The organism is Streptomyces sp. NPDC034084 (assembly GCF_055575535.1).
Map to the genome: position 1 here is coordinate 1 of NZ_JBVISK010000002.1, position 57,671 is coordinate 57,671.

At 70.4% G+C, this 57,671-nt stretch carries 43 protein-coding genes and 3 pseudogenes (1 of these 46 running past the window's edge); 22 read left to right on the forward strand and 24 right to left on the reverse strand.

Features of this window, described 5'->3' with window-relative positions:
* Window positions 1-763 precede the first annotated feature (763 nt).
* Window positions 764-1,093, forward strand: a complete 330-nt coding sequence (locus ACZ51I_RS05515) for a trypco2 family protein (protein WP_468871710.1) — start codon at window positions 764-766, stop codon at window positions 1,091-1,093.
* A 63-nt stretch (window positions 1,094-1,156) separates the two neighbouring features.
* Window positions 1,157-4,705 carry a tetratricopeptide repeat protein gene (locus ACZ51I_RS05520; protein WP_468873769.1) on the forward strand — a complete coding sequence of 1,183 codons (3,549 nt, stop codon included), beginning with the start codon at window positions 1,157-1,159 and terminating at the stop codon, window positions 4,703-4,705.
* A gap of 428 nt (window positions 4,706-5,133) precedes the next feature.
* Here ACZ51I_RS05520 and ACZ51I_RS05525 read toward each other — a convergent pair.
* The 3 genes and pseudogenes from ACZ51I_RS05525 to ACZ51I_RS05535 all read right to left on the reverse strand — a co-directional run.
* Window positions 5,134-5,318, reverse strand: a pseudogene (locus ACZ51I_RS05525) (RidA family protein); the annotation flags it as partial.
* A 2-nt stretch (window positions 5,319-5,320) separates the two neighbouring features.
* A complete protein-coding gene (locus ACZ51I_RS05530; RefSeq protein WP_468871711.1) occupies window positions 5,321-5,734 on the reverse strand; it encodes a hypothetical protein in 414 nt (137 codons plus the stop codon).
* Window positions 5,735-5,751: 17 nt separating this feature from the next.
* On the reverse strand, window positions 5,752-6,072 hold the full coding sequence (locus tag ACZ51I_RS05535; RefSeq protein WP_468871712.1) for a hypothetical protein: 321 nt from the start codon (window positions 6,070-6,072) through the stop codon (window positions 5,752-5,754).
* Between the two features lie 79 nt (window positions 6,073-6,151).
* Here ACZ51I_RS05535 and ACZ51I_RS05540 point away from each other — a divergent pair, with 79 nt between their 5' ends.
* Window positions 6,152-7,057: a poly-gamma-glutamate hydrolase family protein gene (locus tag ACZ51I_RS05540; protein WP_468871714.1), complete on the forward strand. Its 906-nt coding sequence runs from the start codon at window positions 6,152-6,154 to the stop codon at window positions 7,055-7,057.
* Here ACZ51I_RS05540 and ACZ51I_RS05545 read toward each other — a convergent pair.
* On the reverse strand, window positions 7,054-7,650 hold the full coding sequence (locus tag ACZ51I_RS05545; protein WP_468871715.1) for a TetR/AcrR family transcriptional regulator: 597 nt from the start codon (window positions 7,648-7,650) through the stop codon (window positions 7,054-7,056). The genes ACZ51I_RS05540 and ACZ51I_RS05545 overlap by 4 nt on opposite strands.
* A 76-nt stretch (window positions 7,651-7,726) precedes the next feature.
* Between ACZ51I_RS05545 and ACZ51I_RS05550 the strand changes: the two genes are divergently transcribed.
* From ACZ51I_RS05550 to ACZ51I_RS05560, 3 genes and pseudogenes are all read left to right on the forward strand, one after another.
* A complete protein-coding gene (locus ACZ51I_RS05550; protein WP_468871716.1) occupies window positions 7,727-8,197 on the forward strand; it encodes a cupin domain-containing protein in 471 nt (156 codons plus the stop codon).
* Between the two features lie 34 nt (window positions 8,198-8,231).
* Window positions 8,232-8,639 (forward strand): annotated as a pseudogene (locus tag ACZ51I_RS05555) (SgcJ/EcaC family oxidoreductase).
* A 99-nt stretch (window positions 8,640-8,738) separates the two neighbouring features.
* Complete coding sequence (locus tag ACZ51I_RS05560) at window positions 8,739-10,193, forward strand: hypothetical protein (protein ID WP_468871717.1); 1,455 nt, start codon at window positions 8,739-8,741, stop codon at window positions 10,191-10,193.
* An 877-nt stretch (window positions 10,194-11,070) separates the two neighbouring features.
* Here ACZ51I_RS05560 and ACZ51I_RS05565 read toward each other — a convergent pair.
* The 5 genes from ACZ51I_RS05565 to ACZ51I_RS05585 form a co-directional block, all read right to left on the reverse strand.
* Entirely contained in the window at window positions 11,071-11,418 is a 348-nt protein-coding gene (locus tag ACZ51I_RS05565; RefSeq protein ID WP_468871718.1) for a hypothetical protein, read from the reverse strand.
* A gap of 476 nt (window positions 11,419-11,894) precedes the next feature.
* On the reverse strand, window positions 11,895-12,542 hold the full coding sequence (locus ACZ51I_RS05570) for an alpha-ketoglutarate-dependent dioxygenase AlkB (protein ID WP_468871720.1): 648 nt from the start codon (window positions 12,540-12,542) through the stop codon (window positions 11,895-11,897).
* A 157-nt stretch (window positions 12,543-12,699) separates the two neighbouring features.
* A complete protein-coding gene (locus ACZ51I_RS05575) occupies window positions 12,700-13,191 on the reverse strand; it encodes a cupin domain-containing protein (protein ID WP_468871721.1) in 492 nt (163 codons plus the stop codon).
* Window positions 13,192-13,342: 151 nt separating this feature from the next.
* A complete protein-coding gene (locus ACZ51I_RS05580; RefSeq protein ID WP_468871723.1) occupies window positions 13,343-14,374 on the reverse strand; it encodes an AraC-like ligand-binding domain-containing protein in 1,032 nt (343 codons plus the stop codon).
* A gap of 11 nt (window positions 14,375-14,385) precedes the next feature.
* The gene (locus ACZ51I_RS05585) at window positions 14,386-14,790 is read right to left on the reverse strand and encodes an RNB domain-containing ribonuclease (protein ID WP_468871724.1); all 405 of its coding nucleotides are present in this window, start codon (window positions 14,788-14,790) and stop codon (window positions 14,386-14,388) included.
* Window positions 14,791-15,020: 230 nt separating this feature from the next.
* Between ACZ51I_RS05585 and ACZ51I_RS05590 the strand changes: the two genes are divergently transcribed.
* A complete protein-coding gene (locus ACZ51I_RS05590) occupies window positions 15,021-17,153 on the forward strand; it encodes a SpoIIE family protein phosphatase (RefSeq protein WP_468871725.1) in 2,133 nt (710 codons plus the stop codon).
* Window positions 17,154-17,194: 41 nt separating this feature from the next.
* Here ACZ51I_RS05590 and ACZ51I_RS05595 read toward each other — a convergent pair whose 3' ends face one another.
* Complete coding sequence (locus ACZ51I_RS05595) at window positions 17,195-18,454, reverse strand: extracellular solute-binding protein (protein WP_468871726.1); 1,260 nt, start codon at window positions 18,452-18,454, stop codon at window positions 17,195-17,197.
* Between the two features lie 674 nt (window positions 18,455-19,128).
* On the reverse strand, window positions 19,129-19,929 hold the full coding sequence (locus ACZ51I_RS05600) for a uracil-DNA glycosylase (protein WP_468871727.1): 801 nt from the start codon (window positions 19,927-19,929) through the stop codon (window positions 19,129-19,131).
* Between the two features lie 501 nt (window positions 19,930-20,430).
* Here ACZ51I_RS05600 and ACZ51I_RS05605 point away from each other — a divergent pair.
* Complete coding sequence (locus ACZ51I_RS05605) at window positions 20,431-21,900, forward strand: PP2C family protein-serine/threonine phosphatase (RefSeq protein ID WP_468871729.1); 1,470 nt, start codon at window positions 20,431-20,433, stop codon at window positions 21,898-21,900.
* An 8-nt stretch (window positions 21,901-21,908) separates the two neighbouring features.
* Window positions 21,909-22,259 (forward strand): STAS domain-containing protein, encoded by a 351-nt coding sequence (locus tag ACZ51I_RS05610; RefSeq protein WP_468871730.1) that lies wholly within the window; start codon window positions 21,909-21,911, stop codon window positions 22,257-22,259.
* Between the two features lie 170 nt (window positions 22,260-22,429).
* On the opposite strand, the gene ACZ51I_RS05615 is transcribed toward ACZ51I_RS05610, so the two are convergent.
* On the reverse strand, window positions 22,430-23,677 hold the full coding sequence (locus tag ACZ51I_RS05615) for a PP2C family protein-serine/threonine phosphatase (protein ID WP_468871732.1): 1,248 nt from the start codon (window positions 23,675-23,677) through the stop codon (window positions 22,430-22,432).
* A gap of 431 nt (window positions 23,678-24,108) precedes the next feature.
* On the opposite strand from ACZ51I_RS05615, the gene ACZ51I_RS05620 reads away from it, so the two are divergent.
* Window positions 24,109-24,678, forward strand: coding sequence for a hypothetical protein (locus ACZ51I_RS05620; RefSeq protein ID WP_468871733.1), 570 nt, complete (start codon window positions 24,109-24,111; stop codon window positions 24,676-24,678).
* 452 nt (window positions 24,679-25,130) lie between these two features.
* Here ACZ51I_RS05620 and ACZ51I_RS05625 read toward each other — a convergent pair whose 3' ends face one another.
* From ACZ51I_RS05625 to ACZ51I_RS05645, 5 genes are all read right to left on the reverse strand, one after another.
* Window positions 25,131-26,579 (reverse strand): cellulose binding domain-containing protein, encoded by a 1,449-nt coding sequence (locus ACZ51I_RS05625; RefSeq protein WP_468871734.1) that lies wholly within the window; start codon window positions 26,577-26,579, stop codon window positions 25,131-25,133.
* A gap of 73 nt (window positions 26,580-26,652) precedes the next feature.
* Window positions 26,653-28,221 (reverse strand): beta-N-acetylhexosaminidase, encoded by a 1,569-nt coding sequence (locus ACZ51I_RS05630; protein WP_468871736.1) that lies wholly within the window; start codon window positions 28,219-28,221, stop codon window positions 26,653-26,655.
* Window positions 28,222-28,311: 90 nt separating this feature from the next.
* Complete coding sequence (locus ACZ51I_RS05635; protein WP_468871737.1) at window positions 28,312-29,166, reverse strand: carbohydrate ABC transporter permease; 855 nt, start codon at window positions 29,164-29,166, stop codon at window positions 28,312-28,314.
* On the reverse strand, window positions 29,163-30,089 hold the full coding sequence (locus tag ACZ51I_RS05640; protein ID WP_468871739.1) for a carbohydrate ABC transporter permease: 927 nt from the start codon (window positions 30,087-30,089) through the stop codon (window positions 29,163-29,165). The genes ACZ51I_RS05635 and ACZ51I_RS05640 overlap by 4 nt, the downstream gene beginning before the upstream one ends.
* A gap of 3 nt (window positions 30,090-30,092) precedes the next feature.
* Entirely contained in the window at window positions 30,093-31,361 is a 1,269-nt protein-coding gene (locus ACZ51I_RS05645) for an extracellular solute-binding protein (RefSeq protein ID WP_468871740.1), read from the reverse strand.
* A gap of 258 nt (window positions 31,362-31,619) precedes the next feature.
* Here ACZ51I_RS05645 and ACZ51I_RS05650 point away from each other — a divergent pair, with 258 nt between their 5' ends.
* Window positions 31,620-32,468 (forward strand): GntR family transcriptional regulator, encoded by an 849-nt coding sequence (locus tag ACZ51I_RS05650; RefSeq protein WP_468871742.1) that lies wholly within the window; start codon window positions 31,620-31,622, stop codon window positions 32,466-32,468.
* 390 nt (window positions 32,469-32,858) lie between these two features.
* Here the strand turns inward: ACZ51I_RS05650 and ACZ51I_RS05655 are convergent, their stop codons facing one another.
* Together ACZ51I_RS05655 and ACZ51I_RS05660 are read right to left on the reverse strand one after the other, a co-directional pair.
* Window positions 32,859-33,299, reverse strand: a complete 441-nt coding sequence (locus ACZ51I_RS05655; protein ID WP_468871743.1) for a VOC family protein — start codon at window positions 33,297-33,299, stop codon at window positions 32,859-32,861.
* Window positions 33,300-33,467: 168 nt separating this feature from the next.
* Window positions 33,468-34,778, reverse strand: a complete 1,311-nt coding sequence (locus ACZ51I_RS05660) for an ROK family transcriptional regulator (protein WP_468871744.1) — start codon at window positions 34,776-34,778, stop codon at window positions 33,468-33,470.
* Window positions 34,779-34,948: 170 nt separating this feature from the next.
* On the opposite strand from ACZ51I_RS05660, the gene ACZ51I_RS05665 reads away from it, so the two are divergent.
* Genes ACZ51I_RS05665 through ACZ51I_RS05680 form a run of 4 tightly spaced genes read left to right on the forward strand, consistent with a single transcriptional unit; the run spans window position 34,949 to window position 39,543 of the window.
* Complete coding sequence (locus tag ACZ51I_RS05665; protein WP_468871746.1) at window positions 34,949-36,253, forward strand: ABC transporter substrate-binding protein; 1,305 nt, start codon at window positions 34,949-34,951, stop codon at window positions 36,251-36,253.
* A gap of 11 nt (window positions 36,254-36,264) precedes the next feature.
* Window positions 36,265-37,257 (forward strand): carbohydrate ABC transporter permease, encoded by a 993-nt coding sequence (locus ACZ51I_RS05670; protein WP_468871747.1) that lies wholly within the window; start codon window positions 36,265-36,267, stop codon window positions 37,255-37,257.
* 34 nt (window positions 37,258-37,291) lie between these two features.
* Window positions 37,292-38,131 carry a carbohydrate ABC transporter permease gene (locus tag ACZ51I_RS05675; protein WP_468873772.1) on the forward strand — a complete coding sequence of 280 codons (840 nt, stop codon included), beginning with the start codon at window positions 37,292-37,294 and terminating at the stop codon, window positions 38,129-38,131.
* A gap of 35 nt (window positions 38,132-38,166) precedes the next feature.
* Window positions 38,167-39,543 (forward strand): GH1 family beta-glucosidase, encoded by a 1,377-nt coding sequence (locus tag ACZ51I_RS05680; RefSeq protein WP_468871748.1) that lies wholly within the window; start codon window positions 38,167-38,169, stop codon window positions 39,541-39,543.
* Window positions 39,544-39,728: 185 nt separating this feature from the next.
* On the opposite strand, the gene ACZ51I_RS05685 is transcribed toward ACZ51I_RS05680, so the two are convergent.
* Window positions 39,729-40,748, reverse strand: coding sequence for a LacI family DNA-binding transcriptional regulator (locus tag ACZ51I_RS05685; RefSeq protein WP_468871750.1), 1,020 nt, complete (start codon window positions 40,746-40,748; stop codon window positions 39,729-39,731).
* Between the two features lie 191 nt (window positions 40,749-40,939).
* Here ACZ51I_RS05685 and ACZ51I_RS05690 point away from each other — a divergent pair, with 191 nt between their 5' ends.
* From ACZ51I_RS05690 to ACZ51I_RS05705, 4 genes are all read left to right on the forward strand, one after another.
* Window positions 40,940-43,135 carry a discoidin domain-containing protein gene (locus ACZ51I_RS05690; RefSeq protein WP_468871752.1) on the forward strand — a complete coding sequence of 732 codons (2,196 nt, stop codon included), beginning with the start codon at window positions 40,940-40,942 and terminating at the stop codon, window positions 43,133-43,135.
* A gap of 122 nt (window positions 43,136-43,257) precedes the next feature.
* Window positions 43,258-45,441 (forward strand): discoidin domain-containing protein, encoded by a 2,184-nt coding sequence (locus ACZ51I_RS05695; protein WP_468871753.1) that lies wholly within the window; start codon window positions 43,258-43,260, stop codon window positions 45,439-45,441.
* A gap of 27 nt (window positions 45,442-45,468) precedes the next feature.
* Window positions 45,469-46,575 (forward strand): DUF1996 domain-containing protein, encoded by a 1,107-nt coding sequence (locus ACZ51I_RS05700; RefSeq protein ID WP_468871755.1) that lies wholly within the window; start codon window positions 45,469-45,471, stop codon window positions 46,573-46,575.
* 81 nt (window positions 46,576-46,656) lie between these two features.
* Window positions 46,657-48,078 (forward strand): GH1 family beta-glucosidase, encoded by a 1,422-nt coding sequence (locus tag ACZ51I_RS05705; RefSeq protein WP_468871757.1) that lies wholly within the window; start codon window positions 46,657-46,659, stop codon window positions 48,076-48,078.
* A gap of 154 nt (window positions 48,079-48,232) precedes the next feature.
* On the opposite strand, the gene ACZ51I_RS05710 is transcribed toward ACZ51I_RS05705, so the two are convergent.
* Window positions 48,233-48,739: a hemerythrin domain-containing protein gene (locus ACZ51I_RS05710; protein ID WP_468871758.1), complete on the reverse strand. Its 507-nt coding sequence runs from the start codon at window positions 48,737-48,739 to the stop codon at window positions 48,233-48,235.
* Between the two features lie 196 nt (window positions 48,740-48,935).
* Between ACZ51I_RS05710 and ACZ51I_RS05715 the strand changes: the two genes are divergently transcribed.
* A complete protein-coding gene (locus ACZ51I_RS05715) occupies window positions 48,936-49,904 on the forward strand; it encodes an immunity 49 family protein (RefSeq protein WP_468871759.1) in 969 nt (322 codons plus the stop codon).
* 156 nt (window positions 49,905-50,060) lie between these two features.
* Here the strand turns inward: ACZ51I_RS05715 and tpg are convergent, their stop codons facing one another.
* From tpg to ACZ51I_RS05730, 3 genes are all read right to left on the reverse strand, one after another.
* Entirely contained in the window at window positions 50,061-50,618 is a 558-nt protein-coding gene (gene tpg / locus ACZ51I_RS05720; RefSeq protein ID WP_468871761.1) for a telomere-protecting terminal protein Tpg, read from the reverse strand.
* A 12-nt stretch (window positions 50,619-50,630) separates the two neighbouring features.
* Complete coding sequence (tap, locus tag ACZ51I_RS05725) at window positions 50,631-52,904, reverse strand: telomere-associated protein Tap (RefSeq protein ID WP_468871762.1); 2,274 nt, start codon at window positions 52,902-52,904, stop codon at window positions 50,631-50,633.
* 151 nt (window positions 52,905-53,055) lie between these two features.
* Window positions 53,056-54,156, reverse strand: coding sequence for an abortive infection protein (locus ACZ51I_RS05730; RefSeq protein ID WP_468871764.1), 1,101 nt, complete (start codon window positions 54,154-54,156; stop codon window positions 53,056-53,058).
* Window positions 54,157-54,468: 312 nt separating this feature from the next.
* Between ACZ51I_RS05730 and ACZ51I_RS05735 the strand changes: the two are divergent.
* Together ACZ51I_RS05735 and ACZ51I_RS05740 are read left to right on the forward strand one after the other, a co-directional pair.
* Window positions 54,469-54,814: pseudogene (locus tag ACZ51I_RS05735) on the forward strand (transposase); the annotation flags it as partial.
* 481 nt (window positions 54,815-55,295) lie between these two features.
* Window positions 55,296-57,671, forward strand: the 5' portion of a protein-coding gene (locus tag ACZ51I_RS05740) for an RHS repeat-associated core domain-containing protein (RefSeq protein WP_468871765.1). It continues 1,020 nt past the right edge of the window; the window shows 2,376 of its 3,396 coding nt (coding positions 1-2,376); its start codon is at window positions 55,296-55,298; its stop codon lies beyond the right edge, outside the window.

The following is a 57,671-nucleotide window of genomic DNA, read 5'->3' on the forward strand; positions in this document are numbered from 1 at the left end:
ACGGGTACCGCATCGGTCATGACCGCGGTCCCGCGCGGCGGCCCCTGATCACCGCGGGCCACCCGGTCCGGCCGTCAGTCCCGTCGCCGTCCTGCAACAACCCTGGCTTCGAAACTCCACCGCCGCACCGTCCTGCGCACTGCGACTACCTGTACCGCTGGTACTGCTTGCCGGCAGTTCGTCTCTGCCAGGCCCTACTGTCCTTCTGAGCTACGAGAGAAACCATAGCCAGGCCACCACCCAATGTCTACTCCGGCCGATATAGATTTTCGTGTGTCCGGTGACGAGGTAATCGGCCTCGAACAGTGATACGGGTGGGGGCAGGGCGGTCGCACCGGGTCAACCGCCGCTTGTCGGGCAGATGCGGCGGGCGGGGAGAGCGGGCATGGGCGATCAGAGCCCAGGGGGCTCGATGGACACGATGAGCGTCGACGTCGCGACCGACCGCCCTGCCGGTTCCGTCGCCGTCGCACGTGACAGCACCCGGACCTTCCTTGATGGGCCAGCCTGCTGCACTCCAACCACACAACACATAAGCGCAGCTCACACACCCCGCCCACCCCGACCCAACCACCCACCCCACCTCTCAATGAAGCCGCAACATCACAGGCCGACAAACACTCGGCTCACCAACACCCCCCTCCGGGCGTTGGCGGCCGACCTGGCCGGAGTCGGTCGAGCGTTGGTGATCGCCTGCGTGGGGCGGGGATGTGCTTCTACGCTCGGCCCAGGGGAACACATTGTCGACAGACGGGTGAAGTTCGTGGAGATCGGGTTGGCCGACGCGGTGGCGGCGGTGCGGGACGAGTTGCTGGAGGCCGCGGCACGCGGGGCCGGGCAGGACATCGCGTTCGTGGTGGGGCCGGTGGAGATGGAGTTCGAGGTCGAGCTGCGCGCCGACGCGAGGGCGAAGACGGGCTTCCGGGTGTGGGCGGTGGCCGCGGAGGCGGAGGCGGGGGTGTCCCGGGGCCGTACCCACCGGGTGTCGCTCACCCTCACCCCCAGGCCTCCGCACGGCGGTGATCTGCTGGTCGGCGGGGCGGAGGGCCGGGCTGCCGGCCCCGGTGACGCGAGCGGGCGGATCCGGGACTGATGGGGCGTCGGCGGCGGGGCGGATGGTGAGGGGGATGCGGTGAGGCGGGAACGCTTGGTCGCGGTGGGGGGCCCGGGCGGGCCGGGGTCGGGGTATCTCGTCGGGCCGCGGCTCGTGCTGACCTCGGCGCACGTCGTCGCCCGGTCAGGGGCGCTGGTGCAGGTGTTCCGGCCGGGTGGCGACGCGGTGTTCGGCGCCGTGGTGGTGTGGTGCGGTACGCCCGGCGGGCGTGACGATGCGGCGCTGGTGCTCGTCGACGACGACGGGTGGCGCCCGCCGACTGGGCCCGGGGTCCGGTGGGGGCGCCTGGTGACCGAGCACCCCGGGCAGGCCTGTCAGACGTGGGGTGTGCCGGATGTGGTCCAGCGGCCGGAGGCCGCGGTGGAGGCCGCGCAGCTCGCCGGGACGGTGAATCCGGGCAGCGGCTACGTGGGCAACCGGCACATGATGAACCTCGTCCAGCATCCGCCTGCTTGGCCGGTGGACGGGTCCTCGCCGTGGGGCGGCCTGTCGGGAGCCGCGATGTTCTGCGGTCGGCTGCTGACCGGTGTGGTGGCCGCCGATGCGGGGCACTCGGCGCACGCCGCGCTTGCGGTGGTGCCGGCGTACGTGCTGCACCACGACGCTCGGTTCCGCGCCGTGTTGACCGAGCACGGCGCCGGTGCGATGGCGCTGGAGGCGGTGGAATTCCAGGAGTTGGCCGAGGCCGATCCGGTGCTGCTGAGCGGTGGTCTGGGGTCTGCGGCAGCGCTGCTGCAGGCGGGTCGGCAGGTGGTGGGGTTCCACGGCCGCGAGGAGCTGCTGGGGCGGTTGGCCGACTGGTGCCGGCAGGAGGGGTTCGGCAGCTGGCTGCTGCACGGGGCGGCGGGGCAGGGCAAGACCCGGGTGGCCCACCAGCTGGCCGCCGAACTGGCTGCGGACGGGTGGGCGGTGCTGTGGCCGCGCACCAGTGCCGCTCCCGAGGAGCTGCGTACGGTGAGCAGGGCCGCCAAGCCGCTGCTGGTGGTGCTGGACTACGCCGAGACGCGGACCGCGCAGCTCGCCGCGCTGCTGGAGGCCGCTGCCGAGCACGGTGGGGGCACTGCCTTCAAGATCCTGCTGCTGGCACGGACGGCCGGGGACTGGTGGATCCGTGCGCAGGCCGTCCGGCGTGCCGGCGAGGAGTTGCTCGACGGCACGCCGGTGGTCGCGCTGTCGGCGTTGGAGACAGATGTGGCGATGCGCCGTACGTCGTACCGGCGGGCGGCGGAGGCCTTCGCGGCGGCGCTGCCGGAGGTGCGCGGCTGGCAGGGGTACGACTGGCCGGCGCTGGCGGCCTCCCTCGCCCCTCCGGAGGTGGACCGGGCGGGGCTGGACAACGCGCTGACCCTGCACATGACCGCCCTGGCGGACTTGTTGGACGCCGCCGAGCCCGGCCCGGCACCGGGCGGGCACGGTTCCGGGGCGGCGGCTGCGGCCTGCGTCGAGGACCGGCTGCTGTTGCACGAGCGCCGCTACTGGGAGCAGAGCGCCGCCGCCCGCGGCCTCGGTGCCATGCTGGGCGCGGGCACGCTCGACACCGCCCTGGCCGCCGCGCTGCTGGTCGGAGCCGACACTCACGACGAGGCAGACGCGCTGCTGCACAAGGTGGTGGGCCTGGCCGACCAGCCGCGCGACCGCCGCGATGCCGTGCGGGCCTGGATCGCCGCACTGTATCCGCCGCCCGGCCGTTCGGGCCCGTGGGGCGGCCTGCAGCCGGACCGGTTGGCGGAGCGTCTGGTCGGCCGTCGACTGGAAGCCGATCCCCTGCTGGCCCACCAGCTCGTTCCCGGCGTCACCGGGGCACAGGCGACCCGGTTGCTGGCCCTCTACAGCCGTGCGGCGGCGCACTCCGTCTTCCAGGGGCGGCTCGACACGGAGTTGACGGCGCTGTGCGTCCGGCACCGTACCGTCCTCGCACCGACCGTGATGGCCGCCGCCACGTACGTGGAGCACTCCGAGCCCCTGGTGGCGGGCCTGCGTGAGATCACGGATGACCCCGGCACCTCGCTGGACACCCTCCAGCAGCTCAGCGACCGCGTCCCGCTCAGCCGGCGCCTGGCCCTGTGGGCCTGTGACCTGGCCCGGCACCTGGTCGAGCGCCTGCGCGCAATGCCCCACCACACGCCCGGCCGGACGCCGGACCTCGTCCGGGCCCTGCAGATCCTCTCCTCGCGGCTGGCCGGTCTGGACCGGCGCCTGGAGGCCCTGGCCCCGGCCGAGGAGGCCGTCGTGCTCTCGCGTGCCCTGGCCGGGGCGCAGCCGGACGGCGTACTGCCGGATCCTGGGCCGCGGGTCGATGCGCGTCCGGACCCCGTGCTGCTGGTCGCAAGTCTCAACGGCTTCGCCGACCGGCTGGGGGACCTCGGGCGCCGGGAGGAGGCCGCGGCGGCCGTCACGGAAGCCGTCGCCCTCTCCCGCAGCCTGGCCGACGCCGATCCCGAGGCCCACGTGCCCGACCTGGTCGAGAGCCTGAACAACCTCGCCGGCCGGCTGGGCGACCTCGGGCGGCGGCAGGAGGCCCTGGCCGCGTCCGAGGAAGCCGTAAGCCTACGCCGGCGGGCCGGCACCGGGGCCGACTCCGACGTCCGCCAGCTCGCCCGGAGCCTGGAAGTCCACTCCGATCGGCTGTGGGACCTGGGCCGGAAGCAAGAGGCGATGAACGTCCTCGTGGACGCCGCGCTTCTCCACCAACGACTGGTGGACACCGACACCGCCAGCTACGCCTCCTACTCCCCCGGTCTCGTCGCGGTCCTGAACAAGATGGCGGCCAAGGGAACGGAAATGGGCTGGCTGGCGAACGCCCTGTCGGTGGCCGAACGCGTGGTGCGCATCAGCCGGAGCGCGGCGAAGACCCGGCCCGACGCCCACCTGCCCCTTCTCGCTGAAAGCCTGTCCCGGCTGGCGTGGCCCCTGGAGGATCTGGGGCGGCAGGAGGAGGCGCTGGCGGTTGCCGAGGAGGCGTTGCGCATCCAGCGGAGTCTGGCCGACCTCCACCCCGGCGCCCGCCTGCTCGAGCTCACGGCGAGCGTGAGCACCGTCGGCGCGCTGTACGCGGCTCTGGGCCGGCACGAAGAGGCGCTGGCGGCGATCGAGGAGTGCGTCCTGATCTGCCGCCGTCTGGCCGTCGCCTACCCGGACGTCCACCTGCGCCATCTGGCGATCGAGCTGGTCACCCTCGGCACGCGGCTGGCGGCCGTGGGCCGGGAGGAACAGGCCCTGGCGGCCGTCGAGGAGGCCCTCGCCCTGCGCCGCACCCTGGCGTCCCGTGACCCGGGCACGCACCTGGCCGACCTCGCGAGCAGCCTGATCTCACTCTCCGTCAGGCTGGAGAAGAACGGTCGGCAGCAGGACGTCATCGCTGCGCTCCAGGAAGCCGTGGCGATCTACCGGGTGCTGGCCGACACCGACCCCGACACCCACGTCCTGCACCTCGCCAACGGCCTGTACGGGCTCTCCCGGAGACTCGAGGCGGCACGCCGGTGGGATGAGGCCCTGGCCGCCGTCACGGAGGCGTTCCGCCTGCGTCCCGAGCTGGCAGCGTACGACCTCGTGGCGAAGGGGCGGGGAGGTGCGCGGAGGCCCTCCGGGTGACGGCGGCCGACGCGGCGGGCCGGTCGCGGCAGGCGCCGGACACGGCGGGTGGGGAGCCCGGTGGTACCGGGCTCCCCTCCGATCCCCTCCGCTCGGCGCGGCCCCGGCGCGGGTCGGCCCGCCGGTTGAGCGCCGATGGCGCACCTTCTGGTACACCCGGTGCGCGCGGACGCGGTCAGCGCGGCGCGGGGCCTCGCTGACGGTGGTGAACAGGTCGGTCTGCGCTGCGCGTTCTCGTCTCCGCATCGACGAGACCGCTCTCGCGGACAACGGGGGTCTGGGAGACCTTCTGCGACGACGTGGCGATGGGAGACTATCCGGACTGGGATGCGTATTCCGGGCGAGTTCTCGACGCCGGTCAGCCGTCCGGGCTCAGGCCGGTGGCGGCGATGCAGCCGTCGACGAGGTCAGGGCGGTACTGAATCTTCGTTCTCGACTGCTTTCAATGCCTGACCCGCGTCGTCCCTGTTCGCTGCCGTCCAGCCGTCGTCGTTGACGGGACAGGCCCTGCGAGGAAGATCAGGCGGGCGTCGGCCTGTGCCGTGGCTGCATAGGCATACTCGGCGATGTCGGACAGGGAGGCGGAGCGGATCAGCGTGAGGGCACGAGCCACGGTCATCGCGTCCCTTCCCATCGGGAGTTGAGCGCGGACATCCTGTCCACAACCCGTTGGCACCCGCCTTCCATTGTCTCGCCACCCCTCGGCAGTGTCAGCCCAAGCCCGGGGCGGATGTCTCCTTCGGGCGTGGCCCGGCGCCAGAGGGCGCCGTCCCCGGTCTCGGCGCGTAGAGCCCGCGCCACGCGCTCCTCGACGACGCGGGCGACGGACCAGCAACCCGCCGCGTCGAGCCGCTTGTACGTGGCTGCCGGACGCGCCTCCACGACGGCGGCCGTCTCCTGTCGTCCGGTCGTGACGCGGACACGCACGAAGACCGTCGAGCCCGACGGTCCGCGCATGGTCAGGTCCAGGATGCCGTGCCCGAACGCGGTGACCTCGTCCACGCACAGGGAGGGGTCGTGCTCGACCACGTGCCGCACGCTGTCCGTCAGTTGGAACGGGCGGTTCTGTCCTCGATGGTGGGCATCCGCACGTCGCGGACGGCAGGCAGGGCCACGGCTTCGGGGCCGAGCGTGAGCCCGTACCGGCGCGCCGTGCGGGCGGCGCTCACCACCGTGGTAACCGTGAGTACGACGGCGAAGGCGACGGCGCCCGCCGCGCCCGCGGCCGGGGCCTGGGGAGCGGCCCCGCTCCACGGTGTGCCGTCGCCCAGCACGAGCAAGGCAGCCATGGCTGCCGCGAGCACCGTGCCGGTCGCCAGCGCGGGCAGGGCCAGTCGGCGGACGACCGCCAGCCAGTAACCGAGCATCGCATCGTTCCTAGGGGCCTGTCATGCACAGAGAGGACCGCCCGCATGGGGCGTCGGCGGGTGCTGGAGGATCTCCCCCATGACGAACACCAGCCGACGCACCATCCTCACCTCCGCCGTCGCCGCCGCGGCCGCGCTGCCCACCCTCAACGCCATCGCGGGCAGCGGCGCCACGCCGGCCGCGGCGGCCGACACGTACAACTCCAACACCGACCTCTACACCCGTAGCGCGGCCAGGGAAGGCACCGACTGGCAGCGCCGGTTCCGGGTCGGCGCGCCGGTGCAGGTCACCGACAACGCCCGGGCCACCAGCAGCGCCGTCACCAGCACCGCCGTACTCGCCCCGCACGGCGGCGGAATCGAGGCCGGTACGAGCGAGCTGTGCATGGCCGTCGCCGGCTACACGCCCTTCGACGCGACCGTCGACCCGGCGAGCGCGGCGGTGGCGGGCGAGCCGCAGCGGGACTACTGGATGTTCGAGGCCCTCGCCAACTCCGCCTCGCAGCACGTCACCTCCACCAACTGCGACGACCCGGCCGCCCTCGCCGTCTGCGCCAACAACCTGTACGCCGTCTCCCTGCACGGTTTCGACGACACCACCCAGAAGAAGATCATCATCGGCGGCCGGGACGCGCGCCTGAAGCGCAACCTGCAGGCCGCGTTCGTCGCGCACGGTCTCACCAGCCCCCTGGCCAACCCCGAGTGGAACGTGTCCGTCGTCATGGCCGGCGCCACCGACCCCATCAACGGCGACGACCCGGCCAACATCGTCAACCGCACCCGCACCGGCGCCGGCGCCCAGCTGGAGCTGTCCACGGCGTTGCGCTCGGCACTGTTCGGCGACTTCTCCGGCGCGGCCAGGCGCCGGGCGACGGCGGGTGTCCCGAGCACGGTCAACCCGTACGCGGACCACTTCTGGAACGGCTTCGTCGGGGCCGTACGCGCGGCGATCAAGAACCACGAGCTGGGCCTCGACGCCGTCTAGCGCATCCCGCGCGGCCGCAGTCCGTCGAGGGTGATGTCGATGAGCCGGCGCCAGTCACCGCTGCCGGTGCGGATGACCGCGGACAGGCATCCGACGATCATGTAGACGTCGGCGACCGTGCTGTCGGCCCGGACGGTGCCCGCGGCCTGCCCCTGCTCGATCAAGGTGCCGACGGCTCTTTCGAGTCGTGCGCGAGTCTCTCCCCTGGGAGCAGACTCGGCGGACCCCCTGGCCGCCTCGATCGACGCGGACAGTCCGCGGTCACCGTCCAGCACCTCGCCGACGTGGCGCAGGTACCGGGCCAGTCCTTCTCCCGCCTCCGGCCGGCGCAGGCATTCCGTGCGCGCGAAGTCCAGGATCTGCGCGAACCGGTGCTCGGCGGCGGCCTCGATCAACGCTTCCCGCGTCGGGAAATGCCGGTAGACGGTGCCGACGCCGACTCCGGCCGCGCGCGCCACGTCGGTCATCTGCGCGTCGTCGCCGCGCTCGGCGAACAGCGTACGGGCCGCCTCCACGACACGGAGGCGGTTGCGTTCCGCGTCGGCGCGCGGCTTGCGGGCGGCGGGCTGCGGGGGTGTTGAGGGTGTTGACAACCCGGTGGTTCCTCTCCCACTCTGATCCGGAACCGGATTCCGTTTCCGGATTATGTCACGCGGAAGGACTCACGTCATGTCTGTCGACCGCTTCATCCTTCTCCCGCCCGGCGAGGCACGGCCCGGCCGGATCCCCCTGCCGCCCGCGTTCGCGGTCAAAGCGATGACCGAGGACACCCAGGGTCGGTTCTCACTGCTGGAGGTGGAGGTGGCACGGGACATCCCCCGACACACCCACCACACGGCGGACGAGTGCATCTACGTACTGGACGGTGAGCTCGGGATCGAGTTCGATGACCGGACGTACGTGGCGGGGAAGGGCGCTTTCGTGCTGCTTCCGCAAGGGGTGCCGCATGCCCTCCGCAGTGCCTCGGAGCCGCCGCCCCGGGTCCTGCAGATCTCCTCCCCGGGAGGGTGGGAGCACTACGTCGAGGATCTGGTCGACGCAGGCCCCTCGGTCCTCACCGACGGCGCACTCGACCCGACGAAGGTCAACCCGATCGCCGCCGCGTACGACATCAGCTACGAGGAGCGGCAATCCGCTTGACCTCAAGCGCGCTTGAGGCAGGAGAGCGATCCGCATGACCACGGAAACCACAATCCGCGCGGCCGACATCGAAGCCGTCGAGCGGCTGGTCGCCACCGTCGAGCACTCCCAGCAGAACTAGAACCCGGAGGAGTTTCCCGGCCTCTTCCACCCGGACGCGATCTGGACGACCGCCCACGGCAAGGTCCTCATCGGCCGTGACGCGATACCGGAGTTCACCCGCGAGGTCCTCACCGTCGCGACCCGGGACGGCAAGGTCACCTGCGAGGTGGCCCACACGCTCCTCATCCGTCCCGATGTCGCCGCGGTCAAGGTGCGCCAGCGGTACCTGTCCCCCGGCGAGGAGAGCGAGGGCGCCCCGCTGTACGTGGTGTCCAAGCAGCCCGACCGCCGCTGGATCCTGACGACCTGCCAGAACACGCAGGTCGCCGCCGGGCAGTGAGCGGCCGGGGGTCAGAGAAAAGTCCGGCGTGACGCCCTTATGCTTTCGCGAAGATCATCACGCACTTGCCATGCGCACTTCAGCGAAAACAACGGGGACATGAAGAAGCACACACTGATCGCCACAAGTCTCGTCCTGGCTCTCGGCCTTGTCACAGGCTGCTCTTCCGAGAGCGACGGCGGCAAGGGCGGGTCCGGCACCGCGGCCCAAAACGGCGCCAAGGGAGCTGGCGCGGCCCCCAAGCCCAAGGGCCCCGTCTACGCCGGTCCCGCCCTGCCCGGCCTCGCCAAGCAACAGGCATGGAGCATGCCGCCCGCCGAAGCCGTCGACCTCGGCGACGTGCTCCTCTTCGTGAAGACCGGTCAGGGTGAATACGCCCGCGGCGGATACGAGAACGACCCCCTGGACGGCACGGTCGGCACGCTCTTCTCCGCCTACTCCTCGGACAAGCCGGAGGCGGTGACCCTGGAGTTCCGGGACGTGAAGACCGGAGCCGTACGCACATCCCTCGACCTGAAGGCCGGCACCGTCGCCGCCACGACCTGGCACAACGGTGTGCCGGCGGTGGCGGTCACGACGACCCGCACGCAGGAGTCCGACGGACTGAGCGCGGAGAAGAGCAGCATCGCGGTCACCGTGTACGGAGCCGACGGAGCACAGCTCGGCGCCATCGAGCACACGGGCGACGGCAAGGGCCTCTCGATCCACGAAGGCCACCTGATCGAGCAGGACGGTGACGCGACCCTGAAGCTCACGCCCGTCGACGGCGGCGCGCCCCACAAGGTCACCTGCACCGGCACGCTCGCGCGCTGCTCCTTCGACCCGCGCAACCACGAGATCGACGGCGCACAGGCACACGCTCCGCTGATCACCGGCACGTACGGCTTCCATGTGGAGAACGCCTCCACCTACGAGACCGATCCCGAACAGCTCGTCATGTCCGAGCTGGCCACCGGGAAGAAGGTGTGGAGCACGGCGGACGTCACCCCGCCCCCAGGCGTGGAGCTGGACAAGGACCACAAGCGCACCAGCGGAGCCGTCCGCGTCCTCGACGTACGCGACGGGCGGATCCTCACCGCGTGGGGCGCCGGCGCGTTCTCGCCGGACACCTTCGTCACTGCGGCGTACGACCTGTCGAGCGGTAAGCAGATCGGCGGAACGACCACGTACCGCTACGCCGACTTCGCCGGCGACACGATCAACACCGAGGGCTCCTCGGTCTTCTCGCCCGACCACAAGCTCGCGGCGGCCCACACGAAGGGGGGCACCGCCGTGTGGGATCTCGGGACCGGCAAGGAGCTCTGGAAGCAGGCCGAGGGCGAGATCCCGCTGACGCCGCGCCGCTTCTCCCCGAACGGCGTGCTGTACGGCGACACCGACAAGGAAGGCGGGTCCGGCACGAGCGCGCTCGCGGTGGACGCCCGCACGAAGAAGGTGCTGGCCAAGGATCTGCCGAGCGACGGCGTCCCGCTGTTCTCCCGGTCCACCGGCTACGGCTACCTCACCACGGACGACGGCTTCTTCGTCTTCCCGGCGGAACGCCAGGACGGATGACACCCCCTGGGTTCTGTCGTCGAATGTCACGCCCACATCACGCGTGCGGTGAGGCTGACGGCTGCTGCGTAGGACTGGGCGGTCTCGTCGTACCGGGTGGCGATGCCGCGCCACTGCTTCAAGCGGATTGAAGCACCGTTCCACCACGTTGCGGTGCACGGGGGCCGGCGACGTCGGACGCGGCGAACGGCCGTGAGGATCGCCAAGGTGGCCGAGCGACCGCGGGACCTTCGAGACCGCGCACTCGCCGCGGCCACGGTGGCCCTCCTCGTGCCGCAGACCCTTGCGGGGAGTCCGGCGTCCGCCGCGCCCACCGGGGCTTCGCCCCCAGGGGCCGCGGCGGGTCGCTGCCGTCACCGATCACCTGGGGGACCAGGCCCATCGGTTGCCGGGAATCGGGGAGCCGGTAAAGATCGCCGCCTCCGTGCGCTACCGACGGACCTCGGCAGCACGCCGCGGCCCGCCGCCGTCCAGCTGCACGGCCGGCACGAGACCTGTGCGGACGGGGCGGCGGCAGCCTGGTCCGCCGCCGAGCTCTCCCAGGATTGGGACGCGTTCGAGGCCGCGAACCGCAAGCTGTTCAGCCGGCCCTGCGCCCCGGCATCCGCCCCGTCGCCAACGAGCCTCCGGGAACCAGGCCGGTCACGACGACGACCACTCCGAGCAGGGCATCGGGTCCGGTGGCTCCGCCTACGCGCCCCAACCGGGCCAGGCCGCCCAGCGCCGGATCGGAGCGGCCTACGCCGAAGCCTTCTGCCGGCGGTACCAGACCGACGACACGTGGTTCGGGGCCTGCTGACCCCGGCAGGCGGTAGGGCGCGGTCGCGGTCGGCTGCGGCGTCTCCCCCCGACCCGAGCCGGTCAGGGGAGGCGCCGCTCAGGCGCCCTCGTCGAAGCGGCCCGCCTCCACCTCGAGGGCGAGGGTCTGCAGGACCTCGGCCGAGGAGACGTCGGTCCGCCCCTCGTCGTGCGCCATGGCGAGACTCGTGAACGCCAGGGTGAACCCGGAGACCATGGTGTGCAGCGCGGGACCGAGGGCCGTGGCGAGGAGGCGGGCCACCTCCTGCGGAGTGGCGTCGGCCGGCACCCTGATGTGGGGCAGCATCTCGTTCAGCATTTCCGTGACCACCCCGGGCCCGGTCTCCGACGCCGACTCGAGAACCTCCTCGCCCCCGTCCTCCATCGCCCGCCGGATCTCCTGAGCCTCCGTCAGGATCCCGATCACTCGACTCAGAACCTCAGCTCGCTCCATCCACGGAGCTTAGCCCCGGACCGGCAACGGTAGGTGTGGAGGAGGACAGCCCCCGACGAGCAGCTTTCGAGGACGGTCCCCTCTTTACCTTCTGCTCCCCCGCCCCGCCCACGAGCAGCGAAACTTCCTGACAGCATCTGACGGGAACCGACCTGGCCCGCCCCAGAGGCCGAGCGCGTGGTTGTGCTCCTGGTCGTCGATGAGGAGGATCTCGACGTGGCTGCGGCTTCGCGGGCGGGGTGTGGGACGAGGGCCTGGAAGCCTAGGCGGTGTCTTCGAATGACCGCCGTTGCAAGGGCTGGTCTTTGACTCCGGAGACTGCTCACTGGTGTCGAATCCAGGCAAATCTGTCGGACCGAACCGGACAGTTGATCCGGCGGAGGTGTCCCGCTGACCCCTGCACCGGGTTCTCGAGCGGTACGCGCAGCCGTCGGCCCCCGTGCCGGGTCTCAGCGCACTCCGCGCGGGCGGAACTGGACGCTGATGCGGGGGCCGACGGCGCGGCTCGTCTTGGGAACGGCGTGCTCCCACGTCCGCTGGCAGGAGCCGCCCATCACCACCAGGTCGCCGTGGCCGAGCGGCAGGCGAAGGGCCGTCGGGCCGCCGGAGCGGGGGCGGAGGGCGAGATCGCGGGGGTCGCCGAGGGAGAGGATGGCGACCATCGTGTCCTGGGTGGCAGAGCGGCCGGTCCGGTCGCCGTGCCAGGCGACGCTGTCGTGGCCGTCGCGGTAGAGGCAGAGGCCGGCGGTGGCGAAGGGTTCGCCGAGTTCGGCGGCGTAGTGGGCGCCGAGGGCGTCCCGGGCCTCCGTGAGCGCGGGGTGCGGGAGAGGTACGCCCTCCCCGTAGTGGGCCAGCAGCCGGGGCACGGCGACGACGTTGTCGTACATCGGACGTTCCTCGGCCCGCCAGGGCACCCGTCCGGCCAGCTCCTCGAACAGCGCGTCGGCGCCGTGCAGCCAGCCGGGCAGGTGGTCGATCCAGGCACCGCCGTCGAGCGCCGTCCGCCGGAGCCCGTCCAGTGGACCGCACCGGATGTCGTCGCCCTGGTCGAACAGGGAGGCCTGGAGTCCGGGCAGGGCGGGTCGTGCTGCGGTCATGGGACCAGCTTAGACCATCAACCGAACACGTGAGCGAATATCACCTCAGGAGCTCCCGACGTCGGCCGCGTGGCGTTGTCAGCAGTCGGATCCCGTGATTCGAACGGCCGCACGGGCTCCCTCGACTGCTGCCCACGAGCCGCCGGGGTTGCCCGCCCTACTCCACGAAGTAGGAGTCGTGGCGGATGAAGAACTCGGTACGCTCCTCGTCCGTCGCGTCCGCGAGGGCGGACAGCCCCTCGAAGTAGGCCTCGCGAGCCGCCCCGGGAGCGAAGATCATCAGCATCTCGGCGGGTGCGTCCGAGTCGTTGCGGAAGGCGTGCAGACCGCCCTGGGGGACGTACAGGAAGTCCCCCTTTCGCGCGTCGATCCAGTCTGAGCCGTCGTACAGCCGGACCGTGCCGTCGAGCACGTAGAAGGACTCCGAGATCGTCCGGTGGAAGTGCGTCTTCGGGCCGCCCGCCCCGGCGCTCATCTCCACCCGGTAGAGCCCGAACTCCCCGTTCGTGGACTCCTTGGTGGCCAGGTAGTGAATGGCGTCCTTCCCGGCGGTCCCCAGCTCCGGGGGCGCGTCCACGGAACGGAAGACGGCACTCACCTCCCCTTCCTCGCGGTGGTACACCTGCTCCGGATACAGCGGGTAAGACATCGCGTTCCTTCTCCTTCACCAGTTTGGCCGCCCGGCGGCCGGGGCGCCTCGGACGAGGGAGGCCGTGCCGACCCCCGAACGGCACGGCCCCCTCACCCGACCTCTTGCTCGGGCGACCTGAGCGGGCAAGGGCTCGGCGGCCGCGTCTCCCTCACCTTGAACCTAGATCATCCGGCCGGGCTCGGGATGTGCCGGGCGCGCAGGACTCCTGCGCATTCCGTGCACCCTCGCCCGCTCGGGCCCACGCCCGGTACTGGGTCGGAGTCATCCCGTACGCGCTGCGGAACACCCGGCTGAAAGCGGACGCGTTGGAGAAGCCCCACCGCGCCGCGATCGCCTGCACGGGGAGGCTGCTCCAGTCCGGGCGTTCCAGGGCGGCGCGGACATGTTCCAGTCGGCGTTCGCGGATCCGGGCCGCCACGCCGTACGGCAGATCGCGGAAGAGTCCGTGAAGGGAGCGGAGCGAGATCCCGTGCTGATCGGCGATCGCCTGGGGCGTGAGTTCCGGGTCACCGAGATTGGTGTCGATGAACCGGATGATCCTCTGCCGCATCACCTGCGCACGGGCTTCGCCGGGCACGGCCGCCAGGGCTCCGAGGTGCTGCGCCAGACACGCGGTCGCGAGATCGACCGCCACCTCTCCCATTCCGGTGCGCTCCGACGCCTCGCAGGCCGGGCCGTGTGCGAACAAGGTCTTCATGAAGCCGGCCAGAATCGCCCCGGTCCCCGCGTCGCCCGGAATGCGTTGCGCGATGAGGCCGTCCACCCTGGCGTGCCGCAGGGACAGAGCTGCACGCGGGATCTGCAGAATGAGCGTCTGCGCCCGCTCGTGCACGGTCGACCCCGCGCTGGGGCGCGAGGTGTCCGTGAGCAGGAGATCTCCCGCCGCGACCGTGACCTCACGCCGGTTCTGGGATATCCCGTAGGAGCCCTCGGTGATCAACGCCAGCTGATAGCGCTCGGGGTCTCCCTTGCGTACATGAGCGGGCGTGCGGCGCGACACCACCGGCGAGGACGTGACCATGGCCAGACGCACGGCGCCTAGTTCGATGTCGGTCACGTGGCCGCGGAAATCGTCCCTCCGCGGCGTGGTCAGGGTGACGGGCATGACGTGGTTCACCGACTCCCGGAATACTTCGAAGCCCTCCCCGGTGTCGCTGGAATCGCAACGCGTGGTCTCCATATCCCGTCCTCTCACCCACCCTGGGAGATCGACGGCGGGTGCAGGGGCACCTTGAGGTCGGGGAAGTACAGCGTCTCGATACGGTCGTGGGCCTCGGCGGCGTCCAACGGACTGCCGGCCTTGGCGAAGGCCGCTACATCAGCGATGGCGTAGTTCACGCGGTACCCGCCGCCGGGCCGCCGCTCCAGGGACACGGCCTGGTCGAGATCCTTCGAGGCCGGCGGGTCGATCGTGAACAACGGCAGGTGCGTGGCGTCCTTTTCGGGCACTCGGACCGCGGTTTTGGCGTCCTCCGTGGCTTCGAGCACGTGCGCGGGAAATTCCGCAGTGGCCTTCAGCTCTGCCCGGAGCTGTTGCAGTGCCTCGGACAGGGCGTCCTGGGCCTCGCGGGACATGTGCATCTGGCGGCGTCGCATGGCCCCGAGCGTAGGGCGGCGACGACGGAGCGGCGCAGTGAGGGGGGCCGGGTGGCCTGGGCCGGTCGGCGGATGCCGTACGTCCACCGGAGCGGTGACCTGGTGTGCCCGGCGTATGGTCGAGATACGGGTGTGGCAGGGCGTTCTCGCGCACCGAGGGCCGTGACCGTCGGCACCCGTGCAGCTGCTGGGAGTCGTCGCGGATACGGGCGAAAGGGCGAGGTACGGCGATGGGCCGACCCCATGAGGTGACGGAGGCGGCGGGTCTGGTCGACGAGACGCTGGCCGACATGGTGCGGAGTACGGGGGCCTCCGCCGGGGCTGTCTACCTGCTCGACGAGGCCACCCAGGTCCTGGGCATGGCCGGGATCTGCGGAGTGCCGCTGGAGGTCGCGTGGCCATGGCGCCGGGTGCCCCTGAGCTCACCGGCGCCGGTGAGCGACGCCGTCCGCGAGAACCGCCTGGTGTGGGTCGGTTCGCAGAACGCCATGGCCCGCGCCTATCCGCGCGTCGCCGCCAGCCTGCCCTACCGGTTCGCTCTCGCCGCGGCTCCCCTGCAAGGGCGCGACCGCTGCCGGGGAGCGATCTTCCTCCTCTGGCCCGCCAGTCACCCCGTCGACGCCTCCCGCCGCGAGCGCGGCCACATCACGTCCGCCGCCCGGCGCATGGCCCGGGTACTGGACGAGGCCCCCACACCGCTCACGGTCCCCGATCAGCCGCGCGTCGTCCCGGTCCGCTCGGCCGACCGCTCGCACCGCGACGAGTCCTCCCGTGCGGCCTTCGACTATGTCGAGCGCCTGCCCGAGGGCGCCCTCAGCATGGATCTGGAGGGCCGGATCACCTTCGTGACCGCCGGAGCGGCGACGATGCTCGGCCTCGACGCCGGCCGTCTGCTCGGCACCCTGCCCTGGCAGTCCCTGCCCTGGCTGGACGACGCAGTGGTCGAGGACCACTACCGCACCGCCGTCATCAGCCGTGATCCCGTGGACTTCACGTCCCTGCGTCCCCCGGACACGTGGCTCCGCTTTCAGCTCTACCCTGACGCCAGTGGCATCAGCGTTCGCATCACCCGCGCCGCCGTGCCCGAGCACGGCCGACAGTCGACTGCCGTGACGACGCGGTCCGAGCCGTCCGCCCCGTCGAGTACGGCGCAGGTCGGACGTCTCTACCAGTTGGTTCACCTGGCGGCCGCCCTCACCGAGACGGTCGCCGTGCGCGACGTCGTCGAGCTGGTCGCCGATCAGGTGATGCCCGCCTTCGACGCCGACGGTCTGGTGCTGTCCGCCGCCGATGCCGGACGTCTCAAGATCACTGGACACCACGGCTACGACCAGGAGATCATCGACCGCCTCGACGGCCTGCCCCTCGACACGGATCTCACTCCGGCCGGGCAGGTTCTGGCCGACGGGGTCCCGTCCTTCTACTCCAGCCCCGAGGAGATGGCACGACGCCACCCCCGGGCGCCGCGGATCAGCGGCAAACGGGCATGGGCGTTCCTGCCGCTGCTCGTCTCCGGGCGGCCCGTCGGCTGCTGCATCCTCTCCTACGACCGGCCCCGCGAGTTCAGCGCCGACGAACGGGCCGTCCTGACCTCGCTCGCCGGGCTGATCGCCCAGGCCCTGGACCGCGCCCGTCTCTACGACGCGGCCCGGGACCTCGCCCATGGCCTCCAGCAAGCCCTCCTGCCCCACCGGCTGCCCGTCCTGCCGGGGGTGGAGACGGCAGCCCGCTACCTCCCGGCCAGCCACGGCATGGACATCGGTGGCGATTTCTACGACGTGATCCGTCTCGACGACACCACCGCCGCGGCGGTGATCGGCGATGTCCAGGGGCACAACGTGGCGGCCGCCGCCCTCATGGGGCAGGTCCGCACCGCCATTCACGCCACCGCCGGCGGGCCGCCCGATCAGGTCCTCGCCCGTACCAACCGCGTACTGGCCGACATCGAAAGCGATCTCCTCGTCTCCTGCACGTACGCGCACATCGACCTGTCCCGCCAGGAAGCCGTCCTGGCAAGTGCCGGCCATCCGCCGCCGTTGCTGCACCGGCCCGGCCGGCAGGGATACGCCGTGGATCTCGAACCGGGTCCGCTGCTGGGCATCGATCCCGACGTCTCCTACCCCGTGACCCGGCTGCCTCTCAGCCCCGGCACGACGCTCGCGTTCTACACCGACGGTCTCGTCGAAGTACCCGGCGTCGATCCGGACCGGATCGCCCAACAGCTGGCCTGTCATCTCGCCGAGCACAGTGGCCAGAACCTCGACCGGCTGATCGACACGCTCCTGCGCCTGGCCCGGCCCAGCGCCCACTACACGGACGACATCGCCCTATTGCTGCTGCGGGCGACCTCACGGCCCGGGTGACGGTTTCGTACGGTTTGGTAAGGGTTCGTACAGGAGGGCCTCTACTCCTGTGGTGCCGCGTCGCGGGCCTGCTCGGCGATGTCCTCCAGCACGGTCTTCGGGTCGGCGGACGGTGCGACGGCCTTGCCGATGTTCCGCTTGATGATGCCGCTGACCCGCAGCCACGACGGTTCGTTGACCGGGTAGAGCTGGGCGCTGCGCAGTGCGGTCAGGAACTGCTCGGTGCCGGGGTCCACCGTCGCGCCGCTCCTGGATGCCTCGGAGGCCGACACCGTCGCCGGCAAGAGGTGATAGCGCGCGGCGAACTCGCAGAGGTTCTTGTCCTCGTACACAGAGTCCAGGAACGAGCCCACCAGTTCGCGGTTGCCGTCGCGCTTGAAGGCCATCATCCAATCGGCGACCCCCACCGACGGCGGGATCTTGCCCTCGCCCAGTGTGTCCGAGACCGGCATGCTCAAGGTGCCGACCCGCATTCCCCTGGCCTGGGCCTCCTGGAGGAGCGAGGGATAGCCGTTCACCATCCCGACATCGCCGCGCAGGAATGCGGCGAAGGCGTCCTGCCGGCTCAACTGGGCCGGCGGGACGGGACCGGTCAGGCCCGGTACGACCAGCTTCTCCTTGATCCAGCGGAACGTCTGCGTGTTCCGTTCGGACGCGATGGCGTAACCGCCGCTGGGATCGGTGTACCCGCCGCCGTTGCTCAGTTCCCAGATCAGGGCTTCGGCGTGCGCCTCCTCGGGGCCGAGCGGAAGGGCGTACGGGTAGAGAACGCCCTCCTCCTTCAGGGCCTTGGCCGCGTCCTCAAGGTCCGACCAGGTCTTCGGCGGTTTCGCTCCGGCCTTGTCGAACAGCTCCTTGTTGTAGAAGAGCAGTCGGCTGCTCGCCACGAAGGGCAAGCCGTAGAGCGTGTTGTGGACCGAGCCCGCCGCCGCGAGCGGTCGCAGGAAATTCGCCTCCGCTCTGATCGACAGCAGCTCGTCGGCGGCGTAGAGACGGCCCTGCGCGGCGAAGTCGGAATACGCGCCCATCAGCGCCACGTCCGGCGCGTTGTCCTCCTGCACCATGCGGGTGACTTCGTGGTCGACGTCGGCCCACGGATAGAGCGTCACCTCCACCTTCGCGCCGGGGTGGGCCGCGGTGAAGGCGGCGATCAGCTTGTCCCAGTAGGCCTTGGAACTGTTCGCCGGACTGTCGCCGTACTCGGGTGCCACCAGGCGCAGGGTCGTCCCGTCGCTCCCGGACGAGCCGCAGGCGGTGAGGAGGGAGGCCAGCAGTCCGATTGCGGCCGCGGAGGCGGTCATGCCGAAGAGTCTTGGTCGCACGGATCTTTCCTCTGGATCTTTTGGAACAGTGCGTCCGAAAGTCTCTCCTGGTCAGCGGCCAATTGCTCCCCCCGCTCAACAGTTGTGGTCGTATCTCCAACCGCGTCTTTTGCGCATGGTGTTTTCCGATATGACGTCGCTGATTCCGACGCGCGTAGAACCCTCCACGATGTCCACCGTGACTCCGGGGAGGAGCATTGACGTGCCCGATCACATGCCGGGGGAGGCCGTCTTCGGCTGCTCAGGCCGGCCGGTGCCGCGGCGGCGACATGCGGTCGTGTTCCTGGTGGAGGTCGGCTCAGGAGGCAGCGGGCTCGGTGATGGGCGGCGCGATCGTCGCGGCCGGCGCACTGCGGTGGACCGCCTGGCGGACGCGGGCCTGAGCCTGTTCGGACCGGCCCTCCTCCATCTCGCCCTGTCCCGGAGCCGGACGTCCGCGAAGGGCACCGAACGCGACGCGGCTATCGGTGCCTGGTTGCCCGTCAACTCATGTCGCCGGGTGAGGCCACCGAGCGGAGGGATGCCGACAGCTGGTCGCGGCGCCGGCGACGGTCGCGGCGCCGTCTGACGCGGTCGTGCAACGGACGGGAAGTCCGTCCGAAGCATGCGGCGCACCCTCCACTGCCGGACGGAGGGGGCCGCATCGGCTCACTTCACCCCTTGTCCGCCGGTCTGTTGACAGGCGGATCCACCCGCTCCCTCACTCCCCCGAGACCGGCGGTGTGCGCTGCGTCGACGAGGACCTGACGGAGCATTTCCGGCGTCAGCCTGCCGGTGAAGACGTTGCGCTGACTCACGTGGTAGCAGCCGAAGACGGTGAGCGGCTCACTCGGCCCCTCCGCAGGGGTCAGTGACACCTGTACGCCGTGCCCGAACGCCGGTCGAGGCCGGGGCACGTTCCACCCGGCCTCACCCAGCGCTGCCAGGGCCGCCTGCCAGCCGAAGGCGCCCAGGGCGACGACCGCGCGCAAGGTCGGTCGCAGCAATCGCGCCTCCCGTGTCAGCCACGGGCGGCAGGTGTCGCGTTCACCGGGTGTGGGGCGGTTGTCCGGCGGCGCGCAGTGCACGGGGGCGGTGACCCGTACGCCCGTGAGCTCCAGCCCGTCGTCGCGACCGGTCACCGTCGCCCGGGAGGCCAGCCCCAGTTCGTACAGCGTCGCGTACAGCAGGTCACCTGCCCGGTCGCCGGTGAACATCCGCCCGGTCCGGTTCGCGCCGTGCGCAGCGGGCGCCAGACCGATGATCAGCAGGCCGGCGTCCGCGGGCCCGAACCCGGGCACGGGGCGGCCCCAGTACTCCCAGTCCCGGAACGCCGCTCGCTTTTCCCGAGCGGTCTCCTCCCGCCACGCCACCAACCGCGGACACGCCCGGCACTCCACGAGCCGGGCGTCCACGTCGGCCAGCGTGCGGGCCTGGGCGGTGGCACGCAGCGGATACCCCTCGGCGGTCGACATCCTCGCCCCCTCTTTCACCTCACGGTCGCTTCCGACGATCCGCTTTATCGTGACAGCCGGCCGTCGGTGCCGCTCGGGCGTGGCCGTGTTCGTCACCGGCGTCCGCAGGGAGGGCGACCTGCCCTTGTACATCGGTTCCTGACCTACCTTGCCAACGCAAGAATGATCAACGATGTGAACGAGGTCGACCGGGCTCCCTTAACGCGGCGTCCCCATAGAGAACCTCCCGGACCGGGAGGCCGGCTGACCGGCGAGGGGTCACCCGGTCGCGGCCCTGGACCACGCTGGGCGTTCCTGCCGCCGACTTCAGCCTCATCTGTTTGTTCGGACGTGGCCTGGTGCTCCTGGAGCAGGTGGGGCGGGAGCTGGGCGCATGGCCCTCATGCTGATCATCTATCCGCGCGATGAGCTGGGCCGCTGGTGGCGTTCGCGCACGCGGTCCGTCTAGGCTGCGGGGGTCCGCCGCCCACCCGGGGTCGCGGCGAGGAGAGGCGAACAGCCATGTCTCGCAAGGCTGCGGCGCCTGCCACAGGCGTGGTACCGCTGCCCGCCGTCGAGGCGCGGCGAATGGACGCGGTGCGCCGCTACAGCATTCTAGACACCCCGCCCGACGGAGCGTTCGACCGTGTCGCGGCGATCGCCGCCAGGCTCTTCGATGTGCCGGTGGCCACGGTGACGATCGTGGACTCGGACCGGATCTGGTTCAAAGCCGCCCACGGTTTGGACGGAGTCGCCGAGATCGGCCGCGACCCGGGCCTGTGTGCCTCGGCGGTCCTGCGCGATGACGCGCTGGTGATTCCCGACACCCTCACCGACCCTGTCGCCTGCGCCAACCCTCTGGTCACCGGCCCGCTGGGAGTGCGCTTCTACGCCGCCGCACCGATCCTCACCGCCGATGGGCACCGGCTGGGCACCGTCAACATCCTCGACACCAAGCCCCGCGCCATCACTCCCGCCGACACCGCGGCCCTGGTGGACCTGGCGGCGATCGTGATGGACCAGCTGGAACTGCGGCTGTCCGCGCTCCGGGCCATCCGCCACGAACAGCAGCAGCGGCAGGCCGAGAGCCGACAGGCCGAGGCCGAGCGCAGTCGGGCCGAGAGCGAACAGGAAGCCCGTCAAGAGGCGGAGAAGGACAAGGCCGCCCTCGCCGCCTTCGCCTCCACCCTCCAGCGCACCCTGCTTCCCCCTGCTCTGCCGACCGTGCCCGGCCTGGAACTGGCCTGCCACTACCACACCGCCTCCGTCCACAATGTCGGCGGTGACTTCTACGACGTTTTCCCCTTGGGCGCCGACCGGTGGGCGCTGTTCCTGGGAGACGTCTGCGGCAAAGGCGCCGAGGCCGCCACCGTCACCTCCCTGACCCGATACACCCTGCGCGCCGCAGCCCAGATAGACCCCGACCCGGTAGCCGTACTCGAAGCCCTGAACACCGCACTGCTGGACGACGTGTCGGCCGGCAGCCGCTTTTGCACCGCCGTCTTCGGCATCCTCACCCCCCAGGAGGTCGGCTTCACCGTGACCGTGGCCACCGGCGGCCACCCACCCTCCTACCACCTGCGCCCCCACCACGGCGCCCAGGTCGAGGTGCGCGAAGTGCAGCCCGAGGGCGGGATGCTCATCGGCGCCATCCGCGACGCGCACTTCGCCGAGACCACCGTGCACCTTCAGCCCGGTGAAGCCCTCCTGCTGTACACCGACGGACTCACCGAGGCCCGCAACCGCGACGACACCATGATCGGAGACGAGGGGCTTCATGCCTTCCTCACCGACCGCGTCGGGCCTCTCACCGCCTCAGCACTGGTAGAGGACGCCGTCGCTCTGATCGACTCGCTGCCCCACGGGGCCGGTGACGACGTCGCCCTGCTGGCCCTGTCCCTCCCCACCGGGCAGAGCGCCGTGGCGCCGGGCACAGCCGCCACCGCCCACACCACCACCTCGACCGCCGTCAACGACGGCCAGGAGCACTGAGCCACCTCGTGACCGATGCCCTCCACCTGGCCGTCCAGCACATCCCCGGCTCATTCACCGTGATCACGGTGACCGGCGCGATCGACTTCCACACCGCTCCGGGCCTGCGCACCGGCGCGCTGGAACTGATCGAACAGGGCCACCACCAGCTCATCCTGGACCTGAGCGACGTCAATTTCTGTGACTCCGCCGGCCTCAGCGCCATGATCGGCATCTGGCACGCGGCCCAAAGGGAAGCGGGATCGCTCGTCCTGGCCGCCGTTCCCGACCGCCTCATGCGCATCCTCACCCTGACCGGACTTCATACCGTCCTGCCCATCCACCGCACCAGCGCCGAGGCGCTCGCCGCTCACCAGTAAGGCTCGCCCTGACTGTGCCCCAAGTGGCAGCCGACCCAGGGCAGGCCTGATTCGGCTGTTCCAGAGCCGGCCTCCTGGAACTTGCGGGAGAGCCGGGCTAAGCCGCCCGTGCGGCAAGGGGACTGCTGCGGCTGCTGGTCCGGGGCGGCCTCCCCTCGCCCTCGGGATCATCATCCGGCATCGGTCCGTTCCGTCATGGACGGTTGCGAGGCGTCGGCGAGGTCGGCGCCCGTAGCGGCGTCCCGCCGTGAGTCGGCGACGCCGTGCCAGTCCAGGCACATGACGGTGGCGTCGTCGTCCAGATGACCGTGGCCGGCGTCGACGACCGCCCCGATGAGGGCGCGCGCGGCCTCGCGGGGATGGAGCGCGCGCGTGCGGACGATCAGCTCCGGCAGGTCGAGCTTCTCGGCGTTGCGTTCCAGCATGCCGTCCGTCAGCATCACCAGCCGGTCGCCCGGCCGCAGGTCCAGCGACTGCACCCGGTAGGTGTGCGCGCGTGCGGAGTGCATGCTGAGACCGAACGGCAGGTCGACTTCGGGAGCGAGCTCTTGTACCTCCCCGTCTCGCATCCGCAGTGGCCGGGGGTGCCCGGCGTTGATCAACTCGGCCCGGCCGTCGAGCAGGCTGATGCGCAGCAGCTGCCCGGTGACGTAGCCCGTGCGTCCGTGGTCCCGCATGGCCTGGTCGGCCTGGTGGGCCTGTTCCGCGAGTCCGGCGCCCGCCCGCCGTGCCCCGCGCAGGGCACCCACCACGAGGGTGGCCAGCAGCGCGGCGTCGACATCGTGACCCATGGCGTCGGTCACGGAGAGCTGGACCGTGTCCCGGTCGATCACGTAGTCGAAGGTGTCGCCCCCCACGTGTTCGGCGGGCTCCAGCGCTCCGGCGACAGCGAACTGTGCCGCCTCGCACGCCAGCGACGCCGGGAGCAGCCGATGCTGGATTTCTGCGGCCAGGCTCAGCGGGGTGGTGCGGCGGCCCCACTGGTACACATCGGTGTGGGACCGGTTCGCGATGACGATGTACGCCAGCGCGTGGGCGGTCGCGCCGATCTCCCGCATCACCTCCGCATCCGGCACCGCCGACAGGAACAGCTCGAGGAGTCCGATGGCATCGCCGCGGTTGGTCACCGGGGCGACGACCCGCACCAGCTGACCTCCGCCACCGTCGTCCACACGTGGCCGCTGGCTGCGGATCACGTCGTCGTACAGAGTGCCCCGCAAAGGGATACGCCGGGCCGGCTCGTCGGTCTCGACGCTGCCCGCAGTTCCCAGCCGCACGACCGAGTTGCCGGAGAAGTCACTGATGAGGAACGACACCGACGCCGCGCCGAGGCGCTCCCTGAGCATCCGTGCGACCACGTCGAGCGACTCCACGGGGGCTGCTGCCTCCGCCGCCTCCAGCGCCCCGGCCAAGGTCATCACTCCGTCCCGACGGCTTCCGCCTGCGGTGAGACGTGGGATCTGCCCGCCGTCCGGCCTTTCTGAGCTCACAGTGATCCCTTACTGCTCCATCCGACCGGGAGCCGCGGCCGGAAGTACGAAGATCCGTAACAGGCCGAGACCTGACGATTCACATTGCATCACGCGAACATCGTGTCCTGGTCACCCGCCGGCGCCGCGACCTCGCGCGAACCCGCCGCGGGGGGGGCGGGTTTGGCCGGAGCGGCGACCGATGTCGGCCGGGGCACCCTGACGGGGCAGCCCATCCCGTTCACGTTCTGCCCTGAAGCGTGGGGAACTGTGGGTAGCCTCGTTCGGATCAGCCGTGATGGCGGCGGCGGCCGGAGCCGACGAGGGTGGGTGCGTACCTCTGTCGGTCACCACGTTCCCCTCTTCCGAGGAGCACCATCATGTCTGAACGCAACACCTTCGTTCGCAGTCTGCACGATGTCGGCCTGGCCGCCTGGTTCGGCGGCTCGCTGATGGGCGCGATCGGACTCAACGGCGCAGCCAAGGACGAAGGCGGCACGGCGGCGGCCACGGACAGGATCGCGTCCGTCGGCTGGGCGAAGTGGACACCCGTCAACGCCGCCGCGATCGGTGCGCACCTGCTCGGCGGAGTCGGACTGCTGACCGTGAATGCCCACCGTGTCGCCACCCAGCAGGGCGTGGCCGCTTCCAGCACGGCCAAGACCGTCGTCACCGCCGCGGCCCTGGCCGCCACCGCCTACGCACGGGTCCTGGGCAAGAAGGTCGAACTGGCCGCCTCCTCCGATCCGCAGGACGCGGAGAAGGCGCGGGAGCACCCCATCGACGTCGACAAGGCCCGGCGGCAGCTGGCCCGCGCGCAGTGGATGGTGCCGGCGCTCACCGGATGCCTGGTGGCACTCAACGCCTTGCAGGGTGAGCAGCAGCGTCCCGGCGAGCAGATCCCGGGCATGTGGGATCGAGCCCGGTCCGCAAGTCACCTCTTCATGTGAGACCCGCTCCCTGCCCCGCACGGGTCCTCCGACGGCGGGCGGAACGTCTCCCAGGTCCTGCAGTCGTTGCGGTTCCCGGCGAGCACGTGGATCGGGGGCACCGTCGGCCCCGTCCCGGCAGGCCGTCGGTCGGTGCTGATGCCGGGGGCGGTCCGGACGTACATCCCCGAAGTGGGCTGCGCTGGCGGCTCCCGCGGGAGGGCGGCTGTCCTGGCGGTTCTCGCTGGTGCGGCCCGCTCGGATCCCGGCGGGCGGTCATGGGTCCGGGCGGTCACGCCGCTGCCAGCGCCAGATCGATCTCGTAGCGTCGGTCCAGGACCGAGATGATCACGGTGTTGGCGACACCGACAGCGCCCACGAGAGATCACGCCCAGCCCGAGAGGCAGCGCGGAGAAGGTACGCCCCGGCTCTCGGGCTGTGCGAGGGAGAGGGCGCTCTCCTTTCCGGGGCGGTCAGGAGGCGGGGACCTCGTCGACGAAGCTCGTCCCGGCTCCGCGGAGGGAGGCGATCTTCGTGGCGACCTGGGCCGGGGTGAGGACCTGGTCCTTGACGTGCAGGACGTAGTCGACCTGCTGGTCGTAGGCCCGCGGGGTGGTCGACGTCTGGCCGTTGAGGTCGATCAGCCACTGGTTGAAGTTGATGGACATGGGCCGTTCGGGCAGATAGGCGCCGTCGTGCGTGCCGAAGGGCGCGCCGTCGATGTAGTAGGTGATCTTGCTGTTGTCGATGGTCACGACGAGGTCGTGCCAGCCGGTGAAGCTCTGTCGGCTCTCGCTGTGCTGGTTGACCGCCTGCCAGGGGTCGGGGTTGTAGGTCTCCCAGGAGGTCGTGTACAGGATGTTCGCCGGTTCGCCCCAGCCGCCGTTGGGCAGGTACTCGAAGTCGTACTCGGCGTAGTCGTCCGCCATGGGGGCCTTGAGGTCGTTGATGGTGAAGAAGGTCTGCACGATCCGGTCGCCGTCCGGCCCGTACTTGGGAGTGTCGGAGAACTTCACGCGGGCCGCGTACGTACCGTTCCTGAACTTGCTCGCCCTGGTGAGGACTTCGGTCTGGGTGGTGGTGGCGCCGGTGCCGGCGCTGGAGGTCTCCAGGTTCATCACCGTGTTGCCGCTCTGGTTGACGAAGGTGACCTTGGAGGGGTCCCAGGTGGCGCCGGGAACGCCGGGGCCGCCGGAGTTCGAGCGGACGTTCCAGCCGTGGGAGGCGAGGGCCGGGTCGGTGTGCGAGGTGTACGAGAAGTCGTCGAAGAGGGTCTGGCCTCCCCCGGTCGGCGGGTCGGTGGGCGGGTCGGTCGGGGTCGGCGGGTCGGTCGGTTCGTTGCCCGCGGGGGCGGTGCCCCACACGGTCGTGCCGGCCATCTGCGCGGTGACCTTGGTCCAGTCGGCGTAGGTGGTCCGGGCGCCGCTGAAGGAGTAGTCGTCGCTCTGGTTCAGCGGCTGCCAGGTCGACTGGTAGAAGCGCAGCTGCATGTCGCCCGTGTCGGCGCCGGGGGCGAGGGAGCCGGCCGCGGGGGTGAAGCCGATCTCCAGGTAGCGGTCGGCCGTCGCGGTGGGGTGGGCGAGCGCACCGAAGGTTCCGGTGATCACCGAGCAGCCCTTGACCGCCCAGGAGCAGGCGAAGCGGTACGAGGAGGCCGGCGAGTCGGCCTTGAAGTAGTAGCGGATCTTCACCTGGCTCAGCTGTACGGTGCTGGTTCCGGTGTTGCGGACCTTGAGCCACGGCTCGGACTGGTCGGCGGTGGCACCGCCGGCGCTGGTGCGGTACTGGACGGCCAGACCGTCGCCCGAGGAGGCTGCAGCCGACGCGGTGGTGAGGGGAAGGGCCGCGAGGGCAGCGCTGCCGACGAGGGCGGTCAGGGCGAGGGCGGCGCGGGTGGTGCGGTGGGTCGTACGGCTACTCATCCGACGGTTCCTTTCCTGCGCTCCCGCCGGCCGGCGGGAGTGATCGTGGGGTGTGGGACGGGCTGCGAGCACGTCACACGGGGGCGTGTGCGGACCGCTCCCGGAGGGTGTCGTGCGGTACGCCGAGTGCGGTCAGCCGCGCCCGGTGCCCGTCCAGACGGGTCCGGAAGTCCCGCCAGTCCTCGGTGGAGTTCCACGCCCGTTCGGCGAGGGCGCACAGCCGGGGGTAGGTGAGGTATTCGATGTGCTCGGGCGTCGGGACGAACTCCGTCCACAGCTGCCCCTGGGTGCCCAGGATCCTTTCGGCGAGCAGTGGCTCGTCGGGGGGTGGCAGGAGGTCGACGCCGTAGACGGTTCGCAGGTCGAGGGCGTGGCCTGGCTGAGCGGGAGGTTCCAGCGAGCCGGTGCCGCGTGCGTAGTCGAAGTAGGTCGAGCGGTGGTCGGCGTGGATGACGTCGTGTCCCCGGCGTGCGGCCGCCCAGGTGTGCCGCGGGGTGCGCCAGCTCATCACCGTGCAGGTCGGGGGAAGTGTGGTGCCGTCCTCGGCCCAGGCGACCGGGCGGCGGCCCGCGTGGACGACGTGGTCGACCATCCTGGTCATGAACCAGCCGTGCAGGTCCCGCGGGCCTGATAGCGCTTCCCGCGAAGCCCGTGCGATCGCCGCCGGGCTCGCCTCCCACTCCTCCGTGGGGACTTCGTCGCCTCCGATGTGGATGTAGCGGGAGGGGAAGAGGCTCATCACCTCGTCCAGGACCGTACGGAAGAAGTCGAGGACGTGGTCGCCGACGCCGAGCACGTTCGAGCAGACGCCCCACCGGGTCCACACGTCGAGCGGTCGCTCGGGGCGGTTGCCCAGTTCGGGATAGGCGGCGAGTGCGGATCGTACGTGTCCCGGCACGCCCACCTCCGGCACGACCGTGACACCGCGCGCGGCCGCGTAGACGACGAGTTCGGTGAGCTCGGCGCGGGTGTACGAGCCGGCGTGCGGGCGGCCGTCGAACTGCCCGCTGCCGGCGGGACCGATCATCGACTGCTTCCGTCGGCCGCCGATCTCGGTGAGCCTGGGGTAGGCGGCGATCGGCATCCGCCAGCCCTGGTCGTCGGTGAGGTGCAGCTGGAGCGTGTTCAGCTTGTGCAGGGCCATGAGGTCCACGAAGCGGCGCAGGTAGGCCACGGGCTGGAAGTGGCGGGCGACGTCGAGCAGCATGCCGCGCCAGGGATGGGCGGGGATGTCCCTGATCTCCACCCCAGGCAGCTCGACCCCTTCGAACGGTCCCGACAGCGCTCCGCAGGGCAGGAGCTGGCGGACCGTCTGCACGCCGCGCAGCAGACCGGCCGGGCGGGCGGCGCGCAGCAGCGCGCCCTGGGCGGAGACGGTCAGCCCGTATCCCTCCTCGCCCAGCCCCGCGAGTGCGGGGTCGAGGGCGAGGACGAAGGCGCCGTCCTCGGCGTGTTCCAGTCGCAGTTCCGTGGCCGGCTCGAGATAGGTGCGCAGGAGGTCTGCGGCGCCCTCGGCGCCGGGGGCGACGCGCAGCCGTGTGGTGCCGTCGAGGCGGAACCGGCCGGGGCGCGGGGACAGCCGGGTGGGGCGGGGGACGAGTGCGAGTTCAGGACGCGGGAGTCGGGGGTGCAGCGGGTCCACGGGGCTTTGTCTCCGGTGGTCGGGGGGACACGGTGGGGAGGAACGATGCGCCGGCTCGGGCGTGTCCGACGGATCATGGCCGGACAGGTCCTAGCCCTTGACTCCTCCGGCGGTGAGGCCTGAGGTCACGTGGCGCTGCAGGGCGAGGAAAACGATCAGCGCGGGCAGTGCGAAGAGGGTGGAGGCCGCCATGGTGGCGCCCCAGTCCGTGCCGAAGGTCGTCTGGAAGGAGGAGAGCCACACGGGCAGCGTGCGGCTGTCCTGCTGCTTGATGATCAGGAAGTTGGCGTAGGTGAACTCGTTCCAGGCGGTGATGAAGCCGAAGAGCGAGGTGGCCATCAGTCCCGGGGCGAGCAGCGGCAACGCGACGCGACGGAACGCTCCCACCCTGGTGCAGCCGTCGACCTGCGCCGCTTCTTCCAGTTCTGGTGGAATGCCGGCGATGAAGCCCCGCAGCACCACCACGGTGAACGGCAGGGTGATCATGAAGTAGACCAGGGTGAGCGTGGGCAGCCGGTCGAGCATGTCGGTGTCCCGGGCGATGATGTAGATCGGGATGATCAGTGATTCCCAGGGCGCCATCTGGGCGATGAAGACGGCCAGCATGAACTGCCTGCGGCCGCGCCATCGCAGTCTCGCCACGGCGTACGCGGCGCCGAGGGCGACGACCAGTGCCAGGAGCACGGCGCTGAGGGTGACCAGGATGCTGTTGCGCCAGAAGAGGGCGAAGCCGTCGGCCTGGACCGCTGTCCGGAAGTGGTCGAAGGTCCATTCCCGTGGGATGAGGCGGGGGTCGTAGGACTGGATGTCTCGGGACGGCTTGAGGGCGGTCGTGACCATCCAGTACACGGGGAAGAGGCAGGTCACCACCGTCAGGCCGGCCGCCGCGTTGAGCGGCAGACGGCGTAGGGCGCTCCGCGGGGCGGGCCTGCGGTCGGTGGTCACGTGAGGTCCCCTTCCTGGCGGAACAGTTGGCGGAAGTAGAGGACGAGTACGCCGCTCATGAGAACGACGGTGACCATGGAGGCTGCCGCGCCCAGGTCGTAGCGCTGGTTCGCGAGGGCGGTCTGCACGGCGTACACCGGCAGGATCGTGGTCGCGTCGCCCGGCCCGCCCCGGGTCATCACCCAGATCTGGACGAATGCCTTGAAGGTCCAGATGACCTCGAGGGAGAGCACCAGCATGAAGATCGGTCTCACGAGGGGGAACGTCACGGACCTGAAGATCCTCGTGGCGCCGGCGCCGTCGATGCGCGCGGACTCGTAGAGCTCCTCGGGGACGGTGGTGAGGGCCGAGTAGAGGGTGATGGCGGCGAAGGGCACGGACTGCCACACGATGAGGACGACGAGGATCGTGAAGGCCGCGCTGCCGTCGGCGAACCAGGTGTAGCCCTCGAAGGAGGCGAAGCCGAGGCCGGTGAGGGTTTCGTTGACGATGCCGAACTCGGAGTGGAACAGCCACTGGAAGACGGTGGTGGCGGCCACGACGGGCACCGCCCACACCAGTACCAGCGAGCTGAGGACGACGGCCCTGGCGGGTCTGCCCAGCCGTTCGATCATCAGGGCGACCAACGTGGAGAGGATCATGATGGCCACGACGTTGACGGCCATGAACAGGAACGTGCGACGGACGACGTCCCAGAACCTCGGGTCGGCGAGCAGGGTCTGGTAGTTGCGCAGCCCCACGAACTCGGCATCGCCCCGGATCAGTTCGCGCAGCCGGAAGTCCTGCAGGGAGATGAGCAGGGCCCGGCCGAAGGGATAGAGCAGGAGGTAGAGCATGCCCAGGACCGCCGGTGCGATCAGCAGGTAGGGGCCGAGGGCGGGAGGGCGCCTGCGGGGCAGTCGTCGGGAGGGCCTGGCGGGCATCCGTCAGGAACCGCTGTTCAGCGTGGTGGTGATGGACCGGGATGCCTTGCCGGCCTCGGACTTCGCGTCGCGGCCGATGAGCACCGCGGTCATGTAGTCCTTGATCGGGTTCTTGGCCTCGACCGCCGCCCACTGCGGGGTGTTGGGCGTGGCGTGTCCGTTGGACGCGCCGGCCGCCATGGCCGCGGCGCCGGGGTCGGAGGCGACGGCGGCGGCCAGGCTGGTCTTGTTCGGGACGTAGCTCATCGCGAGGGCGAGCTTCTTCTGCCAGGTCTCGCCGGTGAGCTCCTTGACGAAGGTGTACGCCTCCTCCTGGTGGGCTGCGACGGAGGGGACGACCAGGTCGGAGCCACCGGTGAAGACCGCGCCCGGGGTGTCGGGGGTCTTGCCGGGGATCGGGAAGAATCCCAGTTTGCCCTTGAGGTCGGGGTTGCTCTGCGCGATGACGTTCGCTCCGCCGGGGGTGGCGATGACCTGGGCGATCTGTCCCTTCGCCACGACTTCGGCCTGCAGGGGGCGGGACTCGTCGGAGTCCTTGGGTCCCTTGCCGAGGGCCTGGAGCCGCTTGTAGAACTCCATGGCTCTCAGCGCTTCGGGGCTGTCGAGGCCTCCCTTCCACGTCTTTCCTTCCTGGGTGGCGAGGTCACCGCCCTCGTCCCAGACGAAGCCCGCGAGGGCGAACCAGTTCTGGCCGGGGAGGTAGATGCCCTGGTCGCCGTTCCTGTTGAGCTTCTCGGTGGCGACGAGCCACTGGTCGCGCGTCTTGATCTTCGTGGCGTCGATGCCCGCCTTCCGGAACAGGTCGGTGCGGTAGATGACGACGCGGTTGGCGGCGTAGTACGGGATGCCGTACTGCTTGCCCTCCCAGGCTCCCGGTTCGGCGAGGCCCTTGAGCCAGGACTCGCCGCCGAGCTCGGCGACCTTGTCGCTGAAGTCGGTGAGGCCTCCGCTCTGGGCGTACTGGGCGACCTGGGTGTTGCCGACCTCGATGACGTCGGGAGCGTCGTTGCTCGCCAGGGCCGCGGTGACCTTCTCTCCGATGCCCTCCCATTCCTGGATCTGGATCTTGAGGTCGATGTCCGGATGAGCCTTCTCGAAGCCGGCCTCGAACTCCTTCTGGAAGCTCTCGGAGACGCTGTCGCGCATGAGCCACACGTCAAGGACGGTCGGGCCGTCGGCGGGCTGCCCGGAGTCCCCGCCGGACGATGAACAGGCGACGAGTCCGGCACTCAGCAGCATGGCGCCGAGCGGGGCGAGGGGGCGGTGCTTCACGGTTCACCTCTGGGGAGCATGAGAAGGACAGGTAAACCTCGATCTGACCAATCGTCGATCGTGTGTTTACCAGTTGACGCGGGGATGAAGGTGGCATAGACCAATATCGACGTCAACCCCTGGAGCGGGATAAGCTTTTGCCCCGCAAGAGTCCCAATGGGTCGGAACGGCCGTGGACCTGCACACCTACCGCCACCTGACCACTTGACCAGTTATAGTTGACCAGAGAACGTAACGACGAGCGAACGAGAGCCCCGTATGGAGATCGACGCGGCAGCCTCCGGCGCGATGCTCAAGCGTGAGCGGGTCCGCGACGCGATCCTCGAGCTCATCGAGGCACGGCACCCCGGTGACGCCATCCCGTCGGAACGCACCCTCTGCTCGGAGCTGGGGGTGTCACGCCCCACGCTGAGGGCGGCCGTCGACGAGCTGGTCGTCGCCGGACTGCTGGTCCGGGAGCACGGCCGGGGCATGTTCGTGGCCGCCGAGAAGATCACCCAGGAACTGGTCGCCGACCGGAGCGCCTTCAGCCTGCCGCGGGCCGGTGGGATGTGGAGCAGCAGACTGTTGGAGTTCAGCACGCTGCCGGCCGGCGCCCGAGTCAGCCGAAAGCTGCGCGTCTCCCCCGCTGCCGAGGTCCTCTACGTCGCCCGTCTCCGCCTCGTGGACGGCTCCCCCATGGCGATCGAGCACCTGCACGTCCGGACCGACCTCGCCCCGGGTCTGACCAGGGACGAGCTGGAGCAGGGTGACCTCTACGAGCACCTTCGAGACCGGCACGGCGTCCAGGTCAACGAGGCGGTCCAGTCGATCGAACCCACCGTCGTCACCCGCGCCGAAGCCGATCTGCTCGAAGTGCCCGAGCTGTCTCCCGCACTGCTCTTCGAACGACTCACCACCGACACCCGCGGCCGCGCGGTGGAGTACGTCCACTCGCTCTACCGCGGCGACCGCTACCGGATCGTCTCCCGCCTCACCCTCGGCGGCGGCGACCCCCAGTCCGTGCCGAACGAGGGCCACCACCATCCGGGCATCCCTCCCGGTGAGTTCACCGGGAGCGACCCGGTCACCTTCTCCACGCGCGGTGTCGTCCAACACGACGTCTGAGACGCGGCGCGTCCAAGGGGGTCGAGCGCGCCGCACTCCGGCGTCCCGGTCGCGCTCGCCGCGCCCCGGGGGGCGGGTCAGGGACTTCGGCCGGGGTCCCGGCATCGGACCGCCACACGGACGTTCCGGCGGACAGCGGCGGAGGGATCCCCGGACGGACAGGTGAGGGCCGACGGGTCGACGACGTCGATACCGTTGCGCATCCCCCCACCACCATGGCCGCGTCGTGGGGGCGTAGACCGCCGGCACCGGCCCGCCGGCCGTGGCGTGGAGCGCGCCCCGGCGCGGGGATCACGCCCGTCTCCCGTCCGCCTGCGGCGCCGACGGGACACGGAGGGCGCTCGCCCGGTGGGCACACCGGGCGGCCCCCCGCATATTCGGAAACGCGCGCTAGCCGATCTGTTCGGCCAGGGCGACGACGATGCCCGAGGGGCCGCGGAGGTAGCAGAGGCGGTAGATGTCCTCGTACTGCGCCACCTCGCCGATCAGTTCGGCTCCGTGGAGACGCAGGCGGGCGATGGTGTCGTCGATGTCGTCGACGGCGAACATGACCCGGTGCAGACCCAGGGTGTTCGGCGGCGGATTGTGGGAGGCGTCGCCGATCGCCGCGGGATTGTGGTACTGCGCGAGCTCCAGCTTGCCGTGGCCGTCCGGGGTCCGCATCATCGCGATGTCGCTGCGGACTCCGTCGAGCCCGACCGTCTGATCCGCGAAGAGGCCCTCGATCTGCGCTGTGCCTTCGACCTCCATGCCCAGTTCGACGAAGAAGGCGACGGCGGCGTCCAGGTCTTCGACGACGATGCCGACGTTGTCCATACGCTGAAGCGTCATGATGGTTCTCCCTCTGCGTCACGCGACCCTTGAGGCCACCGGTATACCCGGGACGGAACCGACGGCTCGTTCTCGACACCCGTAGAAACGGGCCTCGTTCCGGAGGCCTGTTCCGGACCGCCCCGGCGTCGCCGGACCCCGCTCCCCCGCACCGGTCCGGGGGGGGGCTCAGGTGGTGACCCGGTCCTGGAGGGCCGACTGCCAGGCCGGGGCGGGAGCGGTGGGCTTGGTCTCGGGGCGGCGACCGCCCTGCGCGAAGAAGTCGACCAGCGGCAGCAGGGCGGCTCCCACGGTCACCGCCTCCGGGCCCAGAGTGCCGAGACCGATGTCGGTGCGCCCGGCCGGGTACCGGAGGGCGTACTCCCGTGCGTGGGCGGACACCGTCTCCAGGAAACGGGTGCCGAGCTGGAGGCCCGCCCAACCACCGACCAGGATCCGCTCGGGCTGGAAGAGGTTCATGAGGTCCGCGAAACCGGCACCCAGGTACTCGGCGGTCTCCGCGAGGACGGCGAGCGCCGTGGCGTCGGGCTCCGCACCCAGGTCCGGCGGGTACGCCGCCGTCAGCATCGCCGTCAGGGCCGTCTCCTCGTCCGCACCCGCCGGAGGCCGCCCGCCCGCCTCGCGCCACCGTTCGAGGAGCGCCTCCGCGCCCGCGTAGGCCTCCAGGCATCCGGGGGCGCCGCAGCGGCAGCGGCGCCCCCGGACCCGTACCGTCAGGTGACCCCACTCGATCGCCCGGCCCGGCCCGGACGGGTCCGTGAGCACGCATGCGCCGACACCCGAGCCGAACAGCACGACCACGGCGCTGCGCGCGCCCCGGCCGGCGCCGAACCACATCTCGGCCTGGCCCAGGGTCTTGGCGCCGTTGTCGATCCGGTACGGGACGTCCTCCGGCAGTTCGACGGCGGCGCGGAGGAGGCGTTCGAAGGGGACGGCGTCCCAGCCGACGGTCTGGCCGTGCACGACAGCTCCGTCGCCGGCGGTGTCGCGGGCGACGATGCCGGGGACGCCGACCCCGACCCCGATGAGGCGGTCGGCAGACACGCCGGCGGTGTGCAGAACCTCGGCGATGCCGTCGCGGAGATGGGCGACGACGAGGTCCACGTCGTACCGGGCCGTACGGGGTCCCGAGCTGGCCAACACCCTTTCGGTGCGGGCGAGTTCGTTGAGCGTCAGGTCGAACAGCTCGATCCTGACCCGGGTCTCCCCGATGTCCACGCCGATCATGAAACCGCTGCCGGGCGTGATCCGCAGCAGGGTACGGGGGCGGCCGCCCGCCGAGTCCACGCTGCCCGCCTCCTCCACCAGACCCTCCGCCACGAGCTCGGCGACCACATTGCTGACCGATCCGGAGCTCAGCCCCGTCGCCGGACCCAGCATGAGGCGGCTCATCGGTCCGTCGAAGTACAGCCTGCGCAGAACGGCGGTGCGGTTCTCGCGCCGCAGGTCACGCACCGTACGGCCACTTCTCGCGTGCACTTTGGTCCCCGTCTCTGGAGTCGTTCCTCGCAACATACCCGCAGTACAAGCCTTGACGCGACCTTCTCATGGGGTTTAACTCACATCCTAAATTAAGCCGATGCCGCGGTGAGGCCGTCAGACGCTCACCGCATCGGCACCCCCCTCGTCCCCGAAAGGGCCCAGGAGCCATGCGCAGAATCAGAGCCGCTGTCACCGGTGCCGTCACGCTCTCCCTCGCCTTCACCGCCACCGCCTGTGGAGGCGGTGAAGGGAGCGAGGCGTCGCCGAAGACCCTCACCTACTGGGCCTCCAACCAGGGCTCCAGCATCGAGGTCGACAAGAAGGTCCTGCAGCCCGAGCTCGACCAATTCGAGAAGGAGACGGGGATCAAGGTCAAGCTGGAAGTGGTCCCCTGGTCCGACCTGCTCAACCGGATCCTCACCGCGACCACGTCGGGGCAGGGCCCCGACATCCTCAACATCGGGAACACCTGGAGCGCCTCCCTGCAGTCCACCGGCGCCCTGCTGCCCTGGGACGCGAAGAACCTCGAAGCCATCGGCGGCAGGGACCGCTTCGTCGACTCCGCGCTCGGCTCCACCGGCGTCCCCGGCCAGGAGCCGGCCGCCGTCCCCCTGTACTCCATGGCGTACGCGCTCTACTACAACAAGCAGATGTTCAAGGACGCCGGGATAGCGAAGCCGCCGACCACCTGGGACGAGGTGATCGCGGCCGGCAAGAAGCTCAGCAAGAAGGGCAAGTCGGGCATCGGCGTCGAGGGCTCCAACCTGTCCAACAACATCCACCAGGTCTTCGTCCTCGGCAAGCAGCACGGCGCCGACTTCTTCACCGCCGACGGGAAGCCGGACTTCACCTCCGACGGGGCCGTCGCCGCCGTCAAGCAGTACGTCGACCTGATGGCGGCACAGAAGATCGTCGCCCCCGGCAACGCCGAGTACGCCCAGAACCAGTCCCTCAGCGACTTCGCCAAGGGCAAGACCGGCATGGTCCTGTGGCAGACGCCGCAGCAGACCTTCGCCTCCCAGGGCATGGCCCCGGATGACTGGGGTGTCGCTCCCGCCCCGGTTCCCTCGGGCAAGCCCGGCTCCGGCACCCAGACCAACTCGATGGTCGCCGGCATCAACATGGCCGTCTTCAAGAACACCAAGAACCTCGACGGCGCGCTGAAGTTCGTGAAGTTCATGACCAGCGACGAGGAGCAGATCCTCCTCAACAAGGCCTACGGCTCGGTCCCGCCGGTGGAGAGCGCCCAGAAGGACCCCGTCTTCGCCGACCCGTCGCTCACCGTCATCCGTGAAACCCTCGCCACCAGTGCCGCGGCCCTGCCGCAGGTCCCGGAGGAGTCGCAGTTCGAGACGGTCGTCGGCACCGCGGTCAAGGAGCTGTTCGCCGACGCCGCCGCGGGCCGCCCGGTCACCACGGAGTCCGTGAGGGCCAAGCTCGAAAAGGCCCAGCAGCAGATGCCCAAGAAGTAGGCCGCCCCACCATGACCCAAACCGCCGTCACTCCCCCGAGTGAGCGGGCGGTGCGCAAGGCCACACCCGGAGAGGCGCGCGCACCACGCCGCTCCGGGCGTCGCCGCATCGCACTGCCGTACCTTCTGCTCCTGCCCGCCCTGCTCCTCGAACTCCTCGTCCACCTCGTCCCGATGCTCATGGGCATCACCATGAGCTTCAGGGAGCTCACCCAGTTCTTCATCCGGAACTGGTCCGAAGCGCCCTGGTCGGGTCTGGACAACTACACCGTCGCGATCGACTTCGACGCCCCCGTCGGCCAGGCCCTCCTCACGTCCTTCGTGACGACCTGCGTCTTCACCGTCCTCTCCGTGGGGCTGTGCTGGTTCCTCGGTACGGCCGCCGCGATCTTCCTCCAGGAGAACTTCCGGGGCCGGGGCTTCCTCCGGACGCTGTTCCTCGTCCCGTACGCACTGCCCGTCTACGCCGCCGTCATCACCTGGGCGTTCATGTTCCAGCGGGACAACGGCCTCGTCAACCACGTCCTCCACGACCAGCTCGGCATCGGCGACAGTCCCGCCTTCTGGCTCATCGGGGACAACAGCTTCTGGGCCCTGCTCGTCGTCTCCGTGTGGAAGGGCTGGCCCTTCGCCTTCCTGACCGTCATGGCCGGGCTGCAGAACATCCCCCGGGACATGTACGAAGCGGCCGCGCTCGACGGGGCCGGCGTGTGGAAGCAGATCCGGCACATCACCCTGCCGTCGCTGCGGTCCGTCAACCAGGTCCTCGTGCTCGTCCTCTTCCTCTGGACGTTCAACGACTTCAACACGCCGTTCGTGCTCTTCGGCAAGGCGGCGCCGGAAGCGGCCGACCTGATCTCCCTCCACATCTACCAGTCGTCCTTCCAGACGTGGAACTTCGGCACCGGCTCGGCCATGTCCGTGCTGCTCCTGCTCTTCCTCCTCGTCGTCACGGGCGTCTACCTCCTGCTCACCACCCGCGGAAGGAAGACCTCCGATGTCTGAGCACGCCTCCCGGCGAGCGACCCCACGCTCTCCGATGGCCGCGCCCCGCTCGTTCCTGTGGACGCGGCGGATCTTCCTCACCCTGCTCACCACGTTCGTGGTACTGCCGGTGTACGTCATGGTCTCCAGTTCCCTCAAGCCGCTGGAGGACGTGTCGGGGAAGTTCGAATGGATCCCCTCCGGGCTCACGCTCCGCCCGTACGTCGACATCTGGGAGACCGTCCCGCTCGCCGACTACTTCGTGAACTCGATCGTCGTCGCGGGCACGGCCACGGTCTTCTCCGTGACGGTCGCGATCTTCGCCGCCTATGCCGTCAGCCGCTACACCTTCCGCGGCAAGCGGGTCTTCACCGTGACGGTCCTCTCCACGCAGATGTTCCCCGGCATTCTCTTCCTGCTGCCGCTCTTCCTCATCTACGTGAACATCGGCAACGCCACCGGCATCGCCCTCTTCGGCTCCCGCGAAGGCCTGATCCTCACCTATCTGACCTTCTCGTTGCCGTTCTCCGTCTGGATGCTGACCGGCTACTTCGACTCGATCCCGCGCGAACTCGACGAAGCGGCCAAGGTCGACGGCTGCGGGCCGATCAGCGCGCTGTTCCGCGTCATCGTCCCCGCCGCGTCCCCGGGCATCATCGCCGTCGCCGTCTACGCCTTCATGACCGCGTGGGGCGAGGTCCTCTTCGCCTCCGTCATGACGAACGACACCACCCGCACCCTCGCCGTCGGCCTCCAGGGCTACGCCACCCAGAACGACGTGTACTGGAACCAGGTGATGGCCGCCTCCCTCGTGGTCAGCGTTCCCGTCGTCGTCGGCTTCCTGCTCCTCCAGCGCTATCTCGTCGCCGGCCTCACCGCAGGTGCGGTCAAGTGACGCCCCTCTCCACACCCATCACGAAGAGGTTCCCCGTGTCCGAATCCACCGACTCCCGCACCGCGCTCGACCTGGAGGCCTTCCCGCCGGACTTCGCCTGGGGCACGGCCACCTCCGCGTACCAGATCGAGGGCGCCGTCGCCGAGGACGGCCGGGCCCCCTCCATCTGGGACACCTTCACCCGGGTCCCCGGAGCCATCGACAACGGCGACCACGGCGACACCGCCTGCGACCACTACCACCGCTGGCCCGAGGACATCGCTCTGATGAAGGGCCTCGGCACCGACGCCTACCGGCTCTCCGTGGCCTGGCCCCGCGTCGTCCCCGGCGGCGACGGGCCGGTCAACAGGGCCGGGCTCGACTTCTACGACCGGCTCGTCGACGGACTCCTCGACGCCGGGATCACCCCCTCGGTCACCCTCTACCACTGGGACCTCCCGCAGACTCTTCAGGACCGGGGCGGCTGGACCGAGCGGGACACCGCCGAACACCTCGCCGCCTACGCCGGCGTCGTCGCGGAGCGCCTCGGCGACCGCGTCACCCAGTGGGCCACCCTCAACGAACCGCTCTGCTCCGCCTGGATCGGTCACCTGGAGGGCAGGATGGCGCCGGGCCTCACCGACCTCACGGCCGCCGTCCGCGCCTCGTACCACCTGCTCCTCGGCCACGGCCTCGCCACCGCCGCCGTCCGCGCCGCCGCCCCCGGCGCGCAGGTCGGCCTGGTCACCAACCACTCGACCGTCGCACCGGCGAGCACCCGCCCCGAGGACCTCGCCGCCGCCGCACGCATGGACGGCCACACCAACCGCTGGTGGCTCGACCCGGTCTACGGCCGCGGCTTCCCCGCCGACCTGCGCGAGCTGTACGGAGTCGAACTCCCCGAGCGGGCGGGCGACTTGGATACGATCGCGACCCCGCTCGACTGGCACGGCCTCAACTACTACTTCCCGGTCACCGTCGCCGACGACCCCACGGGCCCCGTGCCGTACGCCCGCGAGGTCCGCCTCCCCGACGTCCCCCGTACCGGCATGGACTGGCAGATCGACGCGGGCGGCCTCGAAGCCTTCCTGCTGCGGCTCACCGAGGAGTACGGCGTACGCAAGCTGTACGTCACCGAGAACGGCTCCGCCTTCCCCGACACCCCCGGCCCCGACGGCGAGGTCCATGACCCCGCACGCACCCGCTACCTGGAGCAGCACCTCGCCGCCTGCGCCCGCGCCCTCCGCAAGGGCGCCCCGCTGGCCGGGTACTACGCCTGGTCCCTGCTCGACAACTTCGAATGGGCCTACGGCTACGACAAGCGCTTCGGGCTCGTCCACGTCGACTACGCGACCCAGCGGCGGACGGTCAAGACGAGCGGCCGACGGTACGCGGACATCGTGCGCGCCCATCGGGAGACGACCGCGCGCTGACCTGGAACCCGTCACGCTCCTCCGGAGGGCCGCCCCGACTCGGCCGGGGCGGCCCTCCGGAGTGCGTCGCCGCCGCCCCACCGGTTGCCCCCCGGGGGGTGTGGCTCGCCTTCCTCCACGCCCTGGAGCCGTGAGAGGCGGGGGGGGCGATCGTCAGGACCGGGCGCGCCCCGTACCGGCGCGGGTCAGGTGGACTCGCGCACGACGAGCACCGGTTCGAACACCTTCACTCCGGGCTCGCGCCGGGCCCCGTCGAGCTCCTCGACCAGGAGATCGGCCATCGCGGCCGCCATGCACTCCACCGGCTGGCGCACCGTGGTCAGCTGCGGCCGTGCCTTCCGCGCGGCCACCGAGTCGTCGAAGCCCACGACGGCCACCGTGCCGGGGACGTCCACCCCCTGCTCGCGCAGGTACTGGCAGGCGCCCTGGGCCATCAGGTCGTTGGCGGCGAACACGGCGTCGATCCCGGGGTGTTCGTTCAGGAGCCTGGCCATGGCGCGCCGACCGCTGTCCACCGTGAACCGGCCGTGGGCGACGGGAACCGAGGTGACCCCGTGCGCCGCGAGGGCCTGACGGAAGCCGTCGAGACGTGCGCCCGCCGTGGGGGCGGTGACCGGCGCGGCGATGGCGGCCGGGCGCCGTCGGCCGGTGGCCCACAGGTGCTCGGCCGCCAGACGCGCTCCGGCCGGGTTGTCGAGATCGACGTAGCCGCACCGCTCTCCGTCGCGGGGGCGGCCGAACAGCACCGTGGGCAGGCCAGCCGCCACCAGCATCGACGGGAGCGGGTCGTTCTCGTCCAGCGGCACGACCAGAGCACCGTCCGCGCCGCCCTGCCGCAGGTACTCGACGAGTTGGGCCCTGGCCTGCTCGGACTCGGCGACGAGCAGCACGGGCTGGATCGCGCGCCGGCGCAGGACGGGCAGGACGCCGTCCACCACGCGTCCGAAGAACGGGTCGGAGAAGACCCGGGCGGTGAAGGCCCTGCCCGTGGCGGAGAGCACCAGGGCGACCGTTCCGGTGCGCCGCGTCACCAGGGAGCGGGCGGCCTGGTTGGGCGTGTAGCCGATGCGGGCGATGGCGTCGCGCACGCTCCGCTGGATGTCGGGAGCCACGTTGCGCACGCCGTTGACGACGCGGGACACCGTCGCGCGTGATACCCCCGCCTCGCGTGCGACGTCTTCCAGAGTCGGTCCTCGATTCCCCACCTCCGCACTTTAACGGGGTCGTGTGTCCGGTGGGGGGACGGTGCGCCGCCGACCGGAAGCGATTGGCGTCGACACTTAATGAAAGACAAAAGAAAAGCCGTGTCATACGCCTTGACCGTCAACTCGCCCTGCGTGCAAGGTTTCGGGAGAGCGCTCTCCCACGTTTCCCCCATGTATCCAGAGGAGACCCCATGTCTTCCGTCGGGTCCCCGCCGGTCTTCCGGCGACCCGCCTCACGCGTCCGTCGGGCCACCGTCGGCGCACTTGTCACCTCACTGGCCGGCAGCCTGCTCGCCCTCGCTCCCGCCACGACGGCACAAGCGGCCCCCACCCTGCTCTCCCAGGGGAAGACCGCGACCGCCTCTTCCACCGAGGGCGCCGCCTTCTCCGCCTCCGCCGCCGTCGACGGCGACCTCACCGGCACCCGCTGGGCCAGTGCCTGGCAGGACGCCCAGTGGATCCAGGTCGACCTCGGCAGCAGCGCCACGCTCAGCCACGCCGTCCTCACCTGGGAAGCGGCCTATGGCAAGAGCTACGACATCCAGGCCTCCGAGAACGGCACCGACTGGCGTACCGTCACCTCCGTCACCGCGGGCGACGGAGGCACCGACAACGTCACGCTCTCCGGCACCGGCCGCTACATCCGTATGAACGGCCTCACCCGGGCCACCGGATACGGCTTCTCCCTCTGGGAGTTCCAGGTCTTCGGCACCACCGGCAGCACCGGCCCGACGCTCCCCGGCGGCGGCGACCTCGGTCCCAACGTGCACGTCTTCGACCCGTCCATGCCCGGCATCCAGGCCAAGCTCGACCAGGTCTTCACCCAGCAGGAGTCGGCCCAGTTCGGCAGCGGTCGCCACGCCTTCCTGTTCAAGCCCGGCACCTACAACGGCCTGAACGCCCAGATCGGCTTCTACACCCAGATCGCCGGTCTCGGTCTGCGCCCCGGCGACACCACCATCAACGGCGACGTGACCGTCGACGCGGGCTGGTTCAACGGCAACGCCACCCAGAACTTCTGGCGCGGCGCGGAGGGCCTGACCCTGAACCCGGTCAACGGCACCGACCGGTGGGCCGTCTCGCAGGCCTCCTCGTTCCGCCGCATGCACGTCAAGGGCGGCCTCAACCTGGCACCGAACGGCTACGGCTGGGCCAGCGGCGGCTACATCGCCGACTCCAAGATCGACGGCCAGATCGGCAACTACTCCCAGCAGCAGTGGTACACCCGGGAGAGCACCATCGGAGGCTGGTCCAACAGCGTCTGGAACCAGACCTTCTCGGGCGTCGAGGGCGCCCCGGCCACGTCCTTCCCGGAGCCCCGCTACACCACGCTCGACACCACGCCGGTCTCCCGCGAGAAGCCGTACCTCTACCTCGACGGCAACGAGTACAAGGTCTTCGCCCCCGCCAAGCGCGTCAACGCCCGCGGCACCAGCTGGGCCAACGGCACCCCGCAGGGCGAGTCGATCCCGCTGAGCCAGTTCTACGTGGTCAAGCCGGGCGCGACCGCCGCCACGATCAACCAGGCGCTGGCCCAGGGCCTGCACCTGCTGTTCACGCCGGGCGTCTACCACGTCGACCAGACGATCAACGTGAACCGGGCGAACACCATCGTGCTCGGCCTCGGCCTCGCCACGATCATCCCCGACAACGGCGTCACCGCGATGAAGGTCGCAGACGTCGACGGCGTCCGCCTCGCCGGCCTCCTGATCGACGCCGGTGCGGTCAACTCGCCGGTCCTGCTGGAGCTCGGCCCGCAGAACTCCTCCGCCGACCACGCCGCCAACCCCACCACGGTGCAGGACGTGTACGTCCGCATCGGCGGCGCCGGCGCGGGCAAGGCCACCACCAGCGTGGTCGTGAACAGCGACGACGCCATCATCGACCACACCTGGGTGTGGCGCGCCGACCACGGTGACGGCGTCGGCTGGGAGACCAACCGGGCCGACTACGGCGTCCGGGTCAACGGCGACGACGTGCTCGCCACCGGTCTGTTCGTCGAGCACTTCAACAAGTACGACGTCGAGTGGTACGGCGAGCGCGGCCGCACGATCTTCTACCAGAACGAGAAGGCGTACGACGCCCCGAACCAGGCCGCCATCCAGAACGGCACGACGAAGGGGTACGCCGCCTACCGGGTCGACGACTCCGTGACCACCCACGAGGCCTGGGGCCTCGGCAGCTACTGCAACTACAACGTGGACCCGACCATCCGCCAGGACCACGGCTTCAAGGCACCCGTCAAGCCGGGAGTGAAGTTCCACAGCCTCCTGGTCGTGTCCCTCGGCGGCATGGGCCACTACAACCACGTCATCAACGACACGGGGGCGTCCACGGTCCCCGCCGGCACCTCGACCGTGCCGTCCACCGTCGTCTCCTTCCCCTGACGGCGCCACCGGGACGCACCCCGACCGGTGCGTCCCGGCCCCTCGCCCCTTCCGGGCGGCGCCCCGTCCTCGCCGCGCCGCCCGGAAGGCGATCCCCCTCCCCCCTCCGTCCAGGAGCCGCCATGACCGCGACCCACGCCCCCACGACACGAAGGCGCGCACGTGACCGCGCCCGCACGGCAGGCTCACTCGTCTCCCTGGGTGCCCTGCTCGCCTCTTCCGCCACGATGCTGACAGCGGCGCCCGCCACCGCCGCGGAGACCCTGCTCTCCCAGGGGAAGACCGCCACCGCCTCCTCGATCGAGGGGGCCGCCTGGGCCGCCTCCGCCGCGGTCGACGGCGACCTCACCGGCACCCGCTGGGCGAGCCAGTGGAGCGACGCCCAGTGGATCCAGGTCGACCTGGGCAGCAGCGCGAACATCAGCCGTGTCGTCCTGAACTGGGAGGGCGCCTACGGCAAGGCGTACGACATCCAGCTCTCCGACAACGGGAGCGACTGGCGCACCGTCAAGTCCGTGACGGCGGGCGACGGCGGCACCGACGAACTCGCGGTCACCGGCACCGGCCGCTACGTCCGCCTCCAGGGGATCACCCGCGGCACCGGATACGGCTACTCCCTGTGGGAGTTCCAGGTGTACGGCGGCGGATCCACGCAGCCCGAGCCCGGCGGCGCCGTCCGCGTGAGCGGCACGCAGGGCGACTGGCGGCTGACGGTGGGCGGTCAGCCGTACACCGTCAAGGGCGTCACCTGGGGCCCCGCGATGGCCGACGCCCCCCGCTACATGCCGGACGTGAAGTCCATGGGCGTCAACACCGTCCGCACCTGGGGAACGGACGCCGGTTCCAAGCCGCTGCTCGACGCGGCGGCCGCCAACGGCGTCAAGGTGATCAACGGCTTCTGGCTCCAGCCCGGCGGCGGCCCGGGATCCGGCGGCTGCGTCGACTACGTCACGGACAGCGCCTACAAGAGCACCATGCTCACCGAGTTCGCGAAGTGGGTCGACACCTACAAGTCCCACCCCGCCACCCTCATGTGGAACGTCGGCAACGAGTCCGTCCTCGGTCTGCAGAACTGCTACAGCGGCACCGAGCTGGAGGCCCAGCGCAACGCGTACACCACCTTCGTCAACGACGTCGCCAAGAAGATCCACTCGATCGACCCGAACCACCCCGTGACCTCCACGGACGCGTGGACCGGGGCCTGGCCCTACTACAAGCGCAACGCGCCGGACCTGGACCTGTACTCGATGAACGCGTACGGCGACGTCTGCGGGGTCCGGGAGGACTGGGTGGAGGGCGGCTACACCAAGCCGTACATCATCACCGAGACCGGCCCGGCCGGCGAGTGGGAGACTCCCAAGGACGCCAACGGCGTGCCCGACGAGCCCACCGACGTCCAGAAGGCCGACGGGTACACCAAGGCCTGGAACTGCGTCACCGGTCACCAGGGCGTCGCCCTAGGGGCGACGGTCTTCCACTACGGCATCGAGCACGACTTCGGCGGGGTCTGGTTCAACCTTCTCCCGGACGGTCTGAAGCGCCTGTCGTACTTCGCCCTCAAGAAGGCGTACACCGGCTCCGTCGCGGGGGACAACACCCCGCCTGTCATCAGCAACATGACGGTCACACCAACCGGTTCCGCCCCTGCCGGCGGCGAGTTCACGGTGCGCGCCGACATCCGTGACCCCGACGGAGACCAGGTCACCCCCAAGATCTACCTGAGCGGCAACTACGCCAACGGCGACAAGCGCCTGATCGACGCGCAGTACCGCTCTCTCGGCAACGGCACCTTCGCGGTCACCGCGCCCGAGAAGCTCGGCGTGTGGAAGGTGTACGTGCAGGCCGAGGACGGCCGCGGCAACGCGGGCATCGAGACGAAGTCCGTCAAGGTCGTCGCCCCGCCGGTCGCCGGCACCAACATCGCCCTGAACCGGCCCACCACCGCCTCCTCCGCGCAGGCCTCCTACGGCGACTGCCCCTGCCCGGCGATCAACGCGACCGACGGCAACGCCACCACCCGCTGGGCCAGCGACTGGAGCGACCCGCAGTGGATCCGGGTCGACCTCGGCTCGATCCGCTCCTTCCAGCGGATCCAGCTCGTCTGGGACCCGGCGTACGCCCGCGCGTACGAGGTCCAGGTCTCCGACGACGGCGGCACATGGCGGACCGTCCACGCCACCACCACCGGCAACGGCGACATCGACACCATCGAGACCGGTGCCACCGCACGGTACGTCCGGCTCCAGCTCACCGCACGCGGCACCGGCTGGGGCTACTCGCTCCACGAGTTCGGCATCTACAGCTGACCCCCTGAGGAGAACGAGGAGATCACGATGAGAATCCGCGGCCGGACCCTGTCCGCCTTACTGCTCAGCGCGGCCCTGGGCGTCTCCGCCCTCACGGTGAACACCTACACCGCGGCCACCGCCCACGGGGAGACCACCGCCCCGGCCGCCGACGCCCACGGGGCGCACGCGGCGGGTGCCGCCGAGGGCCACGTCATGGGAGCATCCGCGCTCCCCTCGGCGGACGACGCCGACGGCGACGGCTACATCCCGGCCGTACCCCAGGTCACCGGCGTGACCCCGTCCACGGCCACCCCGCCCCCGGCCTACCATCACGAGTTCCAGGCCGGCTGCTCCGTCACCCACACCGCGCCGGACGACCCGATCGTCTACCCGGGCCAGTTCGGCAAGTCCCACGACCACACGTTCATGGGCAACACCTCCACGAACGCCGCCAGCACCACCGGCTCGCTCTACGGCGGCAGCACCACCTGCAAGGCGCCCGCGGACGCCTCCGCGTACTGGATGCCCTCGCTGTACAAGGGCGACCAGAAGATCCTGCCCGTCGGCCCGCAGGTCATCTACTACAAGTCGGGCGTCACCGACTACCGGAGCGTTCGCCCCTTCCCGAAGGGCCTTCGGTTCGTCGTCGGCAACCCGATGCAGACCGCCGAGGAGTTCCGCAGCCACAAGGGCTTCGTCGAGGGCTGGGAGTGCGGTGACAGCTTCTTCAACGTCGACATCCCTGTGAGCTGTCCGAGCCGGCCCGACGTACAGCTCAACCTGCGCATGCAGGCCCCCAGCTGCTGGGACGGCCTGTACCTCGACACCCCCGACCACAAGAGCCACATGGCCTATCCGGTGGTCAAGCCCGGCACGAACGACAACATGTGCCCGGCCTCCCACCCGGTCGCCCTGCCGATGATCGAGTTCAAGATGGCGTGGCCGGTCAACGGCGACATGAGCCAGGTCCGCCTGGCCAGTGGTCGCGGCTACTCCTTCCACTACGACTTCTTCAACGCGTGGGAGGAGCCCACCCTCAAGGCCCTCGTCGACCACTGCATCGTCGGCGGCCTCCAGTGCGACACACGGGGCTTCGACCTGTACCACCCCGAACGCGGTGCCGTGCTGAACGCGGACCACCGCCTGCCCTGATCCGCCTCCCGTACACGGCCCGGACGCCCGCGAGGGCGCCCGGGCCGCTTTCCCGTCCGCCTCTCGCACCAGGAGGATCCCGTGACCGCCCCCGTCTCGTCCGCCACCGCCCACCACGACGCGCGCATCGACCTCCTCCCCCCTCACTTCCGCTTCGGCGCCGCCACCTCCGCCTTCCAGATCGAGGGAGCCACCGACGAGGACGGCCGCTCGCCGTCCATCTGGGACACCTTCTGCCGCGTCCCCGGGGCCATCGACAACGGCGACACCGGCGACGTCGCGTGCGACCACTACCACCGCATGCCCGAGGACGTCGCGCTGCTCGCCGATCTCGGCCTCGACACCTACCGGTTCTCCGTCTCCTGGCCCCGCGTCCAGCCGCACGGACGCGGCGCGGCCAACCCGGCCGGCATCGGCTTCTACGACCGTCTGGTCGACGAGCTCCTCGCGCGCGGCATCACCCCCTGGCTCACCCTCTACCACTGGGACCTGCCGCAGGAGCTCCAGGACCGTGGCGGCTGGCCCGCCCGCGACACAGCCCACCGCTTCGCCGACTACGCGGACCTCGTCCACGAGCGCCTCGGCGACCGCGTCACCCACTGGACCACCCTCAACGAGCCCTTCTGCTCGGCCGTGCTCGGGCACGTCGAAGGCGTCCACGCGCCCGGGGGTCGCTCCTTCGCCGACGGGGTACGAGCGGTGCACCACCTGCACCTCGCCCACGGCCTCGCGGTGCAGCGCCTGCGCTCCGCCGCCCGGCACCCCCTCGACCTGGCGGTCACCCACCTGCTCGGCACCAGCGGGCCCGCCACGGACACCGCCGCGGACCACGAGGCCGCCCGCCGGGCCGACGCCCTCGGGTTCCGCTTCTACCTCGATCCGATCCTGCGAGGCCGGTATCCGGAGGACCTCGTGGAGGACCTCGCCCTACGGGGCATCGAGATCCCGGTCGAGGACGGGGACCTGGAGATCATCAGCAGTCCCCTCGACACCCTGGGCGTCAACTACTACCGCTCCATGCGCACCTCGGGCACGGACGAGCACGGCGCCACCGCCGACGCCCGCGGTCTCCCCGTCACCCGCAACCTGCCCCACGGCGGCCTCCCGGTCACCGGCCTCGGCTGGGAGGTGATGCCGCACGACCTCACCGCCCTGCTGCTGCGCATCGCCCACGACTACCCCGGCACACCGATGGTGGTGACCGAGAGCGGCGCGGCGTACGACGACGCTCCCGACGCGCACGGCTTCGTCGACGACGCCGACCGCACCGCGTACCTGGCGGCCCACCTGGCCGCCGTGGCCGAGGCCCTCGACCGTGGCGCCGACGTCCGCGGCTACTTCGCCTGGTCGCTCCTCGACAACTTCGAATGGGGGTACGGCTACGACAAGCGCTTCGGGCTCGTGCGCGTCGACTACGCCACGCAGACCCGTACGCCCAAGCGAAGCGCCCTGTGGCTGCGCGACACGGCCCGGCGCGTCCGCGGCGACGTGGTGCGAGGGTGACGCCGACGATCGGGCGTCACGACCGGTCTCGTCCCTGCTCGTCCCGGCCCGGGCCGGGGCTCTGGCTCTGGCTCTGGCTCTGGCTCTGGCTCTGGCTCTGGCTCTGGCTCTGAGCACGGTCGCGCCCGCGGCCCGGATGGCCCCGGGCCGGACCTCACCCGTGGACGATCGCCCGCACGTTCTCCAGGCTGCCGCAGTCGGATGCCAGTTGCTTCGCGCGCTCCTTCTGGAACGCGTCGCCCAGCTCGGCCCTGCGCTTCCCGGGGACGTTCTCCCTGGCTCCGTTGAGGATGGTGCGTTCCTCCTCGTCCATGTGATGGCTCACCGCCTTGACCAGGTCCTCCAGGCGGGCGTCCCACGCGTCGGAGCCCACGTCGTTCACCTCGAGCAGCGCGAGGAGCGCCTTGTTGCCCTCGGCGTGCTCTTCCGAGCCGTGCTCGACCTCGTCGTCGTCGACTCCCTTGAACCGCTTGAGCGCGCCGTAGACCTCGGTCTCCTCGGCCTCGCCGTGCGCGATGAGCAGCGCCGCGAACTCCTTCAGCGCCTCGCCTCGGTCGGCCTCGACGCTTCGCATGCGACGGAACAGCTCCTCCATCCTGCGGTGGTCCTCAAGGATGACCTCGACCACGTCACGGCCCTCGTCGACCTCGGCCCTCATCATTCGGTCCTCCTTCGGTTCGCGGATTCGAGATGTCGTCCGGGGGCGCGGCTACCCCCCGGGCGCGGAACCAATCCCGTGACTTCCCGAGGTGACGGCGTGCGCCGAGCCTGAGAAGGCCGCTACCGCACCGCTGCGTTGTCCGAGCGCGCTGGTAGCGTGCCGCATTCCGACGAACGATCATGAAAGGACGGCAGCCGTGCAGGAAGTGACGCCCCACGAGGTGCGGGAACAGCGCCTGGCCGAGGCGCTCGACGACATCAGAGGACGGACCTGGGGGCGGTGGCACTCGATGCGCTACGGCAGCCTCCGGCTGGCGGATCTGGAGGAGATGCGCGACGAGCTCCTCGACCACGTCACCGCCGCCGTCCGCACCACGAAGGACGGTTCGTTCGACGCTCACGAGACGGCGCGGACGGCCCTGCTGACGGCGGCGGAGTGCTCTTTCGGTGTGCTGAGCGTCGGCTGCTGGCCCGACGGCGACCAGGAGATCACCTTCCCGATCGCCCGGGAGAGCCTGAGCAGCGACGACATCGCCTTCGGCGACATCGTCAAGGAGGCGCCCACGGCCCGGACGTGGCTCGACACGTTCGCGACGGCCCTGGTGAGCGGGGTGGTCTGGGACTGGCGGCGGGTGATCGGCGTGATGCTGCGGGACGATTGCGCGTCCGCGATCCGTGAGGGCGTGCCGTACTCCAAGTACACCTCGGTGTCGGAGCCGGCGGACCTCGCCACGATGGACGCCCTCTGCGTCTACCTGAACATGGCGAGCGGTCACCTTCCCCGCGACTGGCCGACCGTCACCCTGCGCAAGCCGGACGCCGACGAGCGCGCCGAGGCGGCGCGGCGGCTGGAGGCGGCCGGGAACCTGACGTCCGACCAGCGGCTGCTGCGTGTCCTCCTCGACGACGATCAGACCGCCTTCGAGCAGACGCTCGCCGCCCGGCTCGCCGAACACCGGGAGTCCGCGGGGTCCGATCCCGCGCCGCGCACACTGCTACCGCTCGACACCCTCGCCCTGGCCGCCCTCGCGGTCCAGACCCACGGCTGGAAGCTGGGGGTCCGCTCCGGTTACCTGCCGCCCGCGCTGCTCGGCTCGCCGGACGCGCTGCGCCGGGCGGCCGAGGAAGCCGGTCCCAACGCCCTGGGCCTCCGGACCGCCGAGTAGCGGCCCCGGAGGAGTGTCAGACCGAGCGCCCGGCCTTCACCGCGGGATGGCCGGGGCGCAGCGGCGTCGTTGCGCAGGGCATCGGGTGCCGCGAATACGCGAGCGAGCCCCGGGACCACATCGGTCGGGGGCTCGCGGGCTGTTCGGGGGCGGCTGCTACAGGTCGAACTCGAGGTGCTCGATGTCGGTGAACCGGACCTCTTCCAGGCTGCCGGCGCGGTTGCCGCTGTCCTGGAAGTACACCTCTTTGAGCGCTTCGGCGGCGAGTTCCTGGAGGCGCTGCTCGGTGGCGCCCTGTTCCTGGGCGTCGAAGAGACGGGCGGCGTACTGCGGGGGCAGGGCGACGGTGAGGTGACGGATGCGGTCCTGGTCGGTCGACCCGATCGGCGCGGTGTAGCCGAGGCGGGCGCGGGTGTCGATGACGATGCCGCCGGTGGTCGCCGCCTTCTCGCGTGCCTTGGCGCGGATCTGCGGCTGCCAGCGGGCCTTCACCTCGCGCTCCAGGCGCGCGGCGAGGCTCGGGCGGGGCTTTTTGATCTGGTCCTTGACGTACCGCTCGACGGTGCGCTGCGAGATCCGCAGCATCTGGGCGACCGCCTTCGTGCCCTTCATCTGCTTGACCAGATACCGCATCTGCGCGCCCGCGCTCTTGGGCGCCGGGCGGGTGAAGGCCTTCTGCACCGCGGCCTCCAGGCCGTCCCCGAACAGGCTCATCGTCGCCCTCCCCTATTCTCCGTTGTCGGCGTCGGTGACGGCGCCGTCCCTGATGTACCGGGCGAGGTTGAGCTCGGGGGCGTTGAACCGCTCGCGGACCTCCTCGCCCCACAGCACGGACTGGGTGCCCTCGTGCTTGACCAGGCCGGGGTTGACGCCGAGCTTGAACCCTCCTGGGAGCGGCTTGCCGTCCCGGTAGGGCAGGAAGTCGATCGGGCTCGGCCCGTTCGCGGCGTAGACGACGCAGTCCGACAGGACCGCGACCGGGTACTGGCCGGTGAATGCCGCGTGCTTGACGATCTTGCGGTGCAGGTTGATCCGGGTGCGGGAGATGACCGCCGCCCGGATGTCGGGCCGCCAGATCGGGCGGGACAGGGCCCGCCACGGCTGCCCTGGCTTCCAGCCCTCGCCCCGGGGCCGCTCACGCAGCTTGCCAAGACCGCCCTTGACCGTGGCCTTGATGGCCGAGACGACGAGTCCGAGATCGGGGTCGCGGTCCCTGTAGCCGTCCATCGCGGCGAGGAACTGCTCCGGTGTGGTGTCGGCGTGGACGCCGAGGTCGGCCATGGTGGCGAGGTAGGCGTCGCGCAGCCGGTTGTACCAACCGTCCAGGTAGCGGCCGTTCTCCTGCCGGACGTATGCCTCGATCGGCGCGACGTCGTAACCGAGCTCCACCGCGTAGGCGACCGTCGGCGTCGCATACCAGGCCGGGCCCGCCGGGCGGTCGCCCTTCGGCGTGAACGGGGAGGGCAGCAGATCCGCGTCCAGCTCGACCCACTTGTCCTTGCCGGCCTTCACCCGGGAGAGGTCGACGTGGGAGAGGTCGACCAGCCAGGAGCCGGGCAGCTTCGGGTCGAACACCGGCGCCTTGACGTGGGTCGGCTCGCCCAGGCCGACGGCAAGTCCGTTGGCGCCGGCGGCGAAGGCCATGTTGACGTCGATACCGACCAGATGCCGCAGGGTGCACTCGGCGTCCGTCATCGGCCGCGCCCAGTCGTAGGCCTCCTCGAAGAGCTTCTCGCCGGGGCCGCGGATGTGGAAGCGCGGGAGGTCCTTCAGGAGCGGGTGCCCGTCGGGAGCCTCGCACGGTGCGCAGTCGATCGGGTCCTTGCCCAGGCTGCCGGGGTTGTGCTCGGAGTGCCGCTTACCCGTCTCGTCCCGTTCGGAGGCGCGGGTCGGCGGGTGCAGTGCGGTCATCAGCTCCAGACCGGTCACCGCGGTCGAGCCGCGTGGCGTCATCACCCTCGACGCGTACACACCCAGCACGCGGGCGAGCTCCGCCGGCGGGAGCTCGGCGGCGTCGGCCCAGTGGCGCGTGTCCAGCGCGTTCCAGGACGGGATGCACAGCTGCACGCAGGCCCGCTCCGAGCCGGTCGCGGGCCGGTAGATCCGGGCCCACGGGCCGAAGCCGCGTTTGGTCAGCTTCCACTCCGCACGGGCGAGCTGCTTGATGACCTTGTGGCCCTCCGGCAGACGCCCGGCAAGCCGCTCCTCGTCGGTGAGCGCGACAGGGAGGCCGTAGCGCTCACACGCGGCGGCGGTGAGGACGAGCAGCGGGTCGGCGTCCTTGCCCGGGCCCGCCAACTTCGGCTGACCGAACTTTCCCTCCGTGAGCGTCCAGTCCATCAGCGACGGCAGGGACTTGGCGGGCACCTCCAGGACCAGGCCGCCGGTGCAGTACGCCAGCACCTGCCCGGACTCGTCGACATCGAGGACCGCCAGCGGCCCGTTCGCGAACCGCGGATCGGCGCCGGGCGCCGGGGCGCCGGCGGGGACCGCCTTCCGCGCGTCTGGCCGGCGCGACACCGGCGTCGGCCTGGCGGTGCGCGTCGAAGAGGGCGCGGCGACCGGGGCAGCGGCGACGGGCGTCCGGGAGTGGTCGGCGGTCGTCGGGGCCGCAACTCCGGAGGACTCCCCCGTGGGCGCAGGCCGTTCTTCCGCCGGGGCGGGCACACCGGTGAACGTCTGCGGCACCGCGGCGGTCTCGGCGGGCGCCGGAACGGACTCGGCCGTCGAGGACTCGGCCGGGGCGGAGCCGTCGGCCGGGGCGGGGTACAGCTGGGCGAGCCCGTCCAGAAGCCGCGCGTACGCGTCGCGCTCCGGCGGGCGCGGCTCGGTCCGGCCGGACTCCCAGCTGGTGACCGTGGCCCGGCGCACCTTCAGCGCGGCCGCGACCTCGTCGACCGTCAGAGCGTGCGCCTGCCGCAGACGCTTGCGCTCCTCGGGCGGCGGCAGGGCGGCGCGGGACGCCAGTAGCGCGTCGACCGCGTCGAACAACTCGGACATGAAGGCACCTCCTGAGCAGACCCTACCTGTGAAACGTACTTCTCACGTACATTCAGCGTACGGATCACGTGCGAATGTCGTACGTGGGCGTGTCGGTCTTGAAGCGCACCTGTGCTGCCGGCGGTGCCGGGCAGTGCCCGGCTTCGAACTGTCACCGGAACCGGGCGGCCACTGTGTGAAAGGAGCGTTTGGGCTCCCACTGCCCGGTCTCCACGTAGCCGCGCCTCGTCCCGGGGGGAAAGGTCTTGACCAGCGCGAAACTGGCGATGTCCAGGTCGTGGCGGCGCTGCGGGGCATGGGGCGAGTCGGGGGCGATGAAGTTGTAGACGAACGCGCCTTCCACCCGCTCGGCCGTATAGAGGGCCAGCAGCTCCCCGATCTCGCCGGCCTGCTCTCGTTCATTGCGCACGTAGCCGTCCTTGACCACCGGGGGCTCCCGCTCCCAGTCCACCACGTCGAAGCCCGACCCACCCTGCTCTTTGGCCCCCGTGAAGGTGCAACAGCCGAACTCGGTGATGACGACTGGCTTGCCGTGCTGTTGGAGGGCGCGCAGCCGCTTGGTGTAGATGGCCCTGTTGTCCGCGTTCCGGTACAGATTGACCCCCACGACATCGAAGCCACGCCAGTCGACGTCCTCCCACTCCCCTGAGCTGTATGTGACCCGCCCTTTGAACAGCGGCCGTACTGTCCTGAGCGCCCGGTCCAAAAAGGCGTTCAGCCGCTCCTGATGGCCGGCCGACTCGGGACGCCCCAGCGCCTGACCTCGCTCGTTGTAGTCGTTGCCCGGCACCAGTCCCGACATGAAGATGGTCAGCTCGGTGCCGACCGCGATTCCTACGCCGGGATGGCGGGTGCGCAGCCGCTCGGCAGCGCACGCCACCCTGCCGAGGAAGGCGAGGGTCTGCTCTGCGTCCCCGTCGAACTGCCGCGGCTCGAACCAGACGAAGAGGCCGTGCGCGGCCGCGATCGAGGCAGCGTCCGTCAGCCGGTCAAGGTCGTGGCCGAGCAACAGGACCGCGTTGCAGTGCAACTGCTCCTTGATGGCCGCGATCTCCCGGCGCACGTACTCCATTCGCCAGACATCACGGTCTGTATCGAAGTTGACGCCCTTGCAGGTGAGCGATCCGGCGGTCCGCGGCGGCGGCGCGGCGGTGGACCCTGCACGGGTATGCGCGGCGCCGGCGACGCAGACGGCGGACAGGGCCGCAGTGCCGGCAATCAGGGTCCTGCGGGCGATCGGTGCTGAAGTCATGCCGCCAGCTTGTACAAAGCGGGGCCGGTCGCACGTCGGCCGAAGGGCTGCTCAGCCTCGACCAAAGTCGCTACCGCGCTCGACCTGAGGCGCAGGGAGCAGGCGAACGCGGCGCCGAAGTAGAAGACTCAGAACTCCTGACGGAATGATCTTCGAGGTGGTCGGATCGCTCCGGAACTGATGATCCGGGGGTGCAGGGTGGCGCGACCGAAGTCATGGGAAGCCGACGATGAACTGTGGTCGGTGATCGAGCCGCTGCTGCCGAAGGTGGAGCGTCGGGCTCGGCATCCCGGGCGCGAGCGGCATCCTGACAACCGAAATGACGTCACCCAACGGATCCCACTGCTCCAGGCCGTGCCGCCCGTGCGGGGTAAGCACGGCCGGCCCCGGCGCCGCCCGGACATGGTGCTCGCCGACCGTGGCTATGACCACGACAAGTACCGCCGGCTGGTCTGGGACCCCGGAGTGAAACCGTTTGATCGCCCGACGCGGCACCGAGCACGGCTCCGGCCTGGACACCCAGCGGCGGGTCGTGGGACGCGCGTTCGCCCACCTGCACTGGTTCCGCCGGCTGCGGATGGGCTGGGAGACACGCGACGACATCCACGAAGCCCTCCTCAGCCTCGCCTGCAGCCTCATCTGCCGACGACGGTTGAAGAGACTGCCGAGACCACGCTTCACGGGGCTACCACGACGCCCTAGCAGACGCATCCCGCTAGGAGTTCTCACTCAGCCCACTGCAGTCCAGACAGGTGGAACCCGCTCAGGATCGGGAGTGGTTGTGGCGATGGCACGGCCGTGACTTTCGCTCTGGGGCAGACGTCGAGGCCGGCTGATCGGGGGAACGGGAAGCGATCCGGCTGCTTTCGCGGAAAACGGTTTCCGGTCAGCTTGCCTCTCGGGAAAAGCGCCTTGCGACATGGCAAGTGTTGCCCTGCGACATGATTTGAGCTGGAAAAGCCAGTCACATATTTGTCCTGTTCTCGCCCGTGTGTACGACTGGATGCCGGGCAGGCACCGGCCACCCGGAACGTTGCTGTGGCAGCGTGTGCGGCTCCAGTGGCCACTGTGACATCTCTTCTCGTGGGGGGAAGTGCATGACTTCGCGTGCTCCCGGCACGCCTTCTCGGCGTGCCCGTATGACGGCAAGACACTCCCTGACCGCGGCGATCGCGGTTCTCGCGCTGGGCGCGTCGTCGCTTTCGGCGTTCGCCGCCTCGCCCGCGGCCGGTCAGGGCCCCGGCTCGGTGTGGGGGAAGAAGGCGGCGCCTTTGGAAGTCCCGCCGGTGAAGGTGGGATCGACGAAGCCGGTGGCCTCTCGGCCCGAGGCGGCTCCCTCGAAGGAGGAGGCCGCCTGGCGTTCGGCCCAGAAGGAGCGCGTCCGTGGCTCGGCGAAAGCATCGTCCAAGGAGCAGCGTTCCTCGGCAGCGCCTGGCACGGATGCCGGTGTGCTCACGTATGTGCCTGAGGGGCAGGGGTCGGTCCCCTGGCATCAGATATCGGATTTCCGTATCACCGACTCCCTCGTCGCGCGCATCAACCTGTCCAACGGCAACCTGATGCTGGCCGCGACCGACTTCGAGGTCGCGGGTGTGGGCCAGAAGCTGCGCCTGGCGCGTACGTACAACTCGCTGCAAGGGCCTTACGGCAAGGTGTCGAACCGCTGGTGGCAGGAGTACGAGCGCTACCTGCAGTTCTTCACGAACTCGGTCGTTCTGTACGACGCGACGGGTGACTCGCTGTCCTTCACCAAGAACGCCGACGGTACCTTCACCACGCCCAAGGGATATTCGAAGGACCTGAAGAAGAACGCGGACGGTACGTACACGCTGACCCATCGCAAGTCGGGTGTGAAGGACACCTACGACGCGAACGGGACGCTGACGAAGGTGACCGACCGCAACAAGGGCACGATCACGGTCGACCAGCACGACGAGACCGGTGAGCACAAGGGCTTCAAGCTGACCGAGACCCGCTCGGGCCGCTGGGTCGACCTGCTCAAGACGTACCCGAATCAGTGGCAGGCCAAGGACCACACCGGCCGCACCGCTGTGTTCGATCTCGACGGCGGCGGCAACCTATCGCGTACGACCGACACCGAGGGCAAGACCACCTCCTATGCGTTCGACGCGGACGGACGGATCGTGAAGGTCGTGACGCCCGAAGGGCGCGTGACCACGTTCACGTACGACGCCCAGAACCGCGTCACGTCGATGCTGCGGGCGACCCAGACCGGCGCCTCCGGACACACCGGCCCGACCTACACGTACGCCTACACCGGCGCGTGGCCCTCCGACGCGGGGACGACCACCGTCACGGATCCCGAGCAGCACGCCACGAAGTACGAGCACGACGGCGAGGGCAAGGTCACCAAGGTGACCGACGCGCTCGGCCGCTCCCGTTCGAAGACCTTCGACGCGAACAACAATGTGCAGACCGCGACGGACGCGATGGGTGTCGGCGGCACCGGTGGCAATGTGACCACGTACGGCTGGGACACCCGCAACAACCTCACCTCGGCGAAGCTGCCCACCGGAGCCACATCCGCCCTGAGCGGCTATCAGACCCTGTCGGGGGCCGACCTTCCCGGCAGCATGACCACGGCCGACGGGGAGAAGACGGACTACACCTACGACACGGCCGGCAACACCAAGTCGGTCGCGGTGACCGGCACAGGCGGCGGGACACAGTCCTTCGACTACAACCCCGCGACCCCCACCTGCGGCGGGTTCGAGGGCCAGCGCTGCAAGGTCACGACGAAGATGACGTCGACGAAGTCGGTCTCCACGTCCTTCACCTACGACGCCAAGGGCAATCTGACCAAGGTCACTCCGCCCGCCCCGCTCGGCGTCACCACCTACCTGTACGACGACCTGGGGCGGCCCGTCACCGTCAAGGACGGCCGCGGTGTCACGACCCTCTACACCTACGACCACCGCGACCGCATCACCAAGGTCGACACCTCCGGCTACGCCACCGTCACCTACTCCTACGACGGAGACGGAAACCTCACCCAGCGCTCGGACGGCACCGGCGTCACCGCATACGAGTTCGACCCGCTGTCCCGCGAGACCGTGCGCACCCTGCAGAACGGCTCGCAGACGCGCCTGACCTACACGGCGGCGGGCAACGTGGACACGTACGAGGACCCGGCCGGCCTCACCGACTACACCTGGAACGAGGTCAACAAGGTCACGCAGTTCAAGGACCCGACCGGCAAGGTCACCACGTACACGTACAACAGCAACGACGTCCGCACGAAGACGACGTACCCCGGTGGCACCACCCAGGAGGTCACGCTCGACAAGTCGAGCCGTCCGGAGAAGATCCGGGCGACGTCCCCGAAGGGCACGCTGGTCGACCTCGCCTACACCTACGGCTACGACCACGACGCCAACGCCACCACCCCCCTCAAGGACGGTGGCAAGATCCGCACCCGCACGGACGCGGTCGCGGGGATGAAGACGACCTACAGCTACGACGGTGCGGGCCGGTTCTCGTACGCCAAGGAGGAG

Excerpts from the sequence above, each read along its gene's own strand:
- ACZ51I_RS05595 (WP_468871726.1), bottom strand. The coding sequence starts at position 18,454 with ATGACCGCCTCCGCGGCCGCAATCGGACTGCTGGCCTCCCTCCTCACC.
- ACZ51I_RS05605 (WP_468871729.1), top strand. The coding sequence starts at position 20,431 with ATGTCTCGCAAGGCTGCGGCGCCTGCCACAGGCGTGGTACCGCTGCCC.
- tpg (WP_468871761.1), bottom strand. The coding sequence starts at position 50,618 with ATGAGCCTGTTCGGGGACGGCCTGGAGGCCGCGGTGCAGAAGGCCTTC.
- ACZ51I_RS05580 (WP_468871723.1), bottom strand. The coding sequence starts at position 14,374 with ATGGAGACCACGCGTTGCGATTCCAGCGACACCGGGGAGGGCTTCGAA.
- ACZ51I_RS05730 (WP_468871764.1), bottom strand. The coding sequence starts at position 54,156 with ATGACTTCAGCACCGATCGCCCGCAGGACCCTGATTGCCGGCACTGCG.
- ACZ51I_RS05600 (WP_468871727.1), bottom strand. The coding sequence starts at position 19,929 with ATGTCGACCGCCGAGGGGTATCCGCTGCGTGCCACCGCCCAGGCCCGC.
- ACZ51I_RS05650 (WP_468871742.1), top strand. The coding sequence starts at position 31,620 with ATGGAGATCGACGCGGCAGCCTCCGGCGCGATGCTCAAGCGTGAGCGG.
- ACZ51I_RS05575 (WP_468871721.1), bottom strand. The coding sequence starts at position 13,191 with ATGTCTTACCCGCTGTATCCGGAGCAGGTGTACCACCGCGAGGAAGGG.
- ACZ51I_RS05640 (WP_468871739.1), bottom strand. The coding sequence starts at position 30,089 with ATGCCCGCCAGGCCCTCCCGACGACTGCCCCGCAGGCGCCCTCCCGCC.
- ACZ51I_RS05690 (WP_468871752.1), top strand. The coding sequence starts at position 40,940 with ATGTCTTCCGTCGGGTCCCCGCCGGTCTTCCGGCGACCCGCCTCACGC.
- tap (WP_468871762.1), bottom strand. The coding sequence starts at position 52,904 with ATGTCCGAGTTGTTCGACGCGGTCGACGCGCTACTGGCGTCCCGCGCC.
- ACZ51I_RS05665 (WP_468871746.1), top strand. The coding sequence starts at position 34,949 with ATGCGCAGAATCAGAGCCGCTGTCACCGGTGCCGTCACGCTCTCCCTC.
- ACZ51I_RS05570 (WP_468871720.1), bottom strand. The coding sequence starts at position 12,542 with ATGACCGCAGCACGACCCGCCCTGCCCGGACTCCAGGCCTCCCTGTTC.
- ACZ51I_RS05695 (WP_468871753.1), top strand. The coding sequence starts at position 43,258 with ATGACCGCGACCCACGCCCCCACGACACGAAGGCGCGCACGTGACCGC.
- ACZ51I_RS05670 (WP_468871747.1), top strand. The coding sequence starts at position 36,265 with ATGACCCAAACCGCCGTCACTCCCCCGAGTGAGCGGGCGGTGCGCAAG.
- ACZ51I_RS05540 (WP_468871714.1), top strand. The coding sequence starts at position 6,152 with ATGACGAACACCAGCCGACGCACCATCCTCACCTCCGCCGTCGCCGCC.
- ACZ51I_RS05710 (WP_468871758.1), bottom strand. The coding sequence starts at position 48,739 with ATGATGAGGGCCGAGGTCGACGAGGGCCGTGACGTGGTCGAGGTCATC.
- ACZ51I_RS05560 (WP_468871717.1), top strand. The coding sequence starts at position 8,739 with ATGAAGAAGCACACACTGATCGCCACAAGTCTCGTCCTGGCTCTCGGC.
- ACZ51I_RS05675 (WP_468873772.1), top strand. The coding sequence starts at position 37,292 with ATGGCCGCGCCCCGCTCGTTCCTGTGGACGCGGCGGATCTTCCTCACC.
- ACZ51I_RS05655 (WP_468871743.1), bottom strand. The coding sequence starts at position 33,299 with ATGACGCTTCAGCGTATGGACAACGTCGGCATCGTCGTCGAAGACCTG.
- ACZ51I_RS05625 (WP_468871734.1), bottom strand. The coding sequence starts at position 26,579 with ATGAGTAGCCGTACGACCCACCGCACCACCCGCGCCGCCCTCGCCCTG.
- ACZ51I_RS05535 (WP_468871712.1), bottom strand. The coding sequence starts at position 6,072 with ATGCTCGGTTACTGGCTGGCGGTCGTCCGCCGACTGGCCCTGCCCGCG.
- ACZ51I_RS05620 (WP_468871733.1), top strand. The coding sequence starts at position 24,109 with ATGTCTGAACGCAACACCTTCGTTCGCAGTCTGCACGATGTCGGCCTG.
- ACZ51I_RS05700 (WP_468871755.1), top strand. The coding sequence starts at position 45,469 with ATGAGAATCCGCGGCCGGACCCTGTCCGCCTTACTGCTCAGCGCGGCC.
- ACZ51I_RS05615 (WP_468871732.1), bottom strand. The coding sequence starts at position 23,677 with ATGACCTTGGCCGGGGCGCTGGAGGCGGCGGAGGCAGCAGCCCCCGTG.
- ACZ51I_RS05590 (WP_468871725.1), top strand. The coding sequence starts at position 15,021 with ATGGGCCGACCCCATGAGGTGACGGAGGCGGCGGGTCTGGTCGACGAG.
- ACZ51I_RS05585 (WP_468871724.1), bottom strand. The coding sequence starts at position 14,790 with ATGCGACGCCGCCAGATGCACATGTCCCGCGAGGCCCAGGACGCCCTG.
- ACZ51I_RS05550 (WP_468871716.1), top strand. The coding sequence starts at position 7,727 with ATGTCTGTCGACCGCTTCATCCTTCTCCCGCCCGGCGAGGCACGGCCC.